This is a genomic window from Pilimelia anulata, assembly GCF_014647895.1.
Lineage (GTDB): Bacteria > Actinomycetota > Actinomycetes > Mycobacteriales > Micromonosporaceae > Pilimelia > Pilimelia anulata.
This window is the reverse complement of sequence record NZ_BMQB01000003.1, coordinates 455,796-513,466: the sequence shown is the minus strand read 5'-3', so window position 1 is coordinate 513,466 and position 57,671 is coordinate 455,796. Positions and strand designations below refer to the sequence as shown.

Below are 57,671 nucleotides of genomic sequence, written 5' to 3'. Positions count from 1 at the left end.
CCGTCGAGCGCCGCCTGTACACCGCGACGACGCTGGTGGACGTGGCGGCGTACGACGACCCGGACTTCGCCGACGAGACGTTCCGCTCCCGGCAACGTTCCAGCATCTCCGCGCAGTACCTGGTGCGCGCGAGCATCGACCTCACCGCCGGCGCGGCCGGGCTGGTCGGGACGGCGGTGGCGCTGCTGCTGATCCACCCGCTGCTGTTCGCCGCCCTCGCCGCCGCGAGCGTGCCGGCGGCGTGGACCGCCATCCGGGTCGGCCGGCTCGGCTACCTGGTCGACCGGCTGCTCACCAACCGCCGCCGGCGGATGTGGCTGCTCGCGGAGGTGATGGCCACCCGGATCGCAGCTGCGGAGGTCCGGGCGTTCACCGCCCGCGAGTACCTGCTCGGCGAGTACGCCACCGTCGCGGAGGCACAAACCCGCGCCGAGGTCGACACCGCCAACGTCCGCTCCACCATCCGGCTGATCGGTGGGATCGCCTCCGGCATCGCCACCGCCGGCGTCTACGTACTCCTCGGGTTCCTGCTCGCCGACGGCATCATCCCGCTGGCCGCCGCCGGCACGGCGGTCCTGGCGCTGCAGGCGGCCCGGCAGTCAACCGCGCTGGCGCTGGTGAACATCAACAAGATCTACGAGGAGTCCCTGTACTTCGGCGACTACCTCGACTTCTCCGCCCGGGCCGCCGTCCTCACCAGCCCGCCGCACCCCGGCCCGGTCGGCGCACCGGAGACCATCGAGGCCCGGCAGGTGAGCCTGCAGTACCCCGACAGCGACCGCCTGGCCCTGGACAAGGTCATCGTGACCGCGCGGCGGGGGCAGACGATCGCGCTGGTCGGGGAGAACGGCTCCGGCAAAACCACCCTCGCCAAACTCCTCGCCGGCCTCTACCGGCCGACCGACGGCACCATCGAGTGGAACGGCACCCGCTGACCGGCGGCGGCGAAGCGGTGTGGCGGCACGTCGCGCTCGTGCCGCAGGAGCACGTACGGTGGCCCTTCACGGCCCGTACGAACATCACCATCGGCAGCCCCACCCAGGACGGCCCGGACGAGGCGGCCGTCGAGCGCGCCGCGGCCGACTCCGGCGCCCACGACGTGATCACCGCGCTGCCGGCCGGCTACGACACCCTGCTCTCCCGCGGCTTCGCCGGCGGTGTCGACCTGTCGGGCGGGCAGTGGCAGCGCATCGCCTGCGCCCGCGCCTTCTACCGCGACGCCCCGCTGCTGATCTGCGACGAGCCGTCCGCCGCCCTCGACGCCCGGGCCGAGCACGCGCTGTTCACCGCGCTGCGGGCCAACGCCGCCCAGCGGATCACCGTGCTGGTCACGCACCGGCTGGCGAACGTCCGGCACGCCGACCGGATCTACGTCATCCACGAGGGCCACCTCGTCGAGGAAGGCACCCACCAGCAGCTCATGGCCGTAGACGGCCGGTACGCCGAGCTGTTCCGCCTCCAGGCCGCCGGCTACCTCGACGCCGACACTGCCCGCGTTCCCGCCCAGGGAGCGGCCCGCGACGCCGTACGCCAGCCCTGACAACCGCGCCCTCCGGAGATGGAGATAGAGATGCCGACCGCCGCGCCCGCCAGGCAGCGCATCACTGACCTCGCCACCGGCATCGTGCCGATGGACGAACGCGAGGAGCAGGATCGGGCCGACATCCTGGCCTGGGTCGCCTCCGGCGCCCCGCTGTTCCGCACGGCGAAGCCGGACGTGCCGGCCAAGCACCTCGCGGTGTACTTCGTGCTGATCGACGAGCCCACGTGCAGCGTCCTACTGGTCGACCACGTCAAGGCCGGATGCTGGCTGCCGCCAGGCGGGCACGTCGACCCCGACGAAGACCCCGCCGCCGCCGCGGTTCGGGAAGCGACCGAGGAGCTGGGCATCGACGCGCATTTCCACCCCGCGCTCAGCGACGGGCAGCCGCTGTTCTTGTCGGTCACCCGCACCCGCGGTCCCGGCTCCCACATCGATGTCACCATGTGGTTCGTCCTAACCGGCGACCGCGATACGCCGATGACCGGCGACCCGAACGAGTTCGCGCAAACGGCCTGGTTCACCCTCGACGAAATCGCCGCGTGGGCGACCGACGAGTCTGACCCGCACATTCCGCGTTTCGTCGCCAAGCTCCAGGGCGCGCTCGCTTTCGCCGCGAAGCACCCGACGATTGCAAGGCTGTTGAAGGGATCCACTCCGATGACCAACACCGCCGTCAACGACGAGGCCCGCTCGGGCGGCTGCCTGTGCGGCAAGATCCGGTTCACGGTGGCCGGGAAGCCGGACTACCCGCACGTGTGCAGCTGCCCGCACTGCCAGAAACGTGCCGGCGGGCCGCTGCAGTCCTGGGTCGGATTCCCACTGACCGGGCTGCGCTGGATCGGTGAAGGCGGCGAGCCGACGTGGTTCGACACCTTCCCCGCAAGGACCAAGAGGGGCTTCTGTCCGACCTGCGGAAGCCACATCGGCGCGCTCGACTACGGCGACAGCACCATCGGGATCAACGTGACCGCGTTGGACCAGCAGGACGATCCCGCGCTGCTGCCCGTCAACCAGTCCTTCCGTGGCGACGCCGTGTCCTGGCTCCCGCAGGTGCCCGACACATTGCGCAGCCCGGTCGCCTAATCAGCGCCCGGCGCCGTCGAGCCTGGTGATCGCGCTGATCTGCCGAATTGAGTAAGGGGGTCTCACTACTATAGTTAAATTGTCGAAGTCGCTGGGGGAGCCTAGGTGAAGTGCCCGGGTGAGTGAACACAATCGATGGCGGCCGGCATCCCATGATCGCATATAGTGGTATTCCGCATCAGGTCAACGCCAAGAACGTCGAGGATCATTGCAGGATCCGGGCTCCCCTCCTTGGTTACCACGTAGCATTTCCGTGCCGAAGGAAAAGCGGTCCTCGCCACACGTCGCAGAACTTCATTGAGGACCCTATCCCCAAATCCATAGCCAATGATGTACCAATGTTTCGACTCCACGAGCCGGTCGAAGAAATACGAGTAGGCGAACCTGAACGGATACTCGCGTATCAGTCGACCCTTTGCTGCTTGGTTTGTCAAAATCACGGAGGGCGCCCATTGCGTCCGGTCCTCGCGCCAAGCGCTCCAGTATCCGGCGCCGCGAAGCGCATCGATCTGAAACTTCACGTGATCACTGCCGCTTCGAAGCCATCCGAGCGAGCCGTGCAGGTTCACCACCGAGTAGATGCATGGCAAGTCCGCGACCGTTCTAAGACGATTTCCAGTGATGATGGGTCCGCCTGGCACGACATCGATCTTGAATTCCGCCGCCGGGCGCCCATCGGCAAGGTCTGCGATATTCCCCTTCAAAACCTCCAATGCGGCCGATACCAGGATCCCATCATAGTTCAACGTCGCGAGGCACCAGGCGTCACCAAGTTGGGCGACCCTTGCGCAAAGAGCCTTCGCGTGGTCGGTACCGTGCCCTAGCGAGCGCTCGGCAATTAACTCAAGGACATGGCTTACGCCATGTCGATATAGTTGTTTTGTTACGGCCCTCGTCTCCGCCACGGAGTCGGACAGGCTAGGCCCCAGGCCATCGGTTAGGGCGGTTAAATCCTCGAGAGCGGACATCGCCCCGTCGAGTATGTCCAAGGGGCCGATGAGGTTCTCAAGATCGTATCCTGTTCCTGGGTCTAGGGATGTTGCCAACTTCTTAAAGGCGGCCTCGGTGGTGTCGGGCGCGCTCACCGACGAAAACCTGGACTTCAATTCCTCGAACAGTTTCGAGGAGCTGAGATCTTGGTTGTGCGCGACAGATAGCCCATTGCCGATCAGCGCAGTCCTCATTGATCCCCCGGTTGAGTTCTCACACAGCGGCGTCGAATACCCAGTTCAGGCTAACCGCACTACCTTTCAAGGGTGGTTGAAGTAGCAATTGCGCCGAGGGTGTCAGGTGGGACCGCAGGGACAGCCCTCGGGAGCACTCTCATGCCGCCGAACATGCGCGCTCCGCATCTGGAATGCGGCCGGGTTAGCGAATACCAGAGCTGCGGGCATGTCCGCGTTGGTGCACGAACGGGCAGAGGGAGTGTCCACGCGCCTACGCCGGGCGATCGGCGGAAGACCCTGCCCACCATGCCTTGTCGCTCCGGTGTGCGGTCGCGCTTACCGGGCCGGATACCTCATGGGCGATCGCTTCCGAAAGTCGCTTCGCGCGCGGCCTGGGCGAGGGTGGCCTGGGTGGTGGCGGCGAGCCCGAGCCGGTTCCAGTGGAAGATCACGTGTAGTGCGAGGACGGCGCGGAGGCCGCGTGTGAGCCTGCCCGCTTCACGGGTGAGCTGGAGGATCGTGCCTGCGTTGGCGAATGCGGCGTGCCATTCGTCGGTGCTGCGGGCGGTGCCGGTGAGAAGTTGGCCGACACTCTTGGTGAAGCCTTCCCACGTGTGGCTGTCGGGCGGCTGCGTGAGGTGCTCGGCGCGGTGTTCGACGACTCGTGCCCACACATCGCCTTGCTCGTTGAGATCGAGTCCCGCGCCACGCATGAGTGCCGCACACAGGATCAATGAGCGTTCTCGCCGGTCGGTGGGATGTTGGCGGAGGTAGGGCAGGAGGTGATAGCTGTCGTAGCTGAACAGCGCGTGCGAGGTTGTCATCGCCTCGGTTCCGCCGAACGCGTGGGTCTCGGGTTCGTAGATGTCGGCGGTCCAGCTCACCCCGTCGGTGATCAGCTCCTTCGCTAGCTGTCGGCTGCGCTGCTGGTCGGTGGGTAGGTAGCGGATGCGCCAGGCGCCTTTGCGGATGTACCACCACGAGGTGATCAACCCGCTGGACTCGGCGGCCGGGAGGACTCGGTTCAGGTGTTCGATCGCCCGGAGTGCGCGCTCGTGTGCGTCCTGGCCGGGGTAGTTGATGTTGATCTGTTGCCAGGGGCTGTCGTCCATGGTGGACCCTTTCGCGTCAGGCGATGAGGAGGCAGGCGTCCCAGGAGGTTGCGGTGGTGCCGAGGGTGGCGAGGACGGCTCCGGTGCCTCCGGTCAGAAGCCCCTCGGCTTCACCGAACCCATCGGAGGACTGCCGGTGGGAGGCCGCGACGGCGTCGAGGGGTGTCGGGGTGAGCGCGTCGACGGCGATGCGCCTTGCGGTGGCCACGAGTCCTGCGGTGCCGTGGCACAGGCCGCGCTCGCCGAGCCGGCCGGTCTGGTCAGGGTCGGTGACGCAGCGGACGAATGCCGCCTCGGCGCTGTGTTGCCGGTCGAGGTCGTGCAGGGCCCGCGCGGCGAGCTGTTGGGCGCGGGCGATGCCGGGGGTGCCGTAGCACCAGGACGGTCGCAGCGGCGTCTGCTGGGTCGGGGCGCCACGGTCCAGGTCGGTGAGGGTGAGGGTTTGCGGCCACCAGATCGCGCCGTCGGTGTTCTGCTGCCAGGTGTCGAGCCATTGGCAGATCCGCCGGATCGCCTCGTTCTGGCCGTTGACGGTGATGCCATCGCGCAGTGTGAGTGCGAGTAGCGCCAGCGGTCCGGTGATGCCGTGGGCCATGCCGTGGTTGGCGTGGCCGCCTACTGGTGGCGGTTGGTCGCGGTCGGGGCTGTTCCAGCACCACCAGCCGGGTAGATCGCCTTGGGGTTCGGTGAGCCGGACGAGGTACTCCAGGACGTCGCGGAGCAGCTCGTGGTCGGCGAGCTGGCGTAGGGCGACGCCGACGCCGGTCAGTCCGCGGATCAGGTCGTACTCGGCGAAGTGCGGCAGCGCGCCGCGGTCGATGCGGCGGTGGGCGGCGTCCAGCCGGTTCCGGGTGACCGTGGCGGTGCCCTCGGCGGTGAGGGCCTTGGCACGGGCGAGGCCGGGGTGGTCGGCGGCGGCGAGGACGAACGCGAGCGCGGGGGCGCCGTAGAACAGGCTCGCGCCGCCGGCGATGCTGACGCCGCCCGCGGTGGCCTGCTGCAGTGCTTCGCGCGCTGCGGGCCAGTTGCCGGTTTCCAGGTGCAGCAGGGCGATGCCGGCCGCGCCCTCGGCGAGTGACTGCCCCGCGCTCATGCTGTCTGCCTGGCGCGGGCGGTGTGGGCGACGGTGCGGGCCAGGCGCAGGCAGTGCTGCTCGGATGCGGTGTCGACGCCGATCATGCGGGCGTGGTGCAGGTGAAGGAGATCGCCGAGTACCTGGTCGGGGTTGAGCCCGTCCGCCTCGACCAGGGTTCGATACCGCGACAACGCTGCCGCCAGGCGCTCGTCGTGGAACGGGACTCCAGCGACGTCGAGCTGGGCGGGATCAAGCCGCCGCCCGGCGTGCCGGGGGACGTGCGTGGTCAGCCAGCGCAGGCCGTCGCTGGTGAACCCGTCGGCGATGGTGATCATGCTGGCGGCGGTGGTGGCCTGCCGGTCGCCGGTCGGCCGGCGCAGCGCGGTACGGGAGTCGGCGGCGAACACTGCCTCGGCCGCCGCCAGGGTGCTGCCGGTGCCGTGGCGGGTCTCCGGCCGGTACGGGTGCAGGCTGTAGTCGCGCACGACTGCCTGGCCGTGGAGTTCCTCTACCCAGCCGGCGAGGTGGCCGGCGGTGTCTGCGAACCGGTCGACGTGCGCGAGCGGGATGCGCAGCCGCAGGTGGGGTTCGGGCTCGGGGTAGCGCAGGAACCACCAGCCCGGCGGCAGGTGGTCCGCGGGGCGTTCGGCAAGATCGGCCAGGATGGCGTCGCACCGGCCGTAGAGGCGGGCTTCCAGCCACCGTGACCGGCCGGGTAGGTGCCCGACGGTGCTCGCCGGCTGCGCTGGGCGAGGCGGTCGGCTGGCGGGTGCGGGGTCGGTGAGGGTGAGCATCAGCTCGGCGGGGCGGTTGTCTATCCAGCCGGCCGAACCGGGCGCTTCGGTGAGTACGGTGCGGCCGTGCCGGTCGAGGTGCTCGCGCAGGACTGCCAGGTGCGCGGGCTCGTCCAGGTCGAGGCGCAGTTGTACGTCGTCTCCCCCGATGAGGACGTGCTGCGGGATGAGGCGCTGGTAACGGTGGCGCTGCCAGCCGTCGCGCCACTGCGGCCATCCGGCGCTCCGGGCGGGCAGGGCGGTGGGCTCGATGATCCAGCGGGCTGGGTGCAGGATGCTGCGTCCGCGCCGCAGGCGGGGTAGGAACGGCAGGCCCGCGGCGTGCCCCCAGTCGAACCGGGTGCACGGCGCGTTGTAGGCGGTCCAGATCTCGGCCAGGAACCGCATCAGCGGCTGCTGAAGAGGCAGGAGAACGCTGTTGCACAACAACGGCTCGACCGGCTGGCCGGTGCTCCGGGACACCAGCCACAGCCGCCGGCCATCCCCAGTGACCGCCAGATCCTCCACGGTCCACGGCGGCGCAAGATGGAAGTCGCCGACCGGGAGCACCGGCAGCAGCTCCGGCATACGGGCCAGGGCCGCGAGGCGGGCGTCCAGCGGAGGGCCGGACAGCTGGACCATGGCCGCGCCGGGCAGGGTCGCCGGCAGATCGTGGTAGACCCGCTGGAACGAGGCGAACTCGGCGGGCGTGAGCAGGTGCAGGAACCGGCCCGCGGAGACCGCCGCGTGCCGGGAGCCGCTGAGCACCGTCAGGACGAATTCGCCGCGGTCCAGATCCCGCACGGTGTCGGCGGCGAGGGCGAACCGCAGCTCGGTGTGCGGCACCGGCGGCCAGACGTCATCGCCGCGCAGCCGCTCGATCAGCGCGTCGTCCATGGCCACCTCGGCGCACCCGTCGAGCGCGGACTGCTGCGCGAGCTGTCCGAGCAGACGATCCCGGCCGGTGAACCCCACGGGGGCACGGCGCGTCGATCCCCGGAAGCCGGCCGGGAACCCGAGCACGCTGAGCACGTCGGGCAGGGGCACGGCCGCTCCCGGCCCCCACCGTTCGATAAACGCCCGGTGGTAATCGACCCAGCCCGGCATCGGCGGCGCGACCGCCACCAGCGTCGCCGCGGCCCGCCCGGCCTCGCGCAGGACCGCCGGGGGAAGCGTCACCTCGACATCGGCCCGCAGGTCGACCGCGACTCGCGCGCCGGGATCACGCGTCGTGCCGCCGTCCGCTGCGTAGCCGGCCGGGTCGGTGACCATCGCCGGCCGCAGCGCCGACAGCAGCACCCCGGTCTTCACTAGCTCGGCCAGCAGCCGCTCAGCCCTGGCGACATCGGCAGGTCCGGCGATCTTCGCGGCGAGGTCGGCGAACCCGACCGGCGTCCGCGCCGCCTCGATCGCGGCCCGGACCGGGCCGGTGAGGCGGACCTCGACATCCCACCGCCTGTCACCCTCAGTGCGGGCGCACGGCAGCACCCACCGCCCGGCGCGCTCGAATCCGAGAGCATTGGTCAGCACCGCGGCGGCGCGCAACGCGGCGAGGTCTTGTTCTGCGCGCGCGGTGTGCTCGGCGATGACTTCGCCGTCCGGGCGCGCCACCGGCCGATGGGCGTCGCCCACCCGGGCGCTCGCGCGGGTACCGAAGTTCACCGGGGCCACTCCGGCGAAGGTGCCGAACGGGGTCGCGCGGGTGGTCCACCGCAGCAGATACCTGACCGCCGTACCCACGAGGCGGCGCAGCCGCTGCTCCTCGATCGGCTCGCCGGACAGCACCCGAGTGATTCGCGCTGCCAGGTCCGGCGATGCGGAGGTCACCGCCGCCGCGAACCGCGGCAATCCCCACGCCGCGGCGAGCCAGGTGCGCCACTCGTCCGGCCCGTCGGAGGCCGGGTCCGGCAAGACGGGCAGGACTAGATCGTTGGGATAGGAGGCGACTCGGATCAACGCCGCACCGGCCGCGGGAATCACGCTTGCACCACCAGGGGGTCGGCGGGTCCGGCGCCACCGCGGGCGCCGGACCCGATAGGAGGGCTGGGGGGTCAGTTGCCGCCGTCGCAGCGGGTGGTGCAGGCGTTGGAGCCGGTGTTGCCCGACCCGCAGCCGTCACTGGTGTTCGTGGAGTAGCCGCTGGCGGCGGGGCCGGCGTCGACCAAGCTGACGTCGAGGACGAACTCGTCTTCCATGTTGGTGTCGCTCATGGGCTTGCCTCTCTATGAAGGGTTGAAGGCGAGGACAATGCGGCCGTGCCGCTTGTCCAGCACCGTCCCGGCCGGCAGATCGCCGTCGGGAGTACCAACGGGCGCGACATGCAGCACCGGCGAGGGCGTTCCGGCCTCCAGCCACGCCCGCATCTGCTCCACCATTCGCCCGGCCGCCGCGCCAGCGGCAGGCCCGTGCGCGCGGGCGCCCACGTCGAACAGGTCACCGCTCCAGCTCAGGTCCGACCGGTAGCAGAAGGTGCCCTCTGCCAGGGCAGCGGGCGTGCCGAACCGCCACGCCGGGGCGACGCGGCCGGCGTCGATCGCCTCCTGCTGCGCAGTGAGCACCACGAACTGCTGCCCGTCATCGGTGGTGCGGGCGGCCAGCCACATGTCCAGGTCGGCCAGGACCGTGCGCGCCGGCAGGCTCGCCCCCGCCCACTCCTGCACCGGCGGCTGCGCCAGCAACGCGCCGACGGCCTCGGTGTCGATCTGCTGGCCGAGCTCGTCCAGCCGCAGATGCACGCCCTGGGCGATGTCGACGAAGCGCATCTCGTGGGCGCCGGCGCCCTGCATGGACACGAACCCGCACAGCCGCTGACTCTGGCTGGTCAGCCGGTCACCGGTGCGGCGCAGCGCCCACGAGCGGGTCATCCCGAAGGTGCGCAGCGGCACCACCAGCGTGCCGTTCTCGGCGAGCTGTGCGGTCCACGCCGGAGAGACGTCCCACGCCCCGACCGTCACGATGATCAGGTCGTAGAGGCGGCCGTCCGCGATCGGCTGCTCGGCGTCGGCGCACACCACGCGCACGTCGTCGTAGCCAGCCGCGGCCAGGCAGGCCGTGGCGCGGTCAGTGACGTCGCTGTCAATGTCCACCGTCGTCACCGATCCCGCCGGCCCGACCAACTCGGACAGCAGGGCCGCGTTGTAGCCGCCGGAGCCGATCTCCAGCACGTGCCTGCCGCACAGTCCACCGTCGACCGCGTCGGCGGCTTGACCGAGCATCTCCGCGATTAGCCACGGCGCCGACACCGAGCTGAGCGCCTCGTCGCCGCGCCGCTTGGTGACCACCGCCTCATCGGCGCGGTACGCCACGGTCAGCGGGGCGTCCGGGGTGAACAGGTGGCGGGGGACGGCGCGCAACGCGGCCTCCACCTCGGGCCGCATCGTTAGCCCCTTGTCTCCGTGATCGGAGACGAGCTGGTCGACCATCGCGGTATGCAGTTCCTCGCTCGGCATGGTGTCGACGCTCACTGGGATTGCACTCCTGTTCATCAGGGCCGCTTTGTGGGACGGCTCGGGTTCGGGCTCTCGGCTCAACCGGGTTGAGCGACTGGGCTCAAGGTCCGCTTGCGCGGTTACGGCTGGCGGGTCGGCCAGGCAACGGTCAACCGGGTGTGGTTCCGGTCGAAGACCAGCCCGCAGGTCGGGAGAAGCTCGTCGGGGGTGTCGGCGGGGTGGGCGGTGATGGTGGGTGCGGGCCCGGCGCGGTTGGCGTCCCAGGTACAGACCTGCTCGTCGATGGTGTCGGCGAGGGTGGTGGCGTCGGGGCCGTGAGCGATGACCCCGAACTCGAAGCGGTCGCGGCCCAGCTCGTCGGGGTAGGTGGGGCGCAGCGTCAGGTAGGCGAGCGTGGACTCGGCTACCACGGCGGCGGCCCGGTCGGGTAGCGCCGGCGCGACGAGGCCGGCTTCGACGGCGGCGGGTTCGGCGGTCAGGGTGGCGAAGCCGGGCACGGTGGTGGCCAGCCTCAGCTCCAGCCCGTCGAACGACTCCATCCGCCGCACCGCGACGCCGGTCCACACCCGCACCGCCGGCTGCTCCAGCACGCCTTCCAGCAGCCCGGGGCCCGGGGCAGGGCCGTCGATGCGCAGGCTGACGTGCTGGTGGAGGGGAAGGTGGTGTTCGGGGGTGGCGGCGGCGCCCTGCATGGGCACGAACCCGCATACCTGCACCGACCTGCTGGTCAACAGCCGTCCTCGCCGGTCGAACGCGACGGACCGGGTCAGGCCGGCCAGCCGGATCGGGGCGACCAGCCGCCCGTCGGGGGTGAGCTGGTGTCGATCCACGCCGGGGGGATGTCGGCGGCTTCGACGGTGACGATGATCCGGTCGAACGGCGCGAACGCCGCCGCCCCGTGTGCGCCGTCGACGCATTGGACGTTGACGCGGCTGTAGCCGGCGGCGGCCAGGCAGGCACGGGCCCGTTCGGTGACCTCGGGGTCGATGTCGACGCTGGTCACCTCCCCGTCCTCGCCAACGAGTTCGGCGATCAGGGCGGCGTTGTAGCCGCCGGAGCCGATCTCCAGCACCCGCATCCCCGGCTGGAGGTCGGCTTGTTCGAGCATCATCGCCACGATGCTGGGCTGCGACACCGACGACACCGTCCTACCGTCGCTGTCGGTCTTGGTGCGCACGACATCGTCGGCGTACGCGCGGGCAGGTGTGGTGTCGGGGACGAACAAGTGCCGGGGCACGGCCACGAACGCCGCGGCCACCGGCTCGGAGCGGACCGCGCCGATGCGGCGCAGTTCATCGACCAGGGCGGCGTGCAGTTCGTCGATCGTGGGCTCGGTCATCGGTGGCCTCCCGGGCTGGTGGTCGTGGGGAGAAGGCGCAGGTGGGCGGGAGGCGTGCTCCGGGTGGCCAACCGTCGTCGGCCGGGAGCGGATGCGCTCGAGTCAGCGCCGTCGCCCGCCCGGGTCGCGGCGGTCGGGGCGGCGGCGGTGTGCCGTCCGGGGACGGCGAGGACAGCAGCAGCGCGGCGGGCCGCGGGACACGGTGCGGCGGCCAGGCGGGCAGCGTCGTCCAGGCAGCCGGCGCACCAGCCGCACGGGTCGGGTCGGTGGATAGCCAGGGTGGCGGCGGCGCGGGTGAGCGCGGCGTCGAGCTGCACGACGATCACCTCCCGCCGCCTCGGCGCGACCGGCGGACGGCTGTCGGCAGAAGGGTGGGGTAGTTGTACAGATGGCGCCGCGCGCGGCGGCTTGGCATGTCGGGGCGTCTGGCTACGGTGGGGCCATGGTCGTGCGTTCCCCGCGGCGCGGTGTCACGCGCTGGCAGCCCCCGCAGCCGCCCACCGTCCCCGCCGCCCTGACCCGCGCAGTGCTGCCGGACCACGACCTGGACCACGAGGTGTCCTTCGACCGGGTCGAGTTCGACGGCCTGGACCTGACCGGCCGCCGCGCCGGCGGGGTGCAGTTCGAGGAATGCCGGCTGGCCCGCACGAATCTGGCGGAGACGGTGCTGGACCGGTCGCAGTTCTCCGAATGCGTTGCTGAGCAGGCCAACTGGGCGAACCTGAAGGCCACGAAGTCGACGCTGCTGCGCTGCCGGCTCTCCGGGCTGCGCCTGACCGGCCTGCACTGGGTCGACGGCGGCCTGCGCGACGTCACGATCGCCGAGTGCCGGGTGGACCTGGCGTCGTTCCGGTTCTCGTCGTTCTCCGCTGTGCTGTTCGAGGACTGCGTCCTGACCGGCGCCGACTTCACCGGCGCCAAGCTCGGCGGGGCCCGGTTCGTCGGCTGCGACCTGACCGGTGCCCGGTTCCCCGAGGCGCAGCTGAAGGGCGCGGAGTTCTCCCGCTGCACGCTGGCGGACATCGACGGGATCACCAACTTCGCCGGCGCGGTGATCGACAGCCACGACCTGATCGCACTGTCCTACACGCTGGCCGGGGCGCTGGGCATTCAAATCCGCGGCTGAACTCACCGCCGCCCCCCGATCAGCGGGGCCTTGCTGACCAGCAGCGGGCCGAGCTGCAGGTGTTGCAGGTCGGAGCCGTCGAGGACCGCGAGAGCGTCGGCGGCGGTGCGGGCGATGGGCTGGCCGTGCAGGTTCAGTGAGGTGTTGAGCAGGATCCCCCGCCCGGTCGCCTGCTCGTAGGCGGTCAGGACGGCGGCGAGGCCGTTGTCGGTGTGGTCGTCGACGATCTGCGGCCGGCAGGTCAGGTCCGCCGGGTGGACGGCGGCGATCATCTCCGGCAGCGCGTCGGCGCGGGCGGGCATGGCCAGCATCATGTGCGGGCTGGGCAGCTTCTTCGGGTTGTGCAGGTAGTCGTGCTGGCGGCTGGCGAGCACGGCGGGGGCGAACGGCATCCAGAAGTCGCGCTGCTTGACCAGCCGGTTCAGCACACGGGGCAGGTCGGGGTTGGCGGGGTCGGCGAGGATGGACCGGTTTCCGAGGGCGCGGGCGCCGAACTCCATCCGCCCCGCCGCCCGGCCGACGATCTCCCCTTGGGCGAGTAGCGCCGCTACCACGGCGGCGTGGTCGGTGGGGCGTTCGACGTGGTAGCCGGGCCGGTCGGCCAGGGCGGCGACGGCGTCGGCTTCGGTGATGTCGTCGCCGAGGTAGCAGTCGGCCAGCGGCGCGACGTCGGCGTGCCCGTACTCGTCGGCGGTGTGCTGGTAGAGGGCGCCCAGCGGGAGGCTCTCGTCACCGCAGGACGGGAACGCGGTGAAGCTGTCGACGCCGGGTAGGGCGGCGAGGCGCTGGTTGGCCTTGACGTTCATGAACACCCCACCGGCGGCGAGGACGTCGCGGATGCCGGTGTGCGCGACGGCGGCGGCCGTCCAGTCGGCGAGGAGGTTCTCGGTGAACAGTTGCAGCCCGGCGAAGACGTCGTCGAAGCGGCGGCCCTGCAGCCGGGCGGCGATCCGCGGCCAGCTGCGCTCGACCGACGCGGTGGTGGTGCGGCGGAAGGCGAGCCCGTCGGCGGAGAGCTTGAGGAAGTCGCCGTAGATGCCGGCGACCCGGGCGGCCCGGCCGGGATCGGCGTGGGGGGCCATGCCCATGAGCTTGTACTCGTCCTCGTGCGGGGTGAACCCGTGGGCGTGGGTGGTCCAGAAGTACAGCAGGCCGAGGCTGTTGCGCAGGTCCGTGCGCGCGACCTCGGTAGCGTGGCCGTTGCGCCAGGCGGTGATGGTGGCGCAGGCGCCGTCGCCGAACCCGTCGCAGGTAAGCACCAGGTAGGGGCGGGCGGGGTCGGCGCGTAGCCCGTAGTAGGCGGTGGCGGCGTGGGTGCGATGGTGGTCATAGAACCTGACCGGCGCACTGATCCCCATGGCGGCGAGGGCGTCGGTGACCTGCCGGCGGGTGGCCGGGCAGTCGTCGGCCAGGAGTTGGGCTTCGTGGCGGGCCGCGCCCGGGCGGCGGTGGAAGTCGGTGAGGCGACGCAGGAACTCCTCGCGTGGGCAGTGGGCGATCGGGCCGGTGCGGGCGCCGTAAGCGACGCCGGTGACCGCCGCCGGCTCGATGCCGACGTGACGCAGGGCTGCGGCGATCGCCTCGCGGGGGAAGCCGATGTGCCCCTTGTTCCGGGTGAGGCGCTCCTCCTGCACGCAGTACGCGAGTCGCCCGTCGACGGCGATCGCGGCCGACGAGTTGGCGCCGGCGTGCAGGGCGAGCGTGTACGCGGTCATCGGGCAGCTCCGGCGCTCTGGCGGGTGGGGATGTCGAGCAGGTCGGTGAACCACTGCCACTCGGCGAGCTTCAGCTCGGCCAGCCGCGTCATGTCCCCGGGCCGGGACTCGTGCAGCTGGCCGAGGGCGGGCCGGACGTGGTGGGCGTACCAGGCGGACAGCTCGGCGTCGAGGTCCGCGACGGCCGGGTCGGCGAACCGGAAGCTGCGGTGGAACGGCGCGGCGTCGAGCAGGCCGTCGTCGCGGATGCGGCGTTCGGCGAGCGTGCCGGGGATGACCAGCAGCCGGGAGCGGGCCAGGAACTGCGGAACGCGGTGGCGGCCGAACCCGTCCAGGGCGGCCAGCTCGGCGCGCAGGGCGGGCAGGGTTTGCCAGGGGTGCCAGAGGATGTAGCTGGCCACGGTGGTGATGCCGGCGGCATCAGCCGCCGCGACCACGCGGCGCAGGTGGTCCAGGTCCTGGCGCTTGCCGTACAGGCGGTGCAGGGTGTCGGGGTTGAGGGACTCCACGCCCATGAGCAGGACGTCGACGCCGGCTTCGGCGAGCAGATGAATGCTGTCGCCGGTGAGGGTCTCGGAGCGGATGTTCATGCTCAACCCCACCCGGCCGGCCAGATCGTGTCGGTGGAGGGCGTCGCGGAGTTGGGCGGCGCGGCGGATGCATGCGTCGCGGGTGCCGCCGAAGTCGACGTCGGCCATGGAGAAGCGGGTGGCGCCAGTCAGCCGGTGCAGGTGGGCGATGTCGGCGACTGCGGCGTCGATGGGGAGTTCGGTCCAGCCGGCGCCGAGGTCGGCGTTGTAGGCGCAGAAGGCGCAGCGGGAGCGGCAGCCGCGGCTGGCCGACACCGACACCACCGCCCCCGGCTGCCGGGCCACGTCGTCGGCGGTGAGGTCGAGCAGCGGGGTGTGGCCGCGCAGCGCGTCCGCGGCGTCGGCGGCGACCGCGGCGACGAGCGGGTCACGCGCAGGGCGGCTGTCGGGGTGCAGGCCCACGACGTGGTCGACGGCGCCGTGGGCGCGCAGCTCCGGGGCGGCGCTGGTGGCCAGCGGACCGAACCCGAGCACCGCGACGGCGTGGCGGAAGCGGGCGGCGGCCAGTTCGTCGGCGATCTCGGCCAGCCGCGGCCCGTAGGCGTCGGAGGTCCACAGGTGCACGATCAGCACGTCGAACCCACCGTCGGCGAGCACGTCGGCCAGCGGCGGGGTGTCGGCGGCGCGGTTGTAGGCGTCGAGCAGGCGAACGTGGTGGCCGCGGGCGCGTAGGTGGGCGTACAGGGCGAGGGCTTCGCCGTCGATGTGGTGCTGCTTGAACCCGCCGTCGTACAGGCTCGGCGCCCACAACAGCACCCGCGCCCGCCGGGTTGGGGTCAGCACTCGCAGCGCCGGCACGGGGTGCTCACCGCCCCCCGGAAGGCGGCCATCGTGGTCGAGGAAAACCACACGTCGTCCAGGTTGTCGGTCAGCAGGTTCCCGCACCGCATGGCCGGGTTCTCCACGCCGAAGATGCACGGGTAGATGTCGGCGCGCTGGTCCACGGCGAACCCGACGGTCCCGCTGCCGCACGGCTCATCCGGGTTGATCGTCTCGATCTCCACCTGGTGCAGTTCGGCGAGGCGGGCGCACTCCGGCACGAGCGTGCCCATGATCTGCGCGTCGTCGAGGGTGTGCGCGACCGTGGAGCGGCCGACGGGCTTCTGCGGGAAGAACTTGAACCGCGAACAGCCCACTTGCACGCCGACCTTGACGATCTGCTCCAGCTCGGCGAGGTTCATCCGGTTGACCACCGTGTTGATCACCGGAGTGGCGAACTGCGCGATCTGCTCGATCCCCGCCAACGTGCGCGCGAACGAGCGGGGGGCGCCGCGGATCAGCTCGTGCGTGGCGGCGGTGCCGCCGTCCAGCGACACCTGCACCGTTCCGACGCCCAGCTCCCGCAGCCTAGTCAGGGTGCGCGGGGGTAGGACGGTGGCGTTGGTGCTCACGCCGAACCCCATCCCGCGTCCCAGGATCTCGGCGGCGATGTCGAAGAACCCGTCCAGCATCAGGCTTTCCCCGCCAGTGACGTAGACGTCGAAGACGCCGTAGTCGTCGAGCCGACCGATCACCTCCCGCCACGTCCGGGTCGGCAGCAGGAACGGGTCAGCTTTCGGGCCGCCGGAGCAGTAGCAGTGCAGGCACTTCTGATTGCACAAGGTGAACGGCTGCAGATGCACCCACATCGGCTTCAGCACCGGCAGCGCCGGCCGGCGCTCAGCGATCGTGCGGCCGGCGCCGTCCAGGTCTGCCGCGGTGACCGCAGTCGGACGCTCGTCGGCGGCGACGAGCACGTCCTGGTGCAGCAGGTTGGCGACGATCTCCGCCCAGCCGGCCTCGGTGATCGGGTCCAGGCCGGGCACGTGCACGGCCGGCGACGGGGCGGCGGCGGGTCGGGATCGGTGGTGCAGCAGCACCAGAGCGACGGCGGCGGGGTGCAGGTTGAAGATGCGCCGAGGCCGGCCCCGCCACGCCAACGCCCCGAAGTGCTCATGCCGCAGCCGCAAATCCGGCGCGACGGTGACAGCCTCTGGAAGTACCGACACCCTGACCCTCCCTTCCCGGGTGGTGGGGCGGGCTGCTGGCGCCCGCCCCACCACGACCATCACTTCGCCGCCGACACCTGGCGGTCAGCGGTCGCGGCCGGCTTGCCGGTCGGGAACGGACGGTCCGGGGCGACGGTGCCCGAGTAGGTCCGGTGGCCGATCGACAGCGACGCCGCCGCGGTCGTCTCATACGCCGTCACCGGCGGATACGTCGAGGACATGCCGATACCTCCTGCGATATCGCTGGGTTTCAGCGGGTACCTCCCGCTATCTACTCATTGACCCACCGTCCGCGCCGTAGGACCAGAAGGTGAATCTGTACAAGTAGGAGGGTCGCTATTTGTACAGATCACCGTCCGACGCCGCCGAGCCCGTCGTGCGATGCTCCCGACCCGCCACGCGCCGGCGACCGTCCGCGGCCAGTTGCTGAGCCCGCACCGGCGGCCACAGCGCCTCCAGCTCCCCACCAGCGGCGAGAACCTTGTCGCAGGTCTCGGCCAGCTCCCGCGACGGCCAGCGCTGCGCCCGCTCGACCTTGGCGACGGTCTGCGCGCTCTGAAAGACGATGTCGGCCAACCCCTGCTGTGACAGCTCGCGCCGGATGCGCCATGAGCGCAGGGCAGCGCCGAAGCGATGCGCCGGCGACGCGTCCGGGGTCAGGTCACTCATCCGGCCGGCCACAGCCACCCCCCGGACCACCGCAGCCGGCACCGCGCAGGGGGCACCCGGCCGGCGGGAGCTTGCATCTCCGCCGGCCGGGGCTTTCCCCAACCCCCTCCGCTCGCCCCTCGGGTGGGCGAACGTCCTTCACCCGGCCGCAGCCGGACGCGGTTCACGCGCTGCTCCAGGTGAGCCAGCCCGCTTCGGCGATCACGTCGAATAGCGCCTCCGCATGCCCCGCGTCGACCGGCAAGCCGGTGGCGGTGGCGGCGCGCGCAGCGAGCACCGGCACCGGGCTGGCGTCATCGACGGCGTGCGCGAGGGCGACCAGCCGGGCGTAGTCAGCCGGCCCGTCACCCAGCAGCCCCGCGAGCCGACGACGGCCGGCGGTGTTCAGCGCCTCGGCCAGGGCGTGCAGGGTCCAGGGTCCAGTCCAGCCGCGTAGCGGCACCCGCCCCACCGGCAGGCTCGTGACCGGCGGGGGCAGCACCGGGGCGAGGCGGTGGGCGTGTTCGGCGACCTCCTTGCGCCGCGCCTCCACGTCCAGCAGCCCGCTTGGGTGCCAGCGGCTCAGGACATCGAGGCCGCCATGCGCGGCGTCAACGGCAGCGACCAGATCCGCGGTGGTGAGCTGGCGTAGCCCGGTGTCGCCGAGCAGGGCGGTGATGCGGCGCAACGCGAGGTCCGTGGCGGCGTCGGTGACCTCGGTCAGCGCCGGCCCGCCGATACACAGCGCCGTAACCGCGGCGGCGGCGGTGATAGCGCCGCGTCGCAGCTCGGGGTAGCAGATCGTGGCCGGTGTATCTCCGCTGGTGTGCTGATACCTGTTCGGCTGGCGGCAGAGCCGCGCGGCGGGGATGCCGATGGCCGGATCGGCGTAGAGGGCGTGGTCGCCGGCGCCGACGAACGGCACGACACCGCGCGCCCAGGTCGGCAGCCGCACGGTGCCGGCGTAGGAGCGGGCGTCCGGCTGGACCGCCCGTGCGGCGGCTTCCAGGGCGCCGGCAAGGGGTGATGGCTGGTGGTCGGGGGATCCCTCAATGGTGAGGGTGCCGCCGCATAAGTGGGGATCCCCGCCCAGGGAGTCCAGGCACACGACGAAGTCGGGCCGCGCGTCGCCGGCATCGGCGATGTCGTGCAGGAACGCCGCCGTCCCGATCGTCTCCGGCGCCCACAGGAACCCGAGATCCGGGCCGGCGTTGGCGCCGAAGATGGAGTAGGCGGCGTAGGCGATCGAGGTCAGGGCCGCCGCCCCGGAGGCGTTGTCGTCGGCGCCCGGGCCGGCGTGGCACAGGTGCGCGGACAGCAGCCCGTGCGGGCGGCCCTGGCGGCGGACCTTGCGGCGGGCGTAGACCAGCGGCATCGCCGCCGGCGGGTCGCACTCGACGAAGACGTGCAGGTATTCGCCGGCGTCGGCGGCGTGCTGGAGCCGGGCGGCCTGCTGCAGCGACACCGAGAACACCGGCAGCCGGGTGCCGTCGGCGACCTCCAGCCGCTCGACCAGGGAGGCGTCGATATGGGACCTGCGGTCGGTGCGGACAGCAACGCCGACCGCTCCTTGGTCGGCGAGCTGCTCCAGGCGTCCGTCGAGCGCCAGCCGGGCGGTCGGGGGCAGGAGGTAGAACGCGCCGCTGATGCGCCGGTCGGGGCTGCGCTCCAGGTCCACGACCGGGCCGGTCAGCCCGGTCGGCGGGGTGGCCGCGCAGCCGCGGGCCACGGTGCAGGGCTGCTCCGGGTAAGCGATCAGCGGGGCCCCGTCGCCGTTGATCGTCAACGTCGCCGTCCGCACGCTCGGGGCGGTGCTGGGCGTGTAGTTCCACCAGCGGGAGTCCGCGGCGCCGGGCAGGAAATGCCGCACATGCACCTCCAGCCCAGCGCGGTCCGCACGGGCGGCGACGAGCTCGGCGGCGGCGAGCAGCCCCTGGCCGCCCTGGGTGCGATCGTGGCCGGCCAGGGTGGTCAGGTCGGTGCGCAGGGCGGCGGTGGAGATGACGTCGCCGTAGGCGGTGGCCAGGTCGGTCAAGCGCACGGAACTGCCTTTCGCGGAGCGGTTTCGGGCATGGCGAGATGGCCGCGCCGGCCCGTCGGACGGGGAACCTCGGGGCCGGCGCGGAGCCGGTGGTGCTGCTATCGGGTCGGAGGCCACGCTCACGCGCGGCTGGGGGTTAGGTGTAGACGGCGGTGGCGGCGTCTCCGATGGCCGCCTTGGTGGCGGCGCCGATGATCGGCAGCCCCGTTAACGGCGCGCCGGCATAGCGGGCGGGGAGCCGGTCGATCGCGTCGGCGACGGCGGCGCGGACCTCGGTGGTGGCTTGGTTGAAGAAGAACATCCGGTCGTGCAGCCCGAGCGCGTGCACGAACACGCACAGCCCGTCGGTGACCGGATCCGGGGCCAGGCCCTTGACGATGTCCTGGCCGTCGACCGCGTCCCGGGCCCGGGCGCGGACGCGGACGTTGAGTCCGGCGTCGGCGAGCGTGTGCCGCGGGCCGAGCAGTCGGCGGTGGACCGGCCTCAGCCGGCCGGCCACCACCAGGTACGCCTGGGTCCGCTCATACAGGCCAGGCGAGAGCAGGCCGAGTGCGGTCGGCAGCGGCAGGGTGCCGCCGTGGACCCGCAGCCGGCCCATCGCCTCGGCCAGCAGCCGGTCCGCCGGCGGCTGCGCAAAGGACCGTACGAAAACCCGGGCGTGATCGACGGTGGCGACCCCGGCGATCAGCAGGTCGGCCACCGTCGCCCCGGCCAGGGCGACGGCGAGAGACCTCGGGTTAACCAGGAGCTTGAACCGATGATCCTCGTCGTGAGCGAACAGGAACACCTCATCGCGCACCGTCAGGGTCTGGGCGCCGCGGTCGCGGGCGTCTGCCGGGATCCGCTGCACCGCCACCACCCGCTCCCCGACAACCGCCCGCCCGGCGGTCACCGGTACTCCCGACCGCACTCGACCAGACGGCTGTGCACGCCCTCGTACGCGGTGCCACCGGGCACGTACCGCTTCGCAATTCCGGCCGCGATCGTGTAGTTCGCGTCCACGACATTGCCGATCGGCGCGGTACCGGCCTGGGACAGCAGCTGGTACGAGTCGAGGGCGTCCATGCCCGTCAGCTCGCCGATCCAGCCGACCAGGTCGTGGCAACCGCCCCGGTAGGCGTCCTCCAACGGCCGCGCCACCCCAACCGAGAACAGCTCCGAGTCGGACTCGATCCGCGGCGTCGCGGTCGGCACCCCCTTGATGACGTCCACGAGCAGGACCGTGGTCATCGCCGTCTCGACCGCTACGCCGCAGCACTCCCCCTCCCCCTGCCGCGCATGCCCATCACCCAACGCCAGCAACGCACCCTCGACGTTGACCGGCAGGTAGAGCGTGTTCCCAGCGCGCACGTGCGGGGTGTCGAGGTTCCCACCATGCCGGTCCGGGACGATCGTCAGCCGCGCTTCGCCGGCGGCGGGGGCGACCCCGATGGTGCCGATCATCGGCTCCAACGGCAGATCCACCACGTGGTCGCTGCGCCGGGCGGTGAACCGAACGGTCTGCGTCGACCTGTCGATGTCGTAGCGCCAGACCCGCTCCTCGAGCCACGGCTGCAACGTGGCCGTGCTCGGGGTGCCGGTGAGCGCCCCGAAGCCGGGGAACGTCGCCGAGAACCCGTAGTCGCGGCGCGGGGTGATCGACACGATGTGCACCGCGAGGGTGTCACCGGGCTCGGCGCCCTCGACGTGGATAGGGCCGGTGACCGGATTGAGCTGGGGGAACCGGCACACCTTCGAGGGCAGGTCGTCGACGCTGAGGACCATCCCGCCGAAGCAGTCCTCCGTCTGCACCTGCAGCACCTGGCCGGGCCGGACCTTGGCGATCGGGGGCACGCCGCCGAAGGTGTAGGCCAGCCGGTCGGCGGTGGCATCGAGGACGAGCAGATCATCGGACATCGGGTTACGCCTCCTGGAGATGGTTGGGAAGACGGGGACGACGGCCGGCCGCATACATGCCGGCCAGGACCAGCACGCCAACCCCGAGCCAGATCAAGCCGACTTGCTGGGCGAGCAGGTTCGCGTTGACCGCGACCGCAATCAGCACCGCCGCACCAGCCAATGGGAGCAGCAGTTGGCGGACGAACTTGGGGCGGCGGCCGGCGCGGCTGTGGTGCCAGATCACCGACGCGTGCAGGGTGATGAAGGCGATCACTGCGCCGAAGTTCACCAGCGAACTGAGCAGGGTGATGCCGTCGGCGCGGCCGGCCATCCACACCCCCAGGCCCAGCGAGAGGACGGCGGTGGTGAGGATCGCGTTGATCGGCACCGCCCGCTTCAACGACACCCGGGCCAGGAACGCCGGCAGCTGCCGGTCCCGCGCCATCGCATACAGCAGCCGCGACGTGGCGGCCTGGGCGACCAAGGAGTTGGCGATGCCCCACGCCAGGGCGGTGGCGATCGCGGTGGTGGTGGCCAGCCAGCCGCCGCCGGCGACGCGCGCGGCGTCGTAGAACGCCGTCCCGGCCGGGTCGCCGTTGGCGATCAGGCCGTCAGGGTCCGGGGCCAGCAGGGCCGCGACCCAGCCCTGTACGACGAACAGCGTCCCCGCCAGCAGCAGCGCGGCGACCATCGCCCGGCCGACCTGGCGGCTGCCATCCCGGGTTTCCTCGGCCAGCATCGAGATGCCGTCGAAGCCCAGGAAGCTGAGCATGGCCACCGACACGGCGGCGAAGATGACCGGCCAGGCGAACGCCGCCGGGTCAAACAGCGGGCTCCACTCGAAGCCGCGGCCCTTCCCGTCGGCCAACGCGTTCACGCCGATGGCGAGGAAGACGCCCAGCACGGCCAGCTCGGCGACCAGGAATACCTTCGTCACCAGAGCGGTCAGCCGGATCCCGAAGCTGTTGACCAGCGTGTTGACCAGCACGAACCCGACCACCCACACCAGCGTCGGCACGGCGGGGACGGCGGCGTTCATCGCCACCCCCGCGACGACGTACAGCAGGCAGGGGACGAGCAGGTAGTCCAGCAGCACGGCCCAGCCGGCCAGGAACCCGACCGGGGCGGCGATGCCGCGGCCGGCGTAGTTGTAGACGCTGCCCGCCATCGGGTACACCCGCACCATCTGCGCGTACGAATTGGCGGTCAACATCATCGCCACCATGCCGACCAGGTATGCGAGGGCGACCATCCCGGCCGAGGCCGAGAAGACGGAGCCGAAGATCCCGAACGGAGCGATCGGGACCATGAAGATCAGCCCGTAGAACAGCAGGTCGCGGGTAGTGAGGGTCCGGCGGAGTTCCTGCCGGTAGCCAAATCTCTCGAGTGACGGATCGGTTCTGGTCACGTGCAACACATCCTGGGCCGAGGGAGTGGACAGTGGAGGGTGGCGCGGCGTTGTTGCATCTGGGCTGAGGGGCCCGATTCACCACCGGCTCAGCATCGGTCTGCTACGCAGATGGTGCGTCCGACATGGCTCAGAGGCGAAGCGTGGCGGCGTTGGTCTTTCAGTTCTGTTAGGTTCCGGGCCGTGGGGAAGGCGTTCCTGTCGTTTCTGGAAGTCGTTCGCCGCGGCTCGGGACCGGTGGACGCTGCCTTTGCCGGCTGGCTGGAGCCGCGCGACCAGCGCGAGCTGGCCATCCTGGACGCCTTCGGGGCGCCGCGTGTTCGCCTGGCCGGATGGGTGCGCGACGACCTCAGCGATCGCGTGGCCGGGCTGCTGCACCGCACGTCGACAGCCAAGGCGCGCGTCCGGCTCGCCGAACTCGCCTGCTACTACCTGCGCCCCATCGACGCCGAGCACCGGACCGCCAGCAGGGCGACCCTCAGCAATTGGCGCCGTGAAGCGGCCGATGAGGTCGCTGCAGACCTCGCCGCCTCCGGCCCGCCTGGTCTGGGTCTCCAGCTCACCGGGCTCCCGCGGGACGGTGAGCGAGTCGATCTGGAGTCATTGGCCCGCGACCCTGCCGTGTGGTGGCTCATGCGGCTTGATCCGCAAGAACGAGACCTCGCCCTCCACCGCGCTCTGGCTGACGCTGCCGCCGAGGCAAGGGCCAAGGGCGACCTACGGGCGTTGGTCGGGGTGGCCATGATCGCCTCTCGCATCGCCCCCGCGAACAATCCCGAGCCCGACAAGGACGTTGACGGAACACCGTTGAGGGGCATGGACGGCCGCAAGTTCACCCGCACCCGACGAGCCCTACCATTGGTCCTGTTCTGCCTGCAACGAGCCGCGCTCCACGCGAACCTCCCGCCGAACGCCGCGCGACAGACAGCACTAACCGTCGGTCACCGTCTCGTGGAATCGACCGCCACGATCGCAACCCAGCAGGGACCGCTATCGAGCCTCGTTGCCGAGAGAAGTTTCGATCCCGACCTGCTCGCCGAGGGCATCGACTACGCGTGGCAGATGATCGCGACGGCCGACGCCAAACCGATTCTCGCCGCACTCACCCGATACGCCGCGATCGCATCCGATCTGCTCGACGACCGCCAGCACCGGGAACTCGCGCTCGTCAGCGTCGCGGTTGCACGGCGGCACTCCGACCGCCGCGCCCTCGACATCGACCTGCACCATCCGGCGTTCCGTAGTGACTCCGCCGGATCGGTCCTGTTCCAGTTGCGGTTCCGGAGGGAACGGCTGCTGTTGGCCAGTCACTACAATCCGGGCGGAGATTGGCACCCGGAGTTGACCAGGATGGGTGACCTCCTCACCGTTCGCAGGAAGCTCCTACCAGCCACGGAGGTACGCCGGATGGAGAAGGTGCGTCTCCATCTGCAGCAGGGAATCCTGCTACGGCGGGCGCGCGAGCTGACCGCGGCCGGACAGCCCATGGATACCCCTGCCGCGGCTCTCGACGACCATCGGGTGCGCGCGGCGATCCGCGCGATCGAGGACATGGTCTCGTCCATGCGCACGAGCTTCGCCATCGCGGACCAGGACAGCGACGGCACCACCGCTGTCAACGCTCACCGGCGCAAGACCGAGGCAGACGGCGTCGTTCACCTACTCAGCCGGGTCGCGCACCCCGACGCGCTCGCCGGCGCCCGGCGACTGCGCCGGGACTTGAACCGCCTCGACGACGTCTACTCCGACCAGGTCACGGATCTCCGCACGGACGTCACCGTCCTGTGGCTGCTCGCCATGGCCGACCAAGCCATCCGCCACAGCGAAACCGAGCAAGCCAGGTACTACCTGACGACCGTCGTCACCGAACTCCCCGACGGAATCCCCCACCTGGCTATCCGTTCCGCCAGCATCGCGGCCAGCCTCGGCGAATCCGAACTCGCCCGGCGCCTACTCGATCGGATTCCGCGCAGCAGCACGTGGCCGTCGTACCTGAAACACCTCGTCGCCCGCCTGCGTTCAGTCGACCCTCGCTAGCGCCCCGGGGGATCAACGCGCGCGGATCGCACACCCTCCACGACAATCTGCGCTGCGGAGGGCTCGGAGGCGACGAGCGTGCTGTCGAACACCGGATCTGGGGCAGTGAGGTCGATGTCGACCTCGCTGCGTGCGCGCCCGGCGCCGTCGCCGACGTACACCCCCTGCGGCGTGCGCGAGGCACATCCCCGCCACCCCGTCCCAGACCTTCTGCTGTTCCCGGTAGAACAGACCGAAGGGCTCAAGCTCCGGGTCCGTGAAGGGTGCCAGGTCGACGCAGGTCCTCACCATGTCGAGGGTCTGCGACGTGGTCCGGGTCTTCAGCCGGTAGCCCTTCGCCACAAGGGGCTGCTCGTAGACACGCGCCTGCGTCCCTGAACTGCGTGTCACCGACAGCAGCCCCCGCCCCCCAGGGGAAGCCAGCCCTGCAACCTTCTTCCCGTTGATCTCGATCGCCTCGCCGGGCTCGGTCACACGCACGCACACCGAGGTCCGAGAGGGCCCAACCTCGGGTGCCAGGACGAATGCCGCGACGGGCCGCCGATCCTCGACCAGGCAGACCACGCTGCAGAACTCCCGACCGTCGCGCACCACGAATTGGGCCGTCCCATCAATCGGGTCGATCACCCAGATTCGGCCACTCGGGCCGGCTCCTCGCAGTGAGGCGGCACCGTGGATGCCCTCCTCGCCGAGAATGGTGCCCTCCCTGTCGACCGCTCGAACGCACTCGACGATCTTCTCCTGCACCGCCTCGTCAGCCTCCGACAACAGAGTGGTGTCCGCCTTGCGCTCCACGCGGAGGGATGCCTTGGAGCGGAAGTCCGCGAGCAAGGGCGTCAGTACGGCCTCAAGCTCGTGCCAGAGCGACGTGATATCCACAATGGCACTATATGACCCAACTCCACGATCACGGTACCGTCAATCTGTACTACCTATGGGCGGGGGCGACGCAAGTCTGCGAGGTCGACCGCACGCGTTCGGTCGTCCTTGACCGGAGCAGGGAACATCTCTTCGCCGCGTGGGCCGGCCGGCTGTGGCCGGCCCACGCTGACGTTTGTTGAATGGAGTTCTCAAGTCACAGCGCCGCGAAGGGCGGGCCCAGGGTGGTGGCCTGGCCGTACGCCCATTCAGCCCGACGAGCGGTAGCGGTGGAACCATCGCCATGCGGACAAGGAGGGTTGTCCGCATGGCAGGAACCTGGATCGCCGTGGCGCGCGTGCGGCGACGGGCTCGGCCGTGATGCGATAGCGGCGTGACGTCTCAGCCTGCGCAGCCCTTGGACGCCCGTGTGGTCGCATCGGATCGGACGGCTCTGGATCATCTCGTCTACGCCGGCGGCGGCTTCTGTTGGCTGGAAGCCGGAGGCCGATTGGGCGGCGAAGCTGCCGTGGTGCGCGCGGAGCGTGGCCGTGTACCAGCGGTGGTGTCGGTTCCAGGTGTCGAGGTTGCCAGCGATTTGCATTCGTACGGTGGCGGCGCGTACGCGGTCGCTGGTGATGGGGCGCTGTGGTTCACGACCGCGGATAGGGCTGCCCTGTACCGGCGAGGGCACCGCGAGCTGGTCGAGATGGGCACCGGTGTCATCGGCGATCTGGTCGCCGATGGAAATGCTGTTCTCGGGGTGCGCGAGGACACCGGCTGCGACGCCCTCATCCAAGTCCGGTCCGACGGCCGCACCTTCGAGCTGATGCGCGCCACGGCCTACCTGTCTTCGCCGACCAGGCTGGGTCAGCGCATCGCGTGGCTGCAATGGGACGACGAGCACATGCCCTGGGACCGGTGCGGGCTCTGGGCCGGGCAGATCGGGCCGGACGGCAACCTCGTCGACGCGCAGCTCGTTGCGGGACTGCCGGAGGAGGCCGCGGCGCAGCCACGGTGGGCGCCGGACGGCACGCTGTACTTCGCGTCCGACCGGGCGGGCTGGTGGAACCTGTACCGGTGGGACGGGCATCACGTCGACCGGGTCACAGACACCGTCGGCGAGCAGGCCGTGGCGCATTGGGAGCACGGCTACCGGACGTTCGACCTGCTGCCCGACGGCCGGATCGTCGTGATCACCCAGCGCGGCGCGGGCCAGCAGCTGGAAGTCGTGTCGACTGCCGGCCGGACGGAAGTGGTTCCGCTGCCGTACAGCTCGATCAAGCCCTACCTCGCGGTGGGCGACGGTGCGGTGGGCATCATTGCCGCGACGCCGGTCACCAGCCCAGCGGCCGTGCTGGTGAACCTCGACAACGCCACGACAACGCCGATAAGCACGCCCGTCGACGAGACACCGGATGGGTCTGTCCCGGTGCACAGCGAGCCCCTCGTCATAGACGGCATCTGCGCGACGATCTACCGCGCAGGCCAAGGCGACGCCCCGTTGCCCACGATCGTCCGGGCACACCCCGGCCCGACCTACAACATGCAGGTCAGGGTCGATGCCCACATTCGGTACTTTACGAGCCACGGCTTCGCCGTGGTCGACGTGGACTACCGCGGCAGCACCGGCTACGGGCGGGCGTTCCGGCAAAGCCTCTACGGGCACTGGGGCCGTTACGACGTCGAGGATTGCACCGCCGTCGCGTGGTGGTTGATCGAGGCCGGCTACGCGCGCGGCGACGCGACGTTCATCGCCGGTGCGAGCGCTGGCGGCTACACCGCCCTGCGCTGTGTGAGCCGCAACGACACCCCGTTCGCCGGCGCGGTGGCGTCGAGCGCGATCGCCGATCCGCAGCGGTGGACGACGACGGTGCCGCGGTTTCAGCGGGCGCACGCGCGGGCTCTGGCCGTCGGCGCCGAGCCCGTGGCCGCGGACGCGATCGCGCGTCCGGTGCTGCTGCTGCATGGGATCCGCGATGCGGTCGCTCCGATCGACGGTGTCCGGCCGCTGGCGGCAGCTCTGCGAGGGCGCAGCGGCGAGCACCAGCTCGTGGAGCTCGACGCGGGCCACGGCCTGACGGCTCCGGCCGCGCTCGTCACCGCGCTGGAGGCCGAGCACGCCTTCTACCGTCGCCGGCTCGACTCGCCCGCGGGTTGAGGGTCTATCCGGCCAGCCGGAGGGCGTCGGCTCCCGCGGTGGGTGCGAGGCGCTCGGTCGCGTACTCCCTGAACTCGCGCACGGCTGCGACGTCGGCATGGTTAGCCAGGCGAGCCAGAACGGCCAGAACCCGTTGGGAGCTGCGGAGCGAGGCGATCGCAGCGGCGTGATCCACGGCGGTACGGCCGACCGCGCACGCCTCCTCGATGTCGCCAGAGGCCGCCAGCGAGGTCGCCAGCAGCGCGGTGTCGATTGCCAGGCGCCGGCGGCGGGTCGGCGCGAGGCTGGCGACGGCCTGACGGACCTCAACCTGGGCGGCGCGGTGTTGGCCGAGGTCGACCAGGCAGTGCGCCCGCTCATCGGCGAGGTATGCGCCGTCGAAGTAACCGATCCACGCCGGTTCGTCCCCGGGGCGGATGGCCTCTAGTTCCCGGTCGGCCGCCGCGAGCGCATGCGTGCTGGCGGCTTCGTCGCCGAGTCGGGCGTGAGCGCGGGCCGTGACCGCGGCGAGCGCGGACCGTATCGCGGGTGTGGAGCAGCTGTGCGTTCCTGCAGATGCGGCGAGGCTCATCCGTAGGGCGGTGGAGGCGTCACCGCAGTGCAGCGCGAGGTGGGCGAGGCTGACCCCGATGAGGTAGGCGCCGTAGCGGCGGTCGTCCTGTGCGGCGACCAGGCCGTTCAGGTAGTGGCGCTGGGCGGTTCCCACGGCGCCGACGTCGACCGCGGCATAGCCGGCCAGCTCGTACGCGCCGACGACCAGACTCCTGCCGGTCGACGTGGCCGCGGGCCCGTCGGATGCGGATCGTAGGGTGGCGACCTCGCCGGCGATGAGTGTGTCGATCTGATCGTGGACTACTCCGGCGCCGTACCGGTGGTCAGCTTCCCGGAGGCGCTGCAGCTCTCCGGCGGCGCGATCGACGACCGCCTCGTCCGGGGTCAGCGTCGGCTGTCGGGCGGGTGGGTGGCCCGGGTTGCCAAGGAGCCAGTCCAGCGTCGGGCGGTCCAGCGCAGGCGCGTTGAAGCCGGGGTCGCCTGCGGCTGGCCGCCGCACTCCGTGGAATCGGGCTGTCTTCCACAACGCCGCGAGGGCGCCGCGGGCGCCGAGGACGGTGTCGCAGTCGGTGACGAATCGGTCCGACGGCACTCGCTCAGCCGTTTCGCAGCGTCGAACGGTGTCGGCGGTATATCTGATCTTTAGGCCGAGTTCGGCTTGGGACAGTCCCGCGGCGGTGCGGAGTCGGCGCAGTTCGGCGCCGAAGTAGTGCAGCGTGGACGCCGATGGAGTCAAGCGACGTGGCTGCTGACCCATCGCACCTCCCGCCTGTGTTCCCTGGCCGGGTCGGCCTGCCCGGCATCTGAGGACGGTACGCGTGGCTGGCGTCGCGCGGGGGTCGCCGGGCCGGCGGAACTCTGATCACCCCCGTGGCGACCTGAACAACCGTCGACGGGGCGCCCGACCGTGTAGTCGGACACCCCGTCAATGGGTTAGGCGGCCTTCGGCCGCGAGCGGGGTACGAGCTTGGTGACCTTGTTGGCGGTTTCCTTCTGGAGTTCTTCGAGCACGGAGGTGTAGAGGTCGGCGGTGATCCGGTAGTTGGCGTGGCCAAGGGTTTCCTGAATCTCTTTGAGGGTGGCTCCGGTGGCCAGCATCAGTGTCGCGGCGAGGTGCCGCAGGTCGTGCAACCGCACCGGCGGCAGCCCCGCGGCAGCCACGATCTTGTAGAAGATGCGGGAGAGCTGCTCGGGGTGCCAGGCCGAGCCGTCGGGTCGGACGAAGAACAGCCCACTCATCACCCACTTGGCCCCGGCCGCGAGCTGCCGCTGGGAACGGCGCGTCTTGTACCTGCGCAGGCTGCAGGTGGTGTCGTCGCCGAGGGCGACCTGGCGGGCGCCCGCGCGGGTCTTGACCGTCTTGGTTATCGGTACGTAGCCGACGCTGGTGATCTGCTGTTCGACGCCGAGTTGACCGTGGACGAGGTCGACGTTGTCGTCAGGCAGCCCACACGCCTCCCCGCGCCGCAAGCCGCGGTGCCCCATGACCTCGTAGACGGGGGCCAGGTCGGGGTAGGCGGCCTCGGCGTAGTCGAGGAAGGTGCCGAAGTGCTCGGCGGTCCAGACCATGACCGGTGACGGCCGCACTCCGGTGCGCTCCCACTTGGCAACGGCCGCCTTGGTCCACAGCCGCGGCTTGGGCGAGGCGCCGGAGGTCAGCTCGACGTTGACCGCCGGGTTGTACTCGAGGAGCCGGTGGATCCGGATGGCGTCGTTGAGTGCCTTACGGATCGTTGCCTTGATGCGCTGCTGGCTGGCCGGCCCGACGATCCGCTGCCCCTTGATGCTGGCCCGGACCTTCGGGTCGGCGCTCTCCCGAGCTTCGAGGATCTCGGCGTTGCGGTCGTCGATGGCGTCGAAGATAGATATGAGGTGGTGGGTGCGCAGCTTCTGCAGCGGCAGCTCGCCGATCGCGGGGGTGAAGTAGAGGCGGATGTGGTCGTCGTAGTTGCGGTAGGTCTTCGGCGAGAGCTTCCGACGGCGGCTGGTGAGCCACTCGACGAGGTAGTCGCCGGTGGTGGCCTCGGCGTGGACGGCGACACCGGCCCGGATCCGGCGGGCCACGGTGTCGCGGTCCGGCAGCGGCTCGCGTTGCTTGAGGCCCTGAAGCAGGTCCCCGACGGCCCGCTTGGTGTCCGGGTCGTCGCCGGCGAGACCGAGCAGCTCACGCACGGCATCGCGGGCCGCGACGGCTTCCTCGCGCAGGCTGTAGCCGGAGCGGCGGAACTGCCGGCGGGTGCCGGCAGCGGTGGGTGGGAGTTCCACCTGCACCGTCCATGTGCCGTGGTGCGGGCTCCAGTTCTTGTCAGATCCTCGGTGCAGTTTCGGGCAGGTGGCGCCGATGGACTTGCCGTTGGCGTCCCGGCAGGTGCAGCGCTTGGCGATGGAACGGTCGGGCGCGGCCATGGGCACACTCCTCCTGTGTCGATGCGGGGTGATGCGAAGTTCGTGCTTCTTACTTCGCGTGGGGTTGATCCACGCTCTGACCGCCGGATTGATCAAGTCGTCGGTGGGGCGACCGGGTTCGGGGTCGGTTCGGCGGGCAGTCCGAGGACGGCGAGGATCGAGGCGACGGTGACCCAGCGGCGTTGCCCGATGATGGTGATCGGGACGGGAAACGTGCCGGTGTGGGCGGCGGCGTAGGCGGCGCTGCGGCCCTTACCGAAGATCCGACCTGCGGTGGGGATGTCGACGAGGGTGCCCAGCGCCCGGATCCGCTCGGCGGTCCATCCGTTCGACCGCACCATGCGCAGGTGGTCAATTGTCGAGAGGTGGTCGGGATCGGTGCGCTCGTGGCTGGGCGAGGGATGGGTCGGTGGGTCGGCGCCCCGAGCGGCGTGGCGGCGGTGGGACGGTGGCGTGGCGGGCATGGCCAAGCTCCTTCGCAGCAGGGCGCCCGCCGCACGCCGTCAGCGCAGCTGCCGGCGGTCGGGCGCAGGAGTGATGGGAAGCCGCCGGCGTCGCCCGGGCTCCGCGGAATGCGGGGATGGGGCGGCGCCGGCGGCTGAGGCGGTCAGGACTGGGCCGGCCAGCGGGCCAGGCCGAGCAGGTCCAAGATCGGGGCGACCGGCACTCGGTATCGGCCGCCGACCCGGACCACCGGCACGGGGAACGCGCCGCGGGCGTTGATCGGGTACGCCGACATCGGCTGTAGGCCGAGGATCGACGCTGCGGTCTGCAGGTCGGTGGTGACGCCGAGCGCGCGGATGTCCTGTGCGGTCCACCTGGTGGTGAGCCGCGCGGACGCCGGCTTGGCCGGCCGCTCCGGCGGCGCCGGTTCGGTGGTGGTGCGGCGCAGGTGCCAGCGGCTGGCCTTGCGGTGGCTGCCGGTGTAGCCGGCGGGGTCGGTGTCCTTGGCTGCCATGAGTGCTCCTTGACGACAGCAGCCGGCCCGCACCGTGCGGTGCGGGCCGGCTGCAAGGGGATGGGACTACGCGGGATCAGGTCAGGTGAAGTGCCGGCGGGACGCCGCGGTCAGGTCGACCCCGGCCGTCACGCCCTGCAGAGGTTGGCCGCGGTGGCGGCGGCCGGAGGGCAGCGGGTTGCGGCCAGCGCGGTGAATCGAGCCGACCTCGTCGGCGAGCGCCAAGGGGTTGTCGGGTGCGTCGGCGCCGAGGTGACGCAGCAGTTGGGTGGGGAGCGCGGTGGTGGCGTCGGCGCGGGGCCGGCGGTGCCACCACCGTCGCCGGCGGGTCGTAGCGGGCGTCGGGGTGGACATGGGCAACCTCCTCGGTGCGGGAACAGAGCGGGGCCCCGCCGGCAGGCGCGGTGCGGCGCCGGCGGGGCCGATGGGGTTACTGGTCGGTGGCGTGGGGGCAGGTCCAGGGGCCGCAGCCGAGGGACTCGGCCGCCGTGCCGCCGGTGCGGGGGCGGAGGACGACCTGGTCCAGCGGCACCCGCTGGCGGTGCAGGAAGAACCGGCCGCGTAGCGGCTGCCCGGCCGCGTTCGCCCGGGCCGACCCGTCGCGGATGGCGTGGTCGAACGCGACCGCGTCCGCCCACTCCGCTGGGTGGTTGACCTTGAGGTCGGCCCAGAAGTCGTCGGTGTGGAACGGGCATCCCACACACGACGACCGCGGGGTGTCCCCCAGCCCGTGACCGGTGAGGAACTCCAGGCAGTCCTGCCGCCGCCAGCCGAGATCGAGCAGCGGGAACACGTTGCGCATGTAGCGCACGTCGGCGGGCCGGGCGCGGCCGATCTCGTCGACGCTGATCCCGATCACCATCTCGGCGAACACCCCGGCCGGCACCCGCCGCGGGTGTGGATACCCCAGCCGCCGACGCACCTCCGCCTTGATCGGTTTGATCTTGTACTCGCCAGTGCTTCTCTGCACTAAGCAAGGCGACACACCGACGTCGCTTTGATGCCGGAAGCCTTGCAGAGTGGCGTGCCAGTGCGCCGGATGGCCAGGGGCCCCATCCGTTGACGCGGCCCGCCTCTCGGGACAAACCCAACTCTGCTGGTCGTTCCCAGAAGCAGCCCACACTGTGCCGTGGCCTGTGCCGGCACATGTAACTCGCTGTGACACAATCTGGCCGTGGCCAACCGATCTCGACGGACTACGCCCCAGCCGCCAGCTGGACCGCCGCGGCTGATGGTCCCCGCTGACCAGCTCCGTCAAGAAGTTGACGAACGCCTCGCGCGAGGGCAGGAGCTAGTAGACGGGCCAACCGGTGACGAGAGCGCCCTGCGGGAGCGCCGCCAGGAGTACTACACCTGGACGGAGTACAACGAGGCGCTCCTGCGTAGATCCTTCGATATCACCGAGCCGGCCGACGAGTACTCCCGCGGGCTTGGCATCGGTTTCATCGGCGGCGCACCGGATCCGCTCCCGGTTCGGTGGAAAGAACTCTGTGATGACATCGCAGGGAAGATGCGCCGATTGCGGTCGCTTCAGGAACGCCTGCCGTTGTTCAGCCAACATCCGGATGCGACGCTTACTGTCCCCGCGCCTGTGGCGTCCCTCGGCACGGACGTCTTCATCGTCCATGGCCACGATGGCGAGACAAAGGTTGCCGTTGCAAGGTTTCTGTCGAAGCTGTTGGGACGTGAGCCTGTCATTTTGCATGAGCAGGCGGACCGCGGACGCACGATCATCGAGAAGTTCGAGGCGCACGCGAACAATGTCGGTAGCGCCATCGTCCTTCTTACTGGTGACGATGAGGGTGGCGCCGTCGGAAGGCCTCCTCAGCGGCGCGCCAGGCAAAACGTAGTACTAGAACTGGGCTTCTTCCTGGCAAAGCTCGGCCGCGAACGAGTCGTAATCCTGCACGAGCCTGGCGTCGAGCTGCCGAGCGACATCCTCGGCGTTCTGTATGTTCCGCTTGATGCCGGAGGAGCCTGGCGGAACGCCGTCGCGCGTGAACTGCAGGCCGCTGGAATGCAGGTAGACCTCGCTGCACTGCTTCACTGAACGAGTCTAGCCTGCGCAAGCCGACAGCGGACTACCGTGCCAAGCACCGTGCGGTGAGCTAGCGGCTTCCGCACGTGAACGTTTCAGCTTGAAGAGGGGATGCTCGATGCTCCAGATTGCGAACAAGGTCTACTTTCGCCATGGTGTTCCGCTGAACTCCACTGTGCATCGCACTGTCTTGTACACCAATCGCAGCTTCCTCCGGGACTACCCTGACTACGGCCCAATCTCGCTGCCGGTCGGCGAGCTGGCGCCTTCTACCGGCACGGCCCCCATCTCTACGGTCACAGTATCGATCACCGACCACATGGAGGCTGTCCGCCCAGATGGCCAGCAGGAGATTCTGATTGCGACCGATGGACAAGACCTCGTCGACGACTTGGCTTTCGTCCTCTCGTTCGCCCTGAACGCAACGTTCAGTCGCGACCACGACCTTGTGCACCGGCTCGTGCCCGACCAGTTGGACAACCGCCGTCGATCCGCGCCGTCGAACCTGTTCCGTGGCACCTTTGACCCGAGGATCGTTGTCAAAGAGGACGAACTCGACGACGTTCGTGCCCTCATGTCACAGCTACTTGCGCTCCAGCGACCTCACTTCGAGGCGGCCATGAAGGCCATCAGGCGCGTCGTCCGAGCCCGCCAACGGGTAGTGGAGGACCCCACGACGGCCTACACAGACCTCGTCGCGGCGCTTGAGTCGCTAGCGAAGGACGAGCCCGTTCCTGCACCGTCGTGGTCGCAACTCGACGGAGCGAAACGCAAGCTCATCGACGCCGCTCTGGAAGGGGCGGAGCCCGAGCGGTCTGGTCGGGTGCGTAATGCCGTGATGGCGGCAGAACACCTTGGTCTCAAGTCCCGGTTCACCCAGTTCGTATTGAACCGGGTCTCCCCAGCATACTTTCGCCACGAAGCCGCCGACGCACTACGACCGATTCGTAGACCTGACTTGGAGCGAGCGGTGAAGCTCGCCTACGACATCCGCTCTCGGAACGTCCACACCTTGTGGGACATGCCGCCGGAAGCGTGGGTGCTCAACGATCGAGCTGACACCGTGTCACACAGTGATCTAGGCACGATGCTCAGCCTTGAGGGTCTGGCACGCCTTGCCAGACATGTGATCCGGGCGTATATCAACGGTGCCCCGACCGGTGTGGACACCTCCTTCGACTGGCGGGCGAACCTTCCCGGGATCGTCCGGATACAGCTCGCACCGCAGTACTGGATCCACAATGACGCTGGTTTCGACCACAAGTCCGCCGCCAACTACTTTCGAGGCTTCATCGAGAACATCGTGGAAACGCTCGCGAAGCGCGAGAAATCGGCTGCCGACATGCGCAAAGTACTTGCGAGGATCGAGGCGTTAGTCCCAGGCACGGCCGGCAGCGATCCCAAGACCATCATGGTTGCGATCTACGCCTTGTGGCACCAGTTCCTCGATCAGACCCACCACCGGCCAGGCGCCGAAGCGTTCCTGGGTAGGCATCGGCACGTTCTTGAGGCACCGTCGATGACCGCCTTCGTGGTCAGCCTACTTCTCAACCAAATCCCCGACTGGTCGACGGAGCAGTGGGAGTCGCTCGCCACCCAGCGAGCCGCCGACCGGCAACGCCGCGGCGCTCAACCAATCCCTGCCGCGTTCGATGCGGCACTACAGGCGTTCGTGGCCGAGAAGGTATGGACCGATCGTCGTGTCGACGAAGCGGCCGCATATGCCGCTAGAGCAGTCGAGGAGCTTCCCGGCAACCAACAGCTGCTCTGTTGGGAATCCAGGTTCGTCCCAGCTACCGACAGTCCTGGATCGGGGGCGACCGAGAGCGATAGCGACACCGGACGGACTGATGAGCCCGCTGAGGTGTTAGACCTCCTCAGCCTTGTCCTCGGCATCAGCACCCAGGCCGAGCAGTCCAGTCCGGAAGACGCCCAGGCCGAGCAGTCCAGTCCGGAAGACGCCCAGGCCGAGCAGTCCAGTCCGGAAGACGCCCAGGCCGAGCAGTCCAGTCCGGAAGACGCCCAGGCCGAGCAGTCCAGTCCGGAGGACTCCGCTGGCCGGGAGACAGCGCCCGATTCGCCAGCTGCACCGGTGGCCGGCGACCCGAGCGACGGTGCTTCCGCCAGCGCGTGAGTTCATCCAGTCCTGCCTGACTCGCTTGTCTGCGACATGCAGGTCCGGGAACGGTCAGGTCTTACTCGGTCGGCGCTGCGGGAGACCCAGATGAACGGGTCGTCGGCGGTTCTGGCGCTCGGCTTGGTCGCGCTTGGATCTCAGGTAGGTCAGTGTCAGGTCGATACCCTCGATCTCGCCGAGCCAGTTCTCCGTCTCAGCGCGGGAGCGGCGGACGAGCAGGTCGCCTTCGATGTCGTTGAGCCGGTCGATCATCTTTGGGTTGATGTTGAGCATCGGGCAGCGTATGCAGGCATGTTCATGTTGGCAGCCGGTGCCGTAGGGGCGGGCGCAGGAGCCGAGTTCGACTTTGCGTTTGTCGAAGTGCTCTTCGAACTCGGCCCACTCGGTGTCGGCGACTGGGGCGTACTCGTCGTCGGGTCGGGTGTGGCGGCGTTGCTGGAGGTGGGCTTGGAAGTGGCGGACGACATCCTCGTCGAAGACGGCGACGTAGCCGCGGGTGGTTTGGATGTTGAGATGGCCTAGCAGCGCCGCGCCGATGTGGATGGGCAGGCCGCTGTTGACGAGGTCGGTGGCGAAGATCCGCCGGAAGTCGTGCGGGGTGATCCGCAGATCCTTGAACGCGGGATTGGCGGTGGCAATCGCGGCGCAGACACGGCGTAGCCGTAGCAGGATCGTGCCGGCGGCGATGACGGCCGGGGTGGCGCCCTTGAGTCGTTGGAATAGGTAGGGCAGCGGCGCGCTCCAGACCTTGTCGTGCGGGTCGAAGCGGCGAACCAGTGGGATGGTGCGGCCGTCTCGGGTGTGTCGGCGGATGATCGAGGCAATGACGTGGAACAGGTCGGCTGACATGGGGATGACTCGTTCACGGTCGGTCTTCGACGGCGTGATGACCAGCAGAGCGATCACTTCTCCGTTGGCGCGCTGGTATTGGCGGATGCTCAGGTGGCTCGGTTCGCAGAGTTCCTCGATCCGGACGCCGGAGTGACGCAGGGTCTCCACGACGGCCCAGTCCCAGAACGCTTCTTCTTCCTCGAATGCGGCGTTCAGCATGCTGCCGGTGGTGAGGTCCATGACCCGGACGGCGGCGAGGTGGCCGGCCTTGGCGTGCTTGCGGTCGTGTTCGGGAATCACGCGCTGGTAGGGCCGGCTGTCCAGGCAGAAACTCTGGCCATCGATCGCGGCGCTGGCCTCGGCAAACAGGCGGGTGGCTCGATCGTGGCGGGCCTCGACGTGGGCGATCAGCGTCGGTAGGAGGGGCTGACGCACCCGGGTCCGCCCGGCGGAGCGTTCAATGATGCGGCGCCGCCGGGCCCCCAGCCCACGGATGTCTGTGGGTGAGACCGGGCTGGGTGCGACCCAGGCGGCCCAGCGTTCGGGTTCTTCGGCGGCCCAGGTGTGCAGGTCCAGGTAGAAGCTGCGCACCCCGATGACGATGGTGTCCGTGGTGGCCCGGCGTGTGCCGTCGTCGCGGAGGGCGATCTGTTCGCGCCAGGCGGCGTAGACGTCCGGGTCGATGCGCAGATCGGCCTGACCTGGGGCGAGGGCCTCAATCTTGCACCAGAAGTGGTGCACCAGATTCAGGATCAGGTTGGTCAAGGTGGCGTAGTCGGTGTCCGCTCGGCGTCGAGAGGCGTAGTCGATGAGCAGTTGCCGTACGGCCTGGCTGCGGATCGGGTAGCGGTCGACGAGTTCGGTGACGCTTTGCTGGCCGCGGTGCATCGCCTCCCGCATGGTTTGTGGCGTGCTGGGCGGGAAGTAACCCATGGCGTGGAGCACGTTCCAGGTTCCGCGGGCGATGAACCGGTTGGCGGCCTTGTTCCCGGGCTTCATCTGGGCCAAGACGGCGCGGTTGGCGTGGGCGAAGTGCAGCAGACCCGGCGGCCTCACGTCGGTGAGAGCGACGCCCTGGACGGTGAGCAGGCAGCACAGGTCGCTGATCGCGTCGCGGCGGTGGGTCACCGGAATCGGCTGGGCCATGGCGTGCGCAACGAACGCGTCCAGGAGCTGATCACTCTGCGCGGCGACGAACTGCTCGTTGAAGGTGACGAACCGCTGGCTCCGGAAGGCCAGCAGCGTCGGGCGAATCGCGCGCAGGCAGAACAGCTGCCGCGCGCCGATCGGCGCCGCGGCCGCGTGCTGGCCCGCGCCCAGCGGACTGGCGTCCCATCGCTGCTGCCAGGTCTGGCCCGGGAATGTGGCCAGGTAGTCCAATAACTGCCGGGTCGCGGCGCGGCGCTGGTTCCGAGTACCTGGCAGGCCCTCCCCGAACGACCCGGCGAGATCGGACAGATCGGCGGCGCTGACGCGGTCGAGGTCACCGAGCGGGCGCGGCGGCATCTGCGTGACCGCGGCGACAGGTCGCATCCCGCCGGAGACGAATCGGCTGGCGAAGCCCAGCTCGTCCAAGACCGGTCCGTGCCGGTTGTGGCGACGGCTGTGGGCGCTGCTGACCATGGTCCTAGGCACCGAACACCGCCTTGACGTCGTACGGGTCGTAGCCGGGGCTGTACGTCGCGGTGACGCGGGGCCGGGCGTAATGCTCGGCCAGCTTGTCGAACAGCTCCTCGACCCGGGTGCTCAGGTAACGGCCGGTCGTACGGATGTCGGCGTGCCGCATGATCGACTGCACCTCCGCCAGGGTCAGCGTGCCGCCGTTGGCCATCCGGGACGCCGCCGTGTGCCGCAGGTCGTGCAACGTCCAATTCGTCGCCAGCCGCTGGTTGGCCCGCTGCAGGATCCGCCGCAACGCCGAGTACCGCAGCGGGCCTGGCGTCCCCCGCCGGGTCCGCCACACGCTCTCGCTCGGCTGGGGCATGCCGTCGATCTCGAAGTACCGCGCCAGATAGATGAACGCTCGCGGTGATGCCGGCACGGCCTCACGTGACCGGCTGCCCTTCGACACCACCCAGATCCGCTGCCCGGCCCAGTCGATGTCCTCGACGGTGACGCCGAGCAGCTCCGCGGCCCGCGCGCCGCTGGAGACGAAGAACTCCATCAGCGCCCGGTCCCGGTCACAGGTCATCGCCGCGAACAGCTCGTCGAACATCGCATCCGGGATCGACCGCGGCGGCGGCTTCGGCACCCGCTGGCGCAGCCTGGCCCGGCCATGCAACCGGGCCCCCTCTAACGGGCTGCGGTGCACGACCGCCCGCCGCCGCCGCCCGGCGACCGGGACCGGGTTCCGGACCGGCCCCTCACCGCAGTGAGCGTGGTAGCCGTAGAAGCCGCTGATCACGCTCAACGCGTGATTTATCGTCCGCGGCGCATACCCGGTCTGCAGGCTCACCTTTCCCGTGCGCAGATTGACCGCGCCTGCCGCCGGCGAGCCGATCGTGCGGTCCCGCTGCCGGTTGGCGGCGGCTCGCATCCACCCGGTCAGCACCGCCACCTCGCCCTCCGTCGCCCGTTCCCAACCGACATCGAGTGCCCAGAGCAGCCGAAACCAACGCAGCAACCCGAACCCGTAGCTGCGACACGTCAACGGGCTGCAATCCCCAACAGCCAGATCACACAGATAGCCCGTGACCGGAGCCAAGTCCCGCCCGGCTTGATCAAGGACGACAAACGGGGGGTGCGCCTGGCCGCTCGCTACGACCATGCCGAGAGCCGGAAGAGCAACCTGACCCTCCATGAGTTGACTGCGAAGATCCATAAGACTCCTTGGTGAAGCGGCGACCATTCCGATCAACGAGACCGGACCGGTGCAGTTAACTCAGCACTGCCGCCGCGCCATCCCCGGCTTGCCGTCCGGGGACAGGGTGAATAGCGGCATGGAGGCGAACCGGTGGGCCGGGTCGAGGGCGTCGAGGCGGATGTTGCCCGCCCCGACGCGAACGACCCGGATGCGGTGGGCGGCGGCGTACCGCTCCAACCTGAGCAGGTGCGCGTACACGGCGACCGGTTCCCAGCCGGTGTCGGCGAACACGGCCACGTCGAACCGTTCGACCAGCCCGTGGCAGGCGGCCACGAGCAGCGCCGAGGACTGCACCCCGGCGCCCAGCGACAGGACCCGCAGCGCGGGCCGCCCCGGCGCGGACGCCGGGGCGGCAGTGCGTGTGCGCCTGTCGACGGCGGTCATGCGCCCACGCCCGGCGGGCCGGCGGGAGCCCGGAGCAGGACCACGTCCTCGTGCGCGATGAGGTGCATCGGCACGCCGGCTGCCCGCTGCTTGCGGACGTGACCGAGTTGGAAGAAGCTCGGCCGGGCGATGATCCGCCCGTCCCGGACCGCGCCGAGCGAGGCGGGTAGCCACGCCACGGGTACGAGCCCGGCGGTGCGGCCGGCGCTGACGACCGCCGAGGGCAGGTCGATCAGCCGTCCCTTGGCACGGAACGGTCGGACCGTGACCACGACGATGCCGCCGGGGCGCAGGACCTGACGGCAGCCGTCCAGGATCTGGGTGAACCCGTCGATCAGCGCCTCGGTGGACCGGTAGGCGAGGTTGCCCTTGTCGTCGCCGTACCGGTAGTGCTCCTTGCTGATCCCCGCCTCACCCGGGTCAACCAGGCCGTGCACGGTCGACCCGTACGGCGGGCTGGTGACCACGAGCGCGACCCGCCCGTGCAGGACCGCCGGCAGCAGCCGTGTCAGCGCGGTGGAATCGCCGCGGATGATCGACCCGCGGCCTGGCGCTCCTTGGGTGAGGGCGAGTTGGACGTTGGCGTCGGCGATGTCGGCCCATCGGGACTCGTACTCGATCCCGATCGCGTCGCGGCCGAGATGCATCGCCTCGACCAGCGTGGTGCCGATCCCGGCCATGGGATCCATGACCAGGTCTCCGGCGACGGTGAACGCGGCGATCGCGTGCGCCGCCGTCGCCGGATACATGCGGGCCGGGTGTGCCTTCTGCTCCGGCACGTACCTGCCGCGCCGCTGCACCGGCTGTGTCTTCTGCGCCGTGGTCCAGACCGACAGCCGGGCCGGGTCGACCGGCTGCGCCGGCTTCTCCTCCTTCTTCTTTCGGGGGCTAGGCATCGGCGTCACCTGCCCGGCGCAGGTACACCCGCAGATCGCGGTGCACCCGCACGTGCCCGGATCCAGCCGGTTCCGCCGCCGCTTCGAGCTCGGCCGGGGTGGGGTAGTAGACGAATCGGTCGCCGTCGGCCTGCGCGGCGACGGCGACGATGTGCTGGAAGTAAGCCAGCCCCACCGCCGCCGCGGCGGCATGCATCGGTCGCAGGTCGACCGGTCCGGCGTCTGCCGGGTCGACCAGGATCAGGCAGCCGCCCGGCCGCAGCGCCACCGACACCTCACCGAGCAGCACCGCCGCTGCGGCGGTGGTCTCCGGTCGATCAGCGACGACGAGCGCCGCCTCACCCGGGTCGGGGTCGGTGGTGTGCCGCCGGCCGGAGCCGGCGCAGGCCGAGGCGATGGTCGGGCTGGTGGTGTGGTCGGCGACGGTGTCACCGACGTTGGCGTACGAGGTGATGATCGCCGCCGCGAGACGGACACCGATCAGGTCGGGGGCGTCGTCGGCCGTGCGGGCGGTGCGCCAGAGGCTGATCGGGACCGGCGGCTCGCCGGCCACCTGGTCGACGGTGTCGGGAGTGCGGGACGAATTCTTGGAAGGCGTGCTTGGCATGCGGTGTGGAGCTCCACGCCGCGCCGTGATGCGCTGACGCCTACCAATCCGCGTTTGTCATCGCCAGCGAACGTCCCCCCTCGATGACAACCCGATGACAACGCCACCCGCAGCCGATGACAGTCGGCCGCCGCCGCCCGCCGGACACTGTCATCGCCCGCCACCGGTCCGCTCGCGATGACAGCCGGGTCTGTCATCGGCGGCGGCGATGACAAACCCGGGCGCGAACCTCGCGTCTCGGACATGCGCCGATGACAACCCCGACCACCCGCCCGCGCAGCCGAGTGTGACAACGGCCGCGGTGGGCGCTGGTCTGTCATCGCTGGAATCGGTGCGGCACCACCAACCGGTCCGGGCCGCTCAACGGGCCGGAAAGCCGGGCTGGCCAGCGCTGTCATTGGCTTGGCATCGGCCAGTGGCCGAATCGGGGCCTCGCCGCAGCCAACCCGGGCCGCGGCAGGACTCGAGGGAGCACCCCTGATGACCACCACCACCGTCGCCCCGACCGCTTCAACCACGACCGCGCGCCCCGTCTCGGGCTCGGGGTGGGTGGCCGGGTCGTCGCTGGCCGCCGCCGAGACGGCCTTCGACCTGCTGTGCACCGAGCCGGCGCCGCTGGCCCTGGACTGCACCGCCCTGCAGGCCGACGGCCTGCAGGCGGGGCAGGTGCCGCTGCCGGCGGTGCGGCAGTGGCTGCTCGCCCACCCCGGCGACCACGCCGCCTCCGACGAGGTGTGGCGGCAGCTGATCCTCGCCGCCCGGCTCGACGGACCCGCCTGGGTCGTCGCCGCCGTCGGCATGGCCATCCCAGCGCTGGCCGCGATGTCGCGGGAGCTGCGCGGCCGGTTCACCGACGCCGACCCCGCCGATATCGACGCCGAACTGCTGACCGGGTTCCTGGAGGCCCTCAGGGACCGCCTGGACCGCGAACAGGCCGGACTGCTGCCCCGGCTGCGGATGGCGGCCTGGCGGGCCGCGTGGCGGCTGCTGACCCGCGACCTGGACGTCGAGCCGCTCGACGACATCGAACACGCCGTCCCCGCCTCCCGCACCCCGCGGCCGATGGTCGCCCACCCCGACCTGCTGGTGCTGCGCGCGGTGCAGCTCGGCGTGATCGACGCCGACGACGCCGAGGCGTGGATCGACATCCGCCTCGGGCACAAGGCCCCGGAGCCGCACGCCGCCCGCCTCGGCGTCACCGTGGACGCACTGCGGATGCGACTCGGCCGGGCCGACCGGGCCCTGCACGCCGCCCTGCGCTCCGGGGCGCTGGCCGACGGCGTCGGCGCGGTCGAGCGGGCGCGGCTGGCCGCCGCCGCGACCGGCCGCGCGGTCCTGCGGCGCAAGCACACCGCCGCCGCGGCGACCGCGGCGCGCATCGGCCGGCTGGTCCGCCAGCCCACACCCACGGCAGGAGTCGCCTGACCAGATCCCCTTCCTCAGCGGCCCCGGCGATCCCGCCGGGGCCGCTTGCACGTGCGCCCGCTCCCGTGTGCGCACGCCCAGCGGTCGACCGCAAGCGGGTGCGACGCGGCAGCCACGCCGGATCGACTGTCACCTGGTTTGTGGTGGTTGCTCCGCCGTTTACAGCGATGACAGTGCCCGATTAATCCACTGTGTCCCGCGATTACAAGCGGGTTGTCATCGGCTGTCATCGCGGGGGGACGTTCGCTGGCGATGACAAACGCGGATTGGTAGACGCAAGGCCGCCTCGCCCCGGGCAACAGCCCGGACCGCGCCGTTCGGCCCTTGCACGGCCGCCGGGGGTTCGCGCCGGCGTCGGACTGCCGCTCGATCGCCGCAGGGCCCGGGTGCCGCGCCACACGATGCGCTGACACCTCATCGCCCAACGCACACCCGTGAGGGGAGGACGAGTTCCTTCCCGGACCCCAGCGATGGATGCACCCCCGACGCACGGCGCCCCCGGCGGCCTTCCCCGATTCCAACGTGCCCCGCCGCGCCGCGGCCGGGGCGGGAGGTGCTTGTCATGCGCACTGTTATCCACAGGCTCATCCACAGCCGCCGCGTCCGCGCGGTCGCTGTCCACGCAACCACCGTGGCGGTGATGCTGTCGGTGCCGGCCGCCGCCTACGCCGACCCCGTCACCACGAACAACCCGCTGCTCGCCGCACCGCCGCCGACGCTGAACCAGGTGATCGGGAACCTGCAGGGCTGGCTGCTCGGCATCCTCGCGGCGATCGCCACCCTGTACCTGGTCCTGGCCGGGGTGTACTGGGCCACCGCCGGCGGTGACCCCGCCGCCGTCGAGCGGGCCAAGTCGGCGCTGCGCAACGCCCTGATCGGCTACGGCCTCGCCGTGCTGGCCCCGGTGCTGCTGGGCGTGGTCAAGGGCATCGTCGGAGCCCAGTGATGCTGGGCCCCACCGCCGTCGCCTACCTGCTCAACGGCATCCTCGAATGGCTGGCCGAGCGGCTCGTGGTCGCCTTCGACACCATCGTCGGGATCCTGACCAAGGTTCTGCTGGTCATCCCGGACGTCACCGCGCTGCCGCAGATCAAGGCGCTGACCGGCCGGTCGGTGTGGGTCGTCGACACCATCTTCGTGCTCGTGTTCCTGGCCGCCGGCGTGCTGGTGATGTGCGCCGGCGGCAGCGAGCGCGCCCGCTACGAGGCCAAGGACCTCGCGCCGCGGATGGTCGTCGGGTTCATCGCCGCGCACTTCTCCCCGCTGATCTGCAGCATGGCGATCAACCTGGCCAACGCCCTGACCTTCGCCTTCGCCGACCGGCCCGGCACCGAGAGCGCGGTCGCGGCGATGCGCCGGCACCTGCGCGGCGCGCTCAGCGGCGACCAGGCCGCGGCGCTGCTGCTGGTACTCATCGGCGTCCTGGTCGTCGTCCTGGCGGGCATCGCGGTGTTCCAGGCCCTGGCCCGGCTGTGCGCGCTGCTCGTGCTGGCGGCGTTCGCGCCGATCGCCCTGGCCATGCACGCCCTGCCGCAGACCGACCCGCTGGCCAAGCTGTGGTGGCGCGGGTTCGGCGGCTGCCTGGCGGTACCGGTGCTGCAGGCGTTCGTGCTGCAGGCGGCGATGTGGATGCTCACAGACCCGCAGGTCCTGCTGCCCCACCTCGGCCTACCCGGCGACGGCGCCGCCGTGGTCAATCTGCTGATCGTGGTGGTGCTGCTGTGGGCCACCGTCAAGATCCCCCGCCAGGTCGCGCGGCTGGTACGGAGCCCGTCCGCCGGCGGCCGGACCGTTGTGGGCGCAATCGTCCGCGTCGCGGTCACACGCGCCATCCCGATTCCCGGCCTGAAAGGACGGTGACCCACCATGCCCACCGCCAACGACGACGCCGCCCCGGTGCGGGCGCGGATCACCGCCGACGTCGACGCCCCCGACAAGGTCCTCTACGGGCTCACGTTCCGGCAGCTCGCGGTCCTCGCCCTCGCCGCGGTCGCCTACTACGGGCTGTTCCAGACCCTGCGCCACACCGTGCCGATGCTCGCCCTGGTGGCGGGCGGGGTGGTGTGGGGGGCGTTGGCGTTCGGGTTGGCGGTGGGCCGCCGCGACGGCCAGCCGTTGGATGTGTGGCTGGCCCAGGCGTGGCGGCACCGCCGAGCCCCCAAGGCCCTGGCGTCTCAACCACCAGCGGCCGGAGCCCTGCCCACCTGGGCGCCTGAGGCGACGGGGGCCGGGACGGGGCCGGCGCTGCTGCGGCTGCCCGCCCGGGCGATCCAACCGGACGGTGAGATCGCCCTGGAGCGCGGTGCGGCGGCGCTGGTCGCCACCACCACGGTCAACCTCGCGTTGCGCACCGGCGATGAGCAGGCCGCGCTGGTCGACGGGTTCGGCCGCTGGCTCAACTCCCTGACCCAGCCCGCGCAGCTGGTCGTCTCGGCCCAGCCGGTCGACCTCGCCGCCCGCGCCGCCCGGCTGGCCGCCCGCGCGACCCGGCTGCCGCACCCGGCGTTGCACGACGCCTGCGCCGACCACGCCCGCTTCCTCGCCGAGCTCGCATCGCAGCGCGACCCGCTGCGCCGGCAGGTCCTCGTGGTCACCACCGCCAACCCGGCCGGCGGGCACGCCGCCGCGCGGCGGGCCGACGACACGGCCCGCGCGCTGACCGCGCTCGGGGTGACAGCGCAGGCGCTCGATGCCGGCGCGGTCGCCGCCGCCTTGTCGGCGGCCGTCGACCCATACCGGGCGGCGCTGCCGGGCGCGCGTGCCGCCGCTGACATTCCCGTCACCGCCGCCGGCCGCTTGTGACACGGCGCCGGCCGGCGGTGACAACCGCGGCCGGCGCTGTCACGCGCCACTGACATCAGCGACTGCGATGACAGCGGCAGTTGTCACCGCACCCGGCCGGCGGCGGGCGTGTCAACGCCGGTCGCCCCGATGACAAGCCTTCGACAACTCCAGGAGTGATCATGAGTGTGTTCGCGCCCCGCCGGCGCACCCCGACGACAGCCCCCGCCGATGGTTCGGCGGGGGCTGTCGCGTGCGGGCCGGTCGAGGTCTTCCCCCGCCACATCCGCGTCGGCGACGGCTACGCCGCCACCCTCGCCGTCGCCGGCTACCCCGCCGAGGTCGGTCCCGCCTGGCTCGAGCCACTGCTGTCGTGGCCCGGCCGGCTCGACTTGGCGATCCACGTCGATCCGCTGCCGGCGCCGATCGCCGCGGACCGGCTGCGCAAGCAGCGCGCCCGCTACGAGTCGTCCCGCCGCGCCGACGCCGGGAAGGGCCGGCTCGGCGACCCGGGCGTGGACGCCGCAGCCGAGGACGCCGCGGATCTGGCCGCCCAACTCGCCCGCGGGGTCTCGAAGCTGTTCCGGGTCGGGATCTACCTGACCGTGCACGCGCGTACCGAGCTGGAGTTGGAGGCGGCGTGCCAGCAGGTCGCCGCCGCCGCGGCCTCCACCCTGCTGGAGGTGCAGCCGGCGACGTGGCGGCACCTGCACGGCTGGACCACCACCCTGCCGCTGGGCCACGACGGGCTGCAGCAGCGCCGGACCATGGACACCCGGGCCCTCGCGGCGGCGTTCCCTCTCGCTAGTCCGGATCTGCCGGCGCCGCTGCCCGGACAGCCGGCCGACGACGGCGGCGTCCTCTACGGCCTCAACCCCGAGTCCCGGGGGATCGTGTGGTGGGACCGGTGGGCGCAGGACAACCACAACCTCGTCGTGCTCGCGCGTAGTGGCGCTGGCAAGAGCTTCTTCGTGAAGTGCGAGACGCTGCGGCACCTCTACGACGGGGTGCAGGTCGCGGTCGTCGACCCGGAAGACGAGTACCTCGCGCTGGCCGACACCGTCGGGGGGTCGGTGGTGCGGCTCGGGCAGGCCGGGGTCACGGTCAACCCGCTCGACCTGCCCCGCAACGACAAGCGACCCGACGTACTCACCCGCCGGGCCCTGTTCCTGCACACCCTGGTCGCAGTGCTGCTCGGCGAGCAGCCGACCCCGGCGCAGCGCGCCGCGCTGGACCGGGCGGTGCTGGCGACCTACCGGGCGGCCGGGGTCACCGCCGACCCGGCGACGCACCATCGGCCGGCTCCTCTGCTGGTCGACCTGGTCGCCCAGCTCGACCAGGTCGGCGGCGCCGGCGCGCAGCTCGCCGTCCGCCTGGCGCCGTGGGTCGACGGGTCGTCGGCGGGGTTGTTCAACGGCCCGTCGACCCACCGGCCCGACGGGCACCTGGTGGTGTGGTCGCTGCGGCAGTGCCCCGACCAGCAGCGCGCCGCCGCCACCCTGCTCGCTTTGGATGCGATCTGGCAGCAGGTCGACCACCAACCCCAGCCCGGCCGGCCGACGCCGCGGCGGCTGGTGGTGGTCGACGAGGCGTGGCTGCTGATGCGCGACGGCGAAGGCGCCAAGTTCCTCTACCGGCTCGCCAAGGCCGGCCGCAAGCGCAACTGCGGGCTGACCATCGCTACGCAGGACGCCGCGGATGTGCTCGGCACCGACCTCGGCCAAGCCGTCGTCGCCAACGCCGCGACGCAGGTGCTGCTGCGGCAGGCGCCGCAGGCGATCGACGCGGTCGCCGATGCGTTCGGCCTCACCGCCGGCGAACGGCGGCTGCTCCTGGCCGCTGGTCGGGGGCATGGGCTGCTGCTCGCGGGGGCGCACCGCACGGGGCTGGAGGTCGTGGCCTCGCCGGAAGAGGCGGCCATCGCGTCCACGACGCCGCCCGCGGATCTCGACGACGACCTTCTCTGACATCTCTTGGGAGACCTCATGCAGCCCTCCACCTTCTTCTCCGTGCTCCTCGCCGCGCCGGCGTCGCCGGCGCCGGCGATCCAGCCGCCGAATCTGGACCCGGCAGCCGTCGGCGGCAACATCGTCGCCTGGGCGACTGCGCGGCCGTGGTTGCTCGCCGCGCTGGCCGCGATCACCGTGTCCGCGGTCGCGCTGCGGCAGGTGGTCGGCAACCTGCGACACCTGCGCTCAGCGGACGGGGCGCGGCTGGTCATGATCGCGCCGCCGCCGCAGGTCGACCCGGCCGGCGCCGGGGTGTTCTGGTCGAACCTGGCCGGCATCCTGCGCCCCGCCCGCGGCAAGCGGCTGCGGTACGGCACGCCGCACGTCGCGTTCGAGTACCGGTGGGCCGGCCGGCAGCTGACCATCAGCGTGTGGGTGCCGGGCACGATCCCGCCCGGCGCGGTCGAGGCCGCCGCCCGTGCCGCCTGGCCCGGCGCCACCGTCACCACCCTCGACGACCCGGCGCCGCCGCTGCCGGATGGCGGAACGGCGGTCGGTGGGCAGCTGACCCTGTCGGATGCGGAGTGGCTGCCGATCAACACCGACCACGACGCCGACCCGCTCCGGCCGCTCATCGCCGCCGCCGGCCGGCTGCGCGACGACGAACACGCCATCGTCCAGGTCCTGGCGCGGCCGGCGGCGCCGCGCCGCTACGCCCGCGCACGGCGGGCCGCCGGGCGGCTGCGGGCCGGCAAGCCGGCCGTCGCCGGGGGTGTGGACCCGGGCGCGGCGGTGCGCGGCGTGGTCGACGTGTTCCTGCCCGGCCCGCCCGCCACCGCGCGCGCGGGTGCGGCGGGGCCGCGGCATCCCGGCGTCGACCGGGACGTCCGGGCGATCATGGAGAAGACCGCGGGTCAGCTGTGGCAAGCCGGCATCCGCTACGCCATCACCACCACACCCCGCGGCACCCGTACACCGAGCGCCCAGCACCGGCAGCAGATCGCCGCCCGCCTGGGCGGGATCGGCTCAGGGATCGCCTCAGCATTCGCCGTCTACAGCGGGCGCAACCAACTCGCCCGCCGCCACCGCCTCCACCAACCGGCGGCGGCGGTCGCGGACCGGAGGCTCGGCGCCGGGTTCCTTCTCGGCACCGACGAACTCGCGGTGCTGGCCGGACTGCCGCACGACCTCGCCGTGCCCGGCCTGGACCGGGCGCGGGCCAAGGCCGTCCCGGCGCCAATCGAGGTCCCGACCGGCGGTCGGGGCACCAAGCCCCTCGGGCTGGCCGAGGTCGGCGGCCACAAGGTCGCGGTCAAGGTCACCGACGCGCGGTACCACACGCACATGGTCGGGCAGACCGGCTCCGGTAAGTCCACGCTGCTGGCCAGGTTGATCCTGGCCGACATCGACGCCTACCGCGGCACCATCGTGGTCGACCCGCACGGGGATCTGGTCACCGACGTGCTCGAGCGGATGGACCCCAAGCACGCCGACCGGGTCACGCTGTTCGATCCCGATCAGCCGAACCCGCCCGCCCTCAATCCCCTGGATGGCGACGACCACGACCTGATGGTCGACAACATCGTCGCCATCTTCTCCTCGATCTTCAGTAAAGCCTGGGGCCCGAGGATGGACGACGTGATGCGGGTGTCGTGCCTGACCCTGCTCCGCAAGGCCAACGTCACCCTCCAGCACATCCCGCCGCTGCTGAACTCCGAGCAGTTCCGGGCGGAGCTGACCGCCGACCTCGACGACCCGGACGGCCTCGACGGGTTCTGGCAGTGGTACGACACCATGAGCCCGGCGATGCGGTCGCAGGTCATCGGCCCGGTCCTGTCCCGCCTGCGCAGCTTCCTCTTGAGGGACTTCGTCAAGCGGACGATGAAGTGGCCCAAGTCGAGCTTCGACATGGGCAAGGTCCTCGACGGTGGGATCCTGCTCGTCCGGATACCGAAGGGCGTGCTCGGCGAGGACACGTCGAAGTTGCTGGGGTCGCTGATCCTGGCCCGGGTGTGGCAGGCCGCCACCGCCCGCGCGTCCCTGGCGCCCGAGAAGCGCCGCGACGCGTCGATTTATCTAGACGAGGCGCAGAACTTCCTCACCCTCGCCGGCAGCCTGGACACGATGCTGGCCGAAGCGCGCAAGTACCGCCTGGCGATGGTGTTGGCGCACCAGGACCTGGCCCAGTTCCCCCGCGAGCTGCTCGCCGCCGTCAGCGCAAACGCCCGCAACAAGGTGTTTTTCTCCGTCGCGCCGGAGGACGCTCGGGTGCTGGCCCGGCACACCATGCCGGAACTCGACGAGCACGACCTGACACACCTGGACGCCTACACCGCGGTCGGGCGGCTCGTGGTCGACGGCCGGCAGACCGCGCCGTTCACCCTCAAGACCCTACCGCCAGCGCCGGTGGTGGGGGCGGTCACCGCGATCCGCCAGTCAGCGGCCTCGCGGGTACCCCAGCAGCGGCAGTCCGGCATCGACCAGCTCGTCGAACGCACCGCCAAGGTCGAAGCCCAACGCCGCGAGCGGGCACGCCGCGAGCGCAGGGACCCGGTCAACGGGTCCTGACCCTGCCCGACGCCGGCGGTACGCTGCGCCGGTGACGAGGCCGGTCTTCTACGCGAAGCCCGACGCTGTCGGCCGCGCGCTGAGCGTGCCGGCGGCGCTCGGCAGTAGGGACAGGGCCGGCTCCCCGGGGCAGGCGCGCTCGGCGGCGTTCGTTGCCGACGTCCAATCGCTCATCGGCGAACAGCTCGCGGTCATCCCGGACCCGCTCGCCCTGCGCCTGGACATCGGGCTCCCGCCGGCGGTACCGCTGCTCGGGCACCACGACCTGGACAACTACCTGCTCCCTCTCGTGCCGATGCTGACAGCAGCTACGGGGCAGCAGTTCGCGTCGGTGTGGGCGACGAAACGCCACGCGGTGACCTCGTCGGTGTCGGTGTCGACCGCAAGGGCCACCCGGGACCCGGGCGGGGTGGCGTGCCACGACGTGGCGACCACGGCGTCATCCGAGCGCACCGCTTACAAGGAGCAGGTGCACGGGCAGGTCTGCGGCGGCGACCCGCTGCCCGACGGTGAGGTGTCGCTGCAGCTCGCCTTCGCCGTCGGGCCACGGCGGGCGTGGCCGAACCTGTGGAAAGCCACGATCGATTCCCTCGGCCCGCTGCTCGGACACGATGCCGCCGCGCCCCGGTGGAGTCCACGCGACGGCCGCATCACCAGCCTCGGGCTGCACTGCCTGGTCGACCCGGCCGCCGGCAACCGCGTCGATATGGCGGTCCGAGCGCAGTAGAGCCGCTCCGCGGCCCGGCGCGCGGCGCGCTGACTCGCGGGCGACACTCTGCCATCGGCGCGCTGCTGCGACCGGAACAGCCTCGCCACGGCAGCGGCCCGCGGTCCGGCGTTGTCAACGGCCGTTGTCAGCGCTGCTCGCAGCCCCTTCGTGGCCGGCTGCGTGCCCCGTTCGTCCTGCTGATCAACAACGAAGCCCACCGCCATCGGCCCGGGCGGCGTTCGTGCAGGACCGCGGCCTGACAACGGCCACAGCGGGCCGCCCGCCGGCCAGACTCCCTCCTCACGGGAGGTGTGTCTTCCTTCCCCCTTCCGAACCACCTCGCTGTTCAACCCCCTCGCCGAAAGGTGATCTCGTCATGCCTGCACCCGACCCGCTGCTGCCCCTGCGTCACCTCACCGCCCGCGACCGGACTCTGCTGTCCTGGCTGGCCGAGCACTACGTCCTGACCACCGAGCAGATCGCCCAGGCCCTGTTCCCTTCGCTACGCGCGGCCCAGCTGCGCCTGACGCTGCTGCACCGCATCGGCGCGCTGGACCGGTTCGCGTTCGCCCGCACCGGCGAGCCCGGCTCCGGCTTGTGGCGCTACACCCTCGGCCCGCTCGGCGCCCGCCTGCACCGCGACGCCTGGCACGACCCCGACAACCCCGCCGCCCGGCCGGCCCGGACCCACATCGAGCGGCGCACCCGCATCGCCGGCAGTCCCCGCCTGGGGCACCTGCTGGGCGTGAACGGCTTCTTCACCGCGCTGGTCGGCCACGCCCGGACCTGCGACGACGCGCAGCTAACCACGTGGTGGTCCGAGCAGCACGCGACCGCGGTGTTCGCCTCCCGGTCGCCGAAGCTGCGACCCGACGGCTACGGCATCTGGACCCACCACGACCGGGATGTGGAGTTCTTCCTCGAGTACGACACCGGCACCGAGCCGGTCGGCCGGGTGGTCGGCAAGCTCGTCGCTTACGAGCGGCTCGCCGAGCAGACCGGCACCGCCCGCGCCCTGCTGCTCTACGTACCCGACAGCAGGCGCCGCGAACGGCTCCTGGCCGACATCGCCGGCGCGCCGCTGCTCACCCCGGTCGCGGTCGCCGCGCACACCCCCGCCCCGCACGAGCCCGTCTGGTACCTGCCCGGCCGGCCCGACCCGCTGCCGCTGCACCTGCTGCCCACCGGCGACCCAGCCGACTAGCGGCATGGGCCGTTGTAAACGCTGTCGACGTTGTTGATCACGTTGACAGCGTTGACAACGGCGCCGCCAAACCGAGCTGGATCACGATGACAACGCAGGTCAGCGCCGGTTTCCCGCCTCCCGGCAGCGAGGTTGCGTTGTAAACGGCCCCCCGTACCGTTCAAGCCCTCAACACCTCCACATCACGCACCACCCGGTCGGTCCCACCCTCGGACCCCCGCCGCACTACGGCTCGAACACGCCCACCCGCTCACACCGTGAGCCGGTCGGCCCGACGCCCACGCGGCGACCCGACGGTCGCACCCACCACCGCTCCACCAGCATCACCGCTGCACCCCGACCACCGGCACGACCGCCGCACCGCACGCCCCCAGGGGCACCGCCGCGGCTTTCGCCCGCTCCTTGAGCGGAGCTGCTCCACCTCGCCGACACGGCGCACCGAACAAGCCGAACCGCATTCCCGCGGTCCCGGCTGCTTCCACGCGCCCCGGCCAGGGGCGCACTCTGTGAAGGGACAAGATCTCCGATGACAACTCCTGCTGGAACGCCGCTGACCCGCTACGGCAGCCGCACCCCAGCCACCCCCGCCCGGACCGCGGCGCGGACCGCACGCCCCGCGGCGTCCGGCACCAGCCGACCCCCGGCCGCGAGCACCGCGCCCGCCCCGAGCCACAGCCCGGTCGAGGTCCACGTACCGGCGACGGTCCGCACGATGATCGTCTGCCTGCCCGACGACCTACCCACGGCCGTGCTCGCCGACGGCCGCGACCTGACCGCGCTCGGCCAGGCCGGCGCCGCGACACCGCGGTTCTGGACGCGGCCCAAGGTCCGCACCTGGCAGCGCAGTGCGCTGATCGACCTGCGGGCCGGCAAGTCCGGACCGCGGTGGTGCTCCGGCGGACCGATCCGGCTGCTCGACCTGCAAGCGATGCGGCACGCCAGCGCCCTGGCCGCCGCGATCCGCCACCAGCTCTGGTCAGCGACCATCCGCGGCACCCGCGACGCCCACCCCTGGAGCGACTACCTGCGCCAGCACCTCCAGTACGGCGACCGGTACCCGCTGGCTACCGCGCAACGCGACTTCCTGGCACAGCGCCGGATTCTTGCCATGCGGGCGCACAACGCCGCACAGCCCCACGCCCCGCAACTGGACCCGTACGAGGTCGACGCCTACCAGGCCGGCGCCGCCGCCTACCAGCACCTGCACGCAGCCGGCGGCGTCTGCGCCGACGCGGTCATCACCGCCGACAGCGCCACGCTGCGTCCCGCCAGCGGGGAACTGACCGACCGGATCGGCTACCTCGCCGCCGCCCACGCCCACCTCGCGCGGCTGCGCGACGACGACCGGCTGCTGGCCATCACCGTCTGACCCGCTCCATCAACCGGCCGCGCCCCGAACCCGGGCTCGGCCACTCGGGCAACGCCACGCACCGCAGTGAGGTGGCCGCGCCGAGCGTGGCCACCTCCTGCGCCAGTTCAGGAGGAACCACGATGAACTTCCGCTCCGGCGACACCATCGCCGGCTACGCCCGCGACGCCGTCGACCTGCGCATCCGGATGGCCGATCACTTCCGCACCGACCTGGCCCGCCGATACCTGCGCGCCTACCTCGACACCGGCGCCGAACACCGGCCCGATGACGCACCCCCGGTCACGGCCGAGGCCGTGGCCGCGATGATGCGCATCACCGGCGGCCCCTGGTCCAACGGGGAGCCGTACGTGTGCGCCCCGGCGATGACCGCGATCGTCGCCGCCGCAGCCGACGCCCTCGACCTGACCGGCGAGGTCCTGCCCGACGACATCGCACCCAGCGACTTCGGCGTCCTGTTCCTGCCCGAGCCGATCTACCAACGCAACCCCTTCGGCGAGGTCACCTCCGTCGGCGCCGTCACCTGGGCCCGCGTCACCACCCCGACGAACGGACGCTCCAGCTGGTGCATCGGCGGCTGGGCCGACCGGCACGACCCCCACGACCCGGCCGCCGCCCGCCGGGCCGCGGTGTTGGCCGGCCACCCGGGCACGCTCGCCCAGCTCGGCCCCTACGTGCTGACCGACTTCGCCGAACTCGCCATCGGTGAACCAGTGACCGGCCGCCCCGGCACCGCCGCCGCGGCCCGCGCGCGGGACTGGGAATCGGCCCCGGACGGCCGCTACTGCATCACCGAAACCGCCGGGCAGTCCCCGATATCCGCGCGGATCGCCTACGCGTTCTGGCGCATCCAGGCCCAACCCCTGGCCCACACCGCCCCGGCGGCACCGGACCGACACGCCCGCCGCCGCGCCGCCCGCGCATCCCTGGTGCACCAGACCCGGGTGGTCATGCTGCGCCGCACCAGCACCGCCGCCGAGCGCGGCGGCAGTGAACCGCGGTGGCACTACCGGGTCCGGTTCCTGGTGCGCGGCCACTGGCGGCGGCTGACCGACCGCGACGGTAGGCCGTACCGGATCTGGATCAACGCTCACATCAAAGGCCCCGACGGAGCACCCCTGCTGCTCGGCGAAACGGTCTCCGTCCTCGGCCGCTGACTCGCCAACGCCGCCCGGCCGGCCCAGCCCACGCACTCCGGCCGCTGACCCGGCGGTGCCCCGCGCCGGGGGCGTCCCACGCCGCCGGCCGGTGCCCGGCAGCCGACCTTTCCCTCTTCGCCCGGCGCGGCATCCCCGGCGGGCGACTTGATCCATCCGCCAAACGAAGCGTGGATCAGCCACGCCTCGACAACACCAGAGAGGAACACCACCGCATGTCCACACCAGAAGAAAAGCCGCAGACCGCCCGACAGAAGGTCGTCCACGCTATGTGGGGTCTCGGCCGCGCGGCCACCGCCGCCGAGATCGCCGAGGAAGCTGGAATCGCCTATTCCACCGTCAACCCGATCCTGCGCAAGCTCGCCGAGGAGGGCGCCGTCGCCCGCGACGCGTCCGGCCGGTGGGACGTCGTCATGGATCGACCCAACAGCGTGGTCATCACCGACCCCCCGGTCGCTAACGAAAGCCCTCAGACCGGCACCGCTGAGCCGCAGGACAACACCACCAACGGCGAGCCGAACACCGACCCAGTGGCCGACGACGACTCGCAGCACCACGAGGAACCCGAGCCGGCCGCGCTCGACGAGCAGCTCGACGGCGAGCCCGAACCCGGTGACCACAACATCGCCTCAGCCGACGAGGCGCCGCAGCCCGGCGACGGCGACGGCGACGGCGACGGCGACGGCGACGGCGACGGCGACGGCGACGGCGACGGCGACGGCGACGGCGACGGCGACGGCGACGGCGACGGCGACGGCGACGGCGACGGCGACGGCGACGGCGGTCCAACGAACGCCGAACCCACTCAGGTACCGGCACCTGCCGGCGAGCCGGTCGCTGCCGGCGAGCCGGTCGCTGCCGGCGAGCCGGTCGCTGCCCAGGAGCCGGCCGCGGAGCAGGTGGGCGCCACGGACGGCGACGGCGACACCGAGCGCAAGCGGCGTTCGCCCGGCAAGCCGCCACGGCCGAAGGGTCAGCTGCGCGAAGCGGTGCTGGCCGTGCTGCGCGAGCGCCCGGACGAGGCGCTCAAGGTCTCCCAGGTCTGCAAGATCCTCAACGCGGCCAACGACGGCACTTTCAACACCGCCGGGGCCGGCGCGGTAGCCAACGCGCTGGACAAGCTGGCCGGCGACGGCAGCGTCCGCCAGCTCGACGGCAAGCCCGCCACGTACCAGGCCGAGTGACACCCGCGGGCCGCAGCAGCGGATCCCGTTCTCTCAAGCCCGGGCCGGCCGTCAAAGCTTTGGACGGCGTGACGGCCGACCCGGTGCTCCTTAGCTAGAAGGAGCCCTCGAAGTGTCCATCACCAGAGTTCTGCTGACCAACCTCGGCGCGATGCTGCTCGGCGCGCTCGCCCTGGTCCCCGGCATCATCTCCATGCATCGGCGGCTGGTCTACTGGCGCAGCGCCGCCCTGACCGATCCGCTGACCGAGCTGGCCAACCGCCGCGCGATCTTGCGATACCTGCGCCGACATGCCCCCGACGGACGCACCAGCGTGATCATGCTGGACGTCGACGGGTTGAAGAAGGTCAACACCGAGTACGGGCACGGCGCCGGCGACGACCTACTGCGCGCGCTGGCGCAGCGGATAAGCGAACTCGGAGCACTGCCGGTGCCGCTGGTCGGGCGGCTCGGCGGCGACGAGTTCGTGCTGATCGTCGACGCTGACACCGCCGACGACGTGCGGACCGTCGCCGAGGCGGTCCACGCCAAGGTCACCGGGACGCGGGTGTCGCTGGGCTACGGCCGGTGGACCGACCTGCGCGCCTCACTCGGCGTCGCGGTCGGGGTGACCGGCGTGCAGCCGCGGCTGCTGCTGCACCAGGCCGACGCCGCGATGTACCGGTCCAAGGCCGCCGGCGGCGGCGTACACGTCCACGACCGGGCCGCCGCGCTCGCGGTTCCGAACCGCCCCCGCGTACGGCAGCGCGACCGGCACACCCCGGTCTCCGAGCCCAACGGAGTGGCGCGATGACCGACGAGCAGCAGCGGTGGGAAGCGGTGCTTCTGCTGGCCTGGCAGTCCCTGAACGGGGCGGAAGGGCAACCGGACCCGCGCTGGCTGACCGACATGGCGCAGGCATTGGCCGGCGCGGTCACCGGGCGGCTGGCCGCCCTGCCCGCCAACGCCCGCCACGGCCGCGCTCGGGAAGAGGCCGTCTACGCCGAGGTCCGCGAACTCGTCGGCGCCGGCGTCCTGGACACCTCGCTCGCCCTGGCGATCCACCGCGCGTGGGAGGCCCTCACACCACGGCTGCGCTGGCAGGTCGAGGTCGTCACCCGGGTGCGCCTAGACGTCGGCGCCGCCGACGCCGCCAGCGCCGCCGAGGTCGCCCGCACGGAGCTGACCGACATCCTCGGCGCGGCCGACTGCCGGCCGCTGTGGATCCACCACCGCAGCACCACCCCCGCCGACGAACCGCCCACCGGCGACCGCCCCGCGGGCTGACCCAAACCAATCGCACCGAAGCGCCGGCCGCGCACCCCTCCAGGTGCGCGGCCGGTTCCACCCTGCCCAACAACTCGAGGAGACCAGCATGTCCACGCAGCATTCCTTCACCGCCGGCGACTTCGCCACGCTCGACCGTTCCGTGCCCGACACCATCGGCGTCGTCTACGAGATGACCCATGTCGGCGGGCAGGCGCTGACCGGCCGGCCGCTGGGCGGCGGGCTCGAGATCGACGTCGAGGCCCGGCTGTGGCAACCCGCCCCGGCCGAGCTGGTGGCCACCGCCAAGCGCATGGCCGCCGGCGAACTCGTCATCGGCGACCTGGTCGTCCTGGACCCGTTCTACGGCAAGCGCAGCCACCGGGGCCTGGTGTGGCGGGTCGAGGCGATCGACGGC

Annotated in this window: 51 protein-coding genes (2 of these 51 cut by a window edge); 22 read left to right on the top strand and 29 right to left on the bottom strand. The window is 71.3% G+C overall.

The window, feature by feature from the left end; all coding sequences use genetic code 11:
• The 3 genes in view from IEY94_RS23965 to IEY94_RS10010 are tightly spaced (at most 30 nt apart) and all read left to right on the top strand, a layout consistent with a single transcriptional unit that may run on beyond the window.
• Positions 1–935: the 3' portion of an ATP-binding cassette domain-containing protein gene (locus IEY94_RS23965; protein WP_268244829.1), read on the top strand. The gene continues 358 nt to the left of window position 1, outside the view; 935 of the gene's 1,293 nt are visible here — the last part of the coding sequence; the start codon falls outside the window, past its left edge; its stop codon occupies positions 933–935.
• Positions 917–1,540 (top strand): ATP-binding cassette domain-containing protein, encoded by a 624-nt coding sequence (locus tag IEY94_RS23960; RefSeq protein WP_268244828.1) that lies wholly within the window; start codon positions 917–919, stop codon positions 1,538–1,540. Before IEY94_RS23965 ends, IEY94_RS23960 begins: the two co-directional genes overlap by 19 nt.
• A 30-nt stretch (positions 1,541–1,570) precedes the next feature.
• Entirely contained in the window at positions 1,571–2,626 is a 1,056-nt protein-coding gene (locus tag IEY94_RS10010) for an NUDIX domain-containing protein (RefSeq protein WP_189169790.1), read from the top strand.
• Positions 2,627–2,727: 101 nt separating this feature from the next.
• Here the strand turns inward: IEY94_RS10010 and IEY94_RS10005 are convergent, their stop codons facing one another.
• The 8 genes from IEY94_RS10005 to IEY94_RS23440 all read right to left on the bottom strand — a co-directional run bounded on the left by IEY94_RS10005 (position 2,728) and on the right by IEY94_RS23440 (position 11,540).
• Positions 2,728–3,810 carry an SIR2 family protein gene (locus tag IEY94_RS10005; RefSeq protein ID WP_189169789.1) on the bottom strand — a complete coding sequence of 361 codons (1,083 nt, stop codon included), beginning with the start codon at positions 3,808–3,810 and terminating at the stop codon, positions 2,728–2,730.
• Positions 3,811–4,145: 335 nt separating this feature from the next.
• Complete coding sequence (locus tag IEY94_RS10000) at positions 4,146–4,904, bottom strand: thiopeptide-type bacteriocin biosynthesis protein (protein WP_189169788.1); 759 nt, start codon at positions 4,902–4,904, stop codon at positions 4,146–4,148.
• Positions 4,905–4,920: 16 nt separating this feature from the next.
• Complete coding sequence (locus tag IEY94_RS09995) at positions 4,921–5,997, bottom strand: lanthionine synthetase C family protein (RefSeq protein WP_189169787.1); 1,077 nt, start codon at positions 5,995–5,997, stop codon at positions 4,921–4,923.
• The gene (locus IEY94_RS09990) at positions 5,994–8,732 is read right to left on the bottom strand and encodes a lantibiotic dehydratase (protein ID WP_189169786.1); all 2,739 of its coding nucleotides are present in this window, start codon (positions 8,730–8,732) and stop codon (positions 5,994–5,996) included. The genes IEY94_RS09995 and IEY94_RS09990 overlap by 4 nt, the downstream gene beginning before the upstream one ends.
• A gap of 71 nt (positions 8,733–8,803) precedes the next feature.
• The gene (locus IEY94_RS09985; RefSeq protein WP_189169785.1) at positions 8,804–8,962 is read right to left on the bottom strand and encodes an FxLD family lanthipeptide; all 159 of its coding nucleotides are present in this window, start codon (positions 8,960–8,962) and stop codon (positions 8,804–8,806) included.
• 12 nt (positions 8,963–8,974) lie between these two features.
• Positions 8,975–10,216, bottom strand: a complete 1,242-nt coding sequence (fxlM, locus tag IEY94_RS09980; protein WP_229783480.1) for a methyltransferase, FxLD system — start codon at positions 10,214–10,216, stop codon at positions 8,975–8,977.
• Between the two features lie 104 nt (positions 10,217–10,320).
• Positions 10,321–11,031 carry a class I SAM-dependent methyltransferase gene (locus tag IEY94_RS23445; protein WP_229783479.1) on the bottom strand — a complete coding sequence of 237 codons (711 nt, stop codon included), beginning with the start codon at positions 11,029–11,031 and terminating at the stop codon, positions 10,321–10,323.
• Positions 10,968–11,540 carry a methyltransferase domain-containing protein gene (locus IEY94_RS23440; protein WP_229783478.1) on the bottom strand — a complete coding sequence of 191 codons (573 nt, stop codon included), beginning with the start codon at positions 11,538–11,540 and terminating at the stop codon, positions 10,968–10,970. Before IEY94_RS23440 ends, IEY94_RS23445 begins: the two co-directional genes overlap by 64 nt.
• 442 nt (positions 11,541–11,982) lie before the next feature.
• Between IEY94_RS23440 and IEY94_RS09970 the strand changes: the two genes are divergently transcribed.
• Positions 11,983–12,666: a pentapeptide repeat-containing protein gene (locus IEY94_RS09970; RefSeq protein WP_189169784.1), complete on the top strand. Its 684-nt coding sequence runs from the start codon at positions 11,983–11,985 to the stop codon at positions 12,664–12,666.
• 2 nt (positions 12,667–12,668) lie between these two features.
• Here IEY94_RS09970 and IEY94_RS09965 read toward each other — a convergent pair whose 3' ends face one another.
• The 9 genes from IEY94_RS09965 to IEY94_RS09925 all read right to left on the bottom strand — a co-directional run bounded on the left by IEY94_RS09965 (position 12,669) and on the right by IEY94_RS09925 (position 22,934).
• Positions 12,669–14,381 carry a carbamoyltransferase C-terminal domain-containing protein gene (locus IEY94_RS09965; protein WP_189169783.1) on the bottom strand — a complete coding sequence of 571 codons (1,713 nt, stop codon included), beginning with the start codon at positions 14,379–14,381 and terminating at the stop codon, positions 12,669–12,671.
• A complete protein-coding gene (locus IEY94_RS09960) occupies positions 14,378–15,769 on the bottom strand; it encodes a B12-binding domain-containing radical SAM protein (RefSeq protein ID WP_189169782.1) in 1,392 nt (463 codons plus the stop codon). Before IEY94_RS09960 ends, IEY94_RS09965 begins: the two co-directional genes overlap by 4 nt.
• Positions 15,748–16,959, bottom strand: coding sequence for a radical SAM/SPASM domain-containing protein (locus tag IEY94_RS09955; protein WP_189169781.1), 1,212 nt, complete (start codon positions 16,957–16,959; stop codon positions 15,748–15,750). Before IEY94_RS09955 ends, IEY94_RS09960 begins: the two co-directional genes overlap by 22 nt.
• A gap of 59 nt (positions 16,960–17,018) precedes the next feature.
• Positions 17,019–17,180, bottom strand: a complete 162-nt coding sequence (locus IEY94_RS09950) for a hypothetical protein (RefSeq protein WP_189169780.1) — start codon at positions 17,178–17,180, stop codon at positions 17,019–17,021.
• 115 nt (positions 17,181–17,295) lie between these two features.
• Complete coding sequence (locus IEY94_RS09945) at positions 17,296–17,628, bottom strand: helix-turn-helix transcriptional regulator (RefSeq protein ID WP_189169779.1); 333 nt, start codon at positions 17,626–17,628, stop codon at positions 17,296–17,298.
• Positions 17,629–17,791: 163 nt separating this feature from the next.
• Positions 17,792–19,648 carry a zinc-binding metallopeptidase family protein gene (locus IEY94_RS09940; protein WP_189169778.1) on the bottom strand — a complete coding sequence of 619 codons (1,857 nt, stop codon included), beginning with the start codon at positions 19,646–19,648 and terminating at the stop codon, positions 17,792–17,794.
• Positions 19,649–19,784: 136 nt separating this feature from the next.
• Positions 19,785–20,540, bottom strand: coding sequence for a GOLPH3/VPS74 family protein (locus IEY94_RS09935; protein ID WP_189169777.1), 756 nt, complete (start codon positions 20,538–20,540; stop codon positions 19,785–19,787).
• On the bottom strand, positions 20,537–21,544 hold the full coding sequence (locus IEY94_RS09930; RefSeq protein WP_189169776.1) for an acetamidase/formamidase family protein: 1,008 nt from the start codon (positions 21,542–21,544) through the stop codon (positions 20,537–20,539). The genes IEY94_RS09935 and IEY94_RS09930 overlap by 4 nt, the downstream gene beginning before the upstream one ends.
• 4 nt (positions 21,545–21,548) lie before the next feature.
• On the bottom strand, positions 21,549–22,934 hold the full coding sequence (locus IEY94_RS09925) for an APC family permease (protein ID WP_229783477.1): 1,386 nt from the start codon (positions 22,932–22,934) through the stop codon (positions 21,549–21,551).
• Positions 22,935–23,117: 183 nt separating this feature from the next.
• Here IEY94_RS09925 and IEY94_RS09920 point away from each other — a divergent pair, with 183 nt between their 5' ends.
• Entirely contained in the window at positions 23,118–24,971 is a 1,854-nt protein-coding gene (locus tag IEY94_RS09920; RefSeq protein ID WP_189169775.1) for a hypothetical protein, read from the top strand.
• A 12-nt stretch (positions 24,972–24,983) separates the two neighbouring features.
• Here IEY94_RS09920 and IEY94_RS09915 read toward each other — a convergent pair whose 3' ends face one another.
• Positions 24,984–25,850 carry an inositol monophosphatase family protein gene (locus tag IEY94_RS09915; protein ID WP_189169774.1) on the bottom strand — a complete coding sequence of 289 codons (867 nt, stop codon included), beginning with the start codon at positions 25,848–25,850 and terminating at the stop codon, positions 24,984–24,986.
• A gap of 373 nt (positions 25,851–26,223) precedes the next feature.
• Between IEY94_RS09915 and IEY94_RS09910 the strand changes: the two genes are divergently transcribed.
• Positions 26,224–27,990, top strand: coding sequence for a S9 family peptidase (locus IEY94_RS09910; protein ID WP_189169773.1), 1,767 nt, complete (start codon positions 26,224–26,226; stop codon positions 27,988–27,990).
• A 4-nt stretch (positions 27,991–27,994) separates the two neighbouring features.
• Here the strand turns inward: IEY94_RS09910 and IEY94_RS09905 are convergent, their stop codons facing one another.
• The 6 genes from IEY94_RS09905 to IEY94_RS09880 all read right to left on the bottom strand — a co-directional run bounded on the left by IEY94_RS09905 (position 27,995) and on the right by IEY94_RS09880 (position 32,876).
• Positions 27,995–29,299, bottom strand: a complete 1,305-nt coding sequence (locus tag IEY94_RS09905) for a helix-turn-helix domain-containing protein (RefSeq protein WP_189169772.1) — start codon at positions 29,297–29,299, stop codon at positions 27,995–27,997.
• A gap of 176 nt (positions 29,300–29,475) precedes the next feature.
• Complete coding sequence (locus tag IEY94_RS09900; RefSeq protein ID WP_189169771.1) at positions 29,476–30,948, bottom strand: tyrosine-type recombinase/integrase; 1,473 nt, start codon at positions 30,946–30,948, stop codon at positions 29,476–29,478.
• A 92-nt stretch (positions 30,949–31,040) separates the two neighbouring features.
• Positions 31,041–31,289 carry a DNA-binding protein gene (locus IEY94_RS09895; RefSeq protein ID WP_189169770.1) on the bottom strand — a complete coding sequence of 83 codons (249 nt, stop codon included), beginning with the start codon at positions 31,287–31,289 and terminating at the stop codon, positions 31,041–31,043.
• 266 nt (positions 31,290–31,555) lie between these two features.
• Positions 31,556–31,906, bottom strand: coding sequence for a DNA-binding protein (locus tag IEY94_RS23435; RefSeq protein ID WP_229783476.1), 351 nt, complete (start codon positions 31,904–31,906; stop codon positions 31,556–31,558).
• Positions 31,907–31,987: 81 nt separating this feature from the next.
• Entirely contained in the window at positions 31,988–32,260 is a 273-nt protein-coding gene (locus tag IEY94_RS09885) for a hypothetical protein (RefSeq protein WP_189169769.1), read from the bottom strand.
• 76 nt (positions 32,261–32,336) lie between these two features.
• The gene (locus tag IEY94_RS09880; RefSeq protein ID WP_229783475.1) at positions 32,337–32,876 is read right to left on the bottom strand and encodes a hypothetical protein; all 540 of its coding nucleotides are present in this window, start codon (positions 32,874–32,876) and stop codon (positions 32,337–32,339) included.
• A gap of 261 nt (positions 32,877–33,137) precedes the next feature.
• On the opposite strand from IEY94_RS09880, the gene IEY94_RS09875 reads away from it, so the two are divergent.
• Positions 33,138–33,956 (top strand): TIR domain-containing protein, encoded by an 819-nt coding sequence (locus IEY94_RS09875; protein WP_229783474.1) that lies wholly within the window; start codon positions 33,138–33,140, stop codon positions 33,954–33,956.
• 106 nt (positions 33,957–34,062) lie between these two features.
• The gene (locus IEY94_RS09870) at positions 34,063–36,078 is read left to right on the top strand and encodes an ICP22 family protein (RefSeq protein WP_189169768.1); all 2,016 of its coding nucleotides are present in this window, start codon (positions 34,063–34,065) and stop codon (positions 36,076–36,078) included.
• Between the two features lie 54 nt (positions 36,079–36,132).
• Here the strand turns inward: IEY94_RS09870 and IEY94_RS09865 are convergent, their stop codons facing one another.
• Genes IEY94_RS09865 through IEY94_RS09845 form a run of 5 tightly spaced genes read right to left on the bottom strand, consistent with a single transcriptional unit; the run spans position 36,133 to position 41,662 of the window.
• Complete coding sequence (locus IEY94_RS09865) at positions 36,133–38,487, bottom strand: site-specific integrase (protein WP_229783473.1); 2,355 nt, start codon at positions 38,485–38,487, stop codon at positions 36,133–36,135.
• 52 nt (positions 38,488–38,539) lie between these two features.
• The gene (locus tag IEY94_RS09860; protein WP_189169767.1) at positions 38,540–39,733 is read right to left on the bottom strand and encodes a tyrosine-type recombinase/integrase; all 1,194 of its coding nucleotides are present in this window, start codon (positions 39,731–39,733) and stop codon (positions 38,540–38,542) included.
• A 60-nt stretch (positions 39,734–39,793) separates the two neighbouring features.
• Positions 39,794–40,159: a hypothetical protein gene (locus IEY94_RS09855; RefSeq protein WP_189169766.1), complete on the bottom strand. Its 366-nt coding sequence runs from the start codon at positions 40,157–40,159 to the stop codon at positions 39,794–39,796.
• Positions 40,156–41,055 carry a DNA methyltransferase gene (locus IEY94_RS09850; protein ID WP_189169765.1) on the bottom strand — a complete coding sequence of 300 codons (900 nt, stop codon included), beginning with the start codon at positions 41,053–41,055 and terminating at the stop codon, positions 40,156–40,158. Before IEY94_RS09850 ends, IEY94_RS09855 begins: the two co-directional genes overlap by 4 nt.
• Entirely contained in the window at positions 41,048–41,662 is a 615-nt protein-coding gene (locus IEY94_RS09845; RefSeq protein ID WP_189169764.1) for a hypothetical protein, read from the bottom strand. Before IEY94_RS09845 ends, IEY94_RS09850 begins: the two co-directional genes overlap by 8 nt.
• 480 nt (positions 41,663–42,142) lie before the next feature.
• Between IEY94_RS09845 and IEY94_RS09840 the strand changes: the two genes are divergently transcribed.
• The 14 genes from IEY94_RS09840 to IEY94_RS09775 all read left to right on the top strand — a co-directional run.
• A complete protein-coding gene (locus IEY94_RS09840; RefSeq protein WP_189169763.1) occupies positions 42,143–43,087 on the top strand; it encodes a hypothetical protein in 945 nt (314 codons plus the stop codon).
• Positions 43,088–43,649: 562 nt separating this feature from the next.
• The gene (locus tag IEY94_RS09835) at positions 43,650–44,033 is read left to right on the top strand and encodes a pilin (RefSeq protein WP_373291249.1); all 384 of its coding nucleotides are present in this window, start codon (positions 43,650–43,652) and stop codon (positions 44,031–44,033) included.
• The gene (locus IEY94_RS09830) at positions 44,033–44,947 is read left to right on the top strand and encodes a TrbL/VirB6 family protein (RefSeq protein ID WP_189169762.1); all 915 of its coding nucleotides are present in this window, start codon (positions 44,033–44,035) and stop codon (positions 44,945–44,947) included. The genes IEY94_RS09835 and IEY94_RS09830 overlap by 1 nt, the downstream gene beginning before the upstream one ends.
• A gap of 6 nt (positions 44,948–44,953) precedes the next feature.
• Positions 44,954–45,889, top strand: coding sequence for a PrgI family protein (locus IEY94_RS09825; RefSeq protein WP_189169761.1), 936 nt, complete (start codon positions 44,954–44,956; stop codon positions 45,887–45,889).
• 161 nt (positions 45,890–46,050) lie between these two features.
• Positions 46,051–47,835 carry a VirB4 family type IV secretion system protein gene (locus tag IEY94_RS09820; protein WP_189169760.1) on the top strand — a complete coding sequence of 595 codons (1,785 nt, stop codon included), beginning with the start codon at positions 46,051–46,053 and terminating at the stop codon, positions 47,833–47,835.
• Positions 47,836–47,853: 18 nt separating this feature from the next.
• The gene (locus IEY94_RS09815) at positions 47,854–50,385 is read left to right on the top strand and encodes a type IV secretory system conjugative DNA transfer family protein (RefSeq protein ID WP_189169759.1); all 2,532 of its coding nucleotides are present in this window, start codon (positions 47,854–47,856) and stop codon (positions 50,383–50,385) included.
• Between the two features lie 31 nt (positions 50,386–50,416).
• Positions 50,417–51,112 carry a hypothetical protein gene (locus IEY94_RS09810; RefSeq protein WP_189169758.1) on the top strand — a complete coding sequence of 232 codons (696 nt, stop codon included), beginning with the start codon at positions 50,417–50,419 and terminating at the stop codon, positions 51,110–51,112.
• Between the two features lie 358 nt (positions 51,113–51,470).
• Entirely contained in the window at positions 51,471–52,298 is an 828-nt protein-coding gene (locus IEY94_RS09805) for a replication-relaxation family protein (RefSeq protein ID WP_189169757.1), read from the top strand.
• 526 nt (positions 52,299–52,824) lie between these two features.
• Complete coding sequence (locus IEY94_RS09800; protein WP_189169756.1) at positions 52,825–53,667, top strand: hypothetical protein; 843 nt, start codon at positions 52,825–52,827, stop codon at positions 53,665–53,667.
• A 122-nt stretch (positions 53,668–53,789) separates the two neighbouring features.
• Positions 53,790–54,824: a hypothetical protein gene (locus tag IEY94_RS09795; protein WP_189169755.1), complete on the top strand. Its 1,035-nt coding sequence runs from the start codon at positions 53,790–53,792 to the stop codon at positions 54,822–54,824.
• A gap of 215 nt (positions 54,825–55,039) precedes the next feature.
• A complete protein-coding gene (locus tag IEY94_RS09790) occupies positions 55,040–56,008 on the top strand; it encodes a helix-turn-helix domain-containing protein (protein WP_189169754.1) in 969 nt (322 codons plus the stop codon).
• 112 nt (positions 56,009–56,120) lie between these two features.
• Positions 56,121–56,801: a GGDEF domain-containing protein gene (locus IEY94_RS09785; RefSeq protein ID WP_189169753.1), complete on the top strand. Its 681-nt coding sequence runs from the start codon at positions 56,121–56,123 to the stop codon at positions 56,799–56,801.
• The gene (locus IEY94_RS09780) at positions 56,798–57,274 is read left to right on the top strand and encodes a hypothetical protein (protein ID WP_189169752.1); all 477 of its coding nucleotides are present in this window, start codon (positions 56,798–56,800) and stop codon (positions 57,272–57,274) included. The genes IEY94_RS09785 and IEY94_RS09780 overlap by 4 nt, the downstream gene beginning before the upstream one ends.
• A gap of 88 nt (positions 57,275–57,362) precedes the next feature.
• Positions 57,363–57,671, top strand: partial view of a hypothetical protein gene (locus tag IEY94_RS09775; RefSeq protein WP_189169751.1) — the 5' end (the start) only. It continues 351 nt past the right edge of the window; 309 of the gene's 660 nt are visible here — the first part of the coding sequence; the start codon lies at positions 57,363–57,365; its stop codon lies beyond the right edge, outside the window.

Coding starts and splice junctions, on each gene's coding strand:
- IEY94_RS09830 (WP_189169762.1), top strand. CDS start 44,033: ATGCTGGGCCCCACCGCCGTCGCCTACCTGCTCAACGGCATCCTCGAA.
- IEY94_RS09845 (WP_189169764.1), bottom strand. CDS start 41,662: ATGCCAAGCACGCCTTCCAAGAATTCGTCCCGCACTCCCGACACCGTC.
- IEY94_RS09860 (WP_189169767.1), bottom strand. CDS start 39,733: ATGGATCTTCGCAGTCAACTCATGGAGGGTCAGGTTGCTCTTCCGGCT.
- IEY94_RS23435 (WP_229783476.1), bottom strand. CDS start 31,906: ATGGCAGCCAAGGACACCGACCCCGCCGGCTACACCGGCAGCCACCGC.
- IEY94_RS09970 (WP_189169784.1), top strand. CDS start 11,983: ATGGTCGTGCGTTCCCCGCGGCGCGGTGTCACGCGCTGGCAGCCCCCG.
- IEY94_RS09870 (WP_189169768.1), top strand. CDS start 34,063: ATGCTCCAGATTGCGAACAAGGTCTACTTTCGCCATGGTGTTCCGCTG.
- IEY94_RS09930 (WP_189169776.1), bottom strand. CDS start 21,544: ATGTCCGATGATCTGCTCGTCCTCGATGCCACCGCCGACCGGCTGGCC.
- IEY94_RS09815 (WP_189169759.1), top strand. CDS start 47,854: ATGCAGCCCTCCACCTTCTTCTCCGTGCTCCTCGCCGCGCCGGCGTCG.
- IEY94_RS09905 (WP_189169772.1), bottom strand. CDS start 29,299: ATGGGTCAGCAGCCACGTCGCTTGACTCCATCGGCGTCCACGCTGCAC.
- IEY94_RS09995 (WP_189169787.1), bottom strand. CDS start 5,997: ATGAGCGCGGGGCAGTCACTCGCCGAGGGCGCGGCCGGCATCGCCCTG.
- IEY94_RS10005 (WP_189169789.1), bottom strand. CDS start 3,810: ATGAGGACTGCGCTGATCGGCAATGGGCTATCTGTCGCGCACAACCAA.
- IEY94_RS09950 (WP_189169780.1), bottom strand. CDS start 17,180: ATGTCCTCGACGTATCCGCCGGTGACGGCGTATGAGACGACCGCGGCG.
- IEY94_RS09800 (WP_189169756.1), top strand. CDS start 52,825: ATGACAACTCCTGCTGGAACGCCGCTGACCCGCTACGGCAGCCGCACC.
- IEY94_RS09885 (WP_189169769.1), bottom strand. CDS start 32,260: ATGTCCACCCCGACGCCCGCTACGACCCGCCGGCGACGGTGGTGGCAC.
- IEY94_RS09820 (WP_189169760.1), top strand. CDS start 46,051: ATGAGTGTGTTCGCGCCCCGCCGGCGCACCCCGACGACAGCCCCCGCC.
- IEY94_RS09795 (WP_189169755.1), top strand. CDS start 53,790: ATGAACTTCCGCTCCGGCGACACCATCGCCGGCTACGCCCGCGACGCC.
- IEY94_RS10000 (WP_189169788.1), bottom strand. CDS start 4,904: ATGGACGACAGCCCCTGGCAACAGATCAACATCAACTACCCCGGCCAG.
- IEY94_RS09835 (WP_373291249.1), top strand. CDS start 43,650: ATGCGCACTGTTATCCACAGGCTCATCCACAGCCGCCGCGTCCGCGCG.
- IEY94_RS09805 (WP_189169757.1), top strand. CDS start 51,471: ATGCCTGCACCCGACCCGCTGCTGCCCCTGCGTCACCTCACCGCCCGC.
- IEY94_RS09875 (WP_229783474.1), top strand. CDS start 33,138: ATGGTCCCCGCTGACCAGCTCCGTCAAGAAGTTGACGAACGCCTCGCG.
- IEY94_RS10010 (WP_189169790.1), top strand. CDS start 1,571: ATGCCGACCGCCGCGCCCGCCAGGCAGCGCATCACTGACCTCGCCACC.
- IEY94_RS09900 (WP_189169771.1), bottom strand. CDS start 30,948: ATGGCCGCGCCCGACCGTTCCATCGCCAAGCGCTGCACCTGCCGGGAC.
- IEY94_RS09965 (WP_189169783.1), bottom strand. CDS start 14,381: ATGACCGCGTACACGCTCGCCCTGCACGCCGGCGCCAACTCGTCGGCC.
- IEY94_RS09945 (WP_189169779.1), bottom strand. CDS start 17,628: ATGAGTGACCTGACCCCGGACGCGTCGCCGGCGCATCGCTTCGGCGCT.
- IEY94_RS09985 (WP_189169785.1), bottom strand. CDS start 8,962: ATGAGCGACACCAACATGGAAGACGAGTTCGTCCTCGACGTCAGCTTG.
- IEY94_RS09790 (WP_189169754.1), top strand. CDS start 55,040: ATGTCCACACCAGAAGAAAAGCCGCAGACCGCCCGACAGAAGGTCGTC.
- IEY94_RS23440 (WP_229783478.1), bottom strand. CDS start 11,540: ATGACCGAGCCCACGATCGACGAACTGCACGCCGCCCTGGTCGATGAA.
- IEY94_RS09825 (WP_189169761.1), top strand. CDS start 44,954: ATGCCCACCGCCAACGACGACGCCGCCCCGGTGCGGGCGCGGATCACC.
- IEY94_RS09855 (WP_189169766.1), bottom strand. CDS start 40,159: ATGACCGCCGTCGACAGGCGCACACGCACTGCCGCCCCGGCGTCCGCG.
- IEY94_RS09850 (WP_189169765.1), bottom strand. CDS start 41,055: ATGCCTAGCCCCCGAAAGAAGAAGGAGGAGAAGCCGGCGCAGCCGGTC.
- IEY94_RS09780 (WP_189169752.1), top strand. CDS start 56,798: ATGACCGACGAGCAGCAGCGGTGGGAAGCGGTGCTTCTGCTGGCCTGG.
- IEY94_RS09840 (WP_189169763.1), top strand. CDS start 42,143: ATGACCACCACCACCGTCGCCCCGACCGCTTCAACCACGACCGCGCGC.
- IEY94_RS09895 (WP_189169770.1), bottom strand. CDS start 31,289: ATGGTGCGGTCGAACGGATGGACCGCCGAGCGGATCCGGGCGCTGGGC.